General features: G+C 43.6%; 52 protein-coding genes, 4 tRNA genes and 1 riboswitch (2 of these 57 running past the window's edge). Of the genes, 29 read left to right on the top strand and 27 right to left on the bottom strand.

What is annotated here, in order from left to right; all coding sequences use genetic code 11:
• From feoB to ftsW, 4 genes are all read left to right on the top strand, one after another.
• A protein-coding gene (feoB, locus tag B9T29_RS01080) for a ferrous iron transport protein B (RefSeq protein ID WP_086174139.1) crosses the window boundary here: on the top strand, positions 1-1,470 show its 3' portion. The gene continues 390 nt to the left of window position 1, outside the view; the window shows 1,470 of its 1,860 coding nt (coding positions 391-1,860); its start codon lies beyond the left edge, outside the window; the stop codon is at positions 1,468-1,470.
• A gap of 51 nt (positions 1,471-1,521) precedes the next feature.
• Positions 1,522-1,773 (top strand): DUF6587 family protein, encoded by a 252-nt coding sequence (locus B9T29_RS01075; RefSeq protein WP_086174138.1) that lies wholly within the window; start codon positions 1,522-1,524, stop codon positions 1,771-1,773.
• 161 nt (positions 1,774-1,934) lie between these two features.
• The gene (murD, locus tag B9T29_RS01070) at positions 1,935-3,281 is read left to right on the top strand and encodes a UDP-N-acetylmuramoyl-L-alanine--D-glutamate ligase (protein ID WP_086174137.1); all 1,347 of its coding nucleotides are present in this window, start codon (positions 1,935-1,937) and stop codon (positions 3,279-3,281) included.
• 21 nt (positions 3,282-3,302) lie between these two features.
• A complete protein-coding gene (gene ftsW, locus B9T29_RS01065) occupies positions 3,303-4,499 on the top strand; it encodes a putative lipid II flippase FtsW (RefSeq protein ID WP_086174136.1) in 1,197 nt (398 codons plus the stop codon).
• A 23-nt stretch (positions 4,500-4,522) separates the two neighbouring features.
• On the opposite strand, the gene B9T29_RS01060 is transcribed toward ftsW, so the two are convergent.
• The 7 genes from B9T29_RS01060 to B9T29_RS01030 all read right to left on the bottom strand — a co-directional run bounded on the left by B9T29_RS01060 (position 4,523) and on the right by B9T29_RS01030 (position 11,277).
• Entirely contained in the window at positions 4,523-4,747 is a 225-nt protein-coding gene (locus B9T29_RS01060; protein ID WP_086174135.1) for a zinc-ribbon domain-containing protein, read from the bottom strand.
• A gap of 54 nt (positions 4,748-4,801) precedes the next feature.
• Positions 4,802-5,722: a tRNA glutamyl-Q(34) synthetase GluQRS gene (gene gluQRS / locus B9T29_RS01055; protein ID WP_171263939.1), complete on the bottom strand. Its 921-nt coding sequence runs from the start codon at positions 5,720-5,722 to the stop codon at positions 4,802-4,804.
• Positions 5,723-5,724: 2 nt separating this feature from the next.
• Entirely contained in the window at positions 5,725-6,252 is a 528-nt protein-coding gene (gene dksA, locus B9T29_RS01050; protein WP_086174133.1) for an RNA polymerase-binding protein DksA, read from the bottom strand.
• A gap of 209 nt (positions 6,253-6,461) precedes the next feature.
• Positions 6,462-7,271: a 3',5'-cyclic-AMP phosphodiesterase gene (gene cpdA / locus B9T29_RS01045; RefSeq protein WP_086174132.1), complete on the bottom strand. Its 810-nt coding sequence runs from the start codon at positions 7,269-7,271 to the stop codon at positions 6,462-6,464.
• Positions 7,272-7,281: 10 nt separating this feature from the next.
• Positions 7,282-7,902 (bottom strand): NUDIX domain-containing protein, encoded by a 621-nt coding sequence (locus B9T29_RS01040; protein ID WP_086174131.1) that lies wholly within the window; start codon positions 7,900-7,902, stop codon positions 7,282-7,284.
• A gap of 77 nt (positions 7,903-7,979) precedes the next feature.
• A complete protein-coding gene (gene thiC, locus B9T29_RS01035; RefSeq protein WP_086174130.1) occupies positions 7,980-9,875 on the bottom strand; it encodes a phosphomethylpyrimidine synthase ThiC in 1,896 nt (631 codons plus the stop codon).
• A 110-nt stretch (positions 9,876-9,985) separates the two neighbouring features.
• Positions 9,986-10,118, bottom strand: a riboswitch (TPP riboswitch).
• A gap of 91 nt (positions 10,119-10,209) precedes the next feature.
• Positions 10,210-11,277, bottom strand: coding sequence for a hypothetical protein (locus B9T29_RS01030; protein WP_213033292.1), 1,068 nt, complete (start codon positions 11,275-11,277; stop codon positions 10,210-10,212).
• 276 nt (positions 11,278-11,553) lie between these two features.
• Between B9T29_RS01030 and B9T29_RS01025 the strand changes: the two genes are divergently transcribed.
• The 4 genes from B9T29_RS01025 (at position 11,554) to B9T29_RS01010 (ending at position 16,395) form a co-directional block, all read left to right on the top strand.
• On the top strand, positions 11,554-12,906 hold the full coding sequence (locus B9T29_RS01025) for a TolC family outer membrane protein (protein ID WP_086174129.1): 1,353 nt from the start codon (positions 11,554-11,556) through the stop codon (positions 12,904-12,906).
• A gap of 94 nt (positions 12,907-13,000) precedes the next feature.
• Entirely contained in the window at positions 13,001-13,717 is a 717-nt protein-coding gene (phoU, locus tag B9T29_RS01020) for a phosphate signaling complex protein PhoU (RefSeq protein ID WP_086174128.1), read from the top strand.
• 387 nt (positions 13,718-14,104) lie between these two features.
• Positions 14,105-15,442: a glycosyltransferase gene (locus tag B9T29_RS01015; RefSeq protein ID WP_228146540.1), complete on the top strand. Its 1,338-nt coding sequence runs from the start codon at positions 14,105-14,107 to the stop codon at positions 15,440-15,442.
• Complete coding sequence (locus tag B9T29_RS01010; protein ID WP_171263938.1) at positions 15,439-16,395, top strand: hypothetical protein; 957 nt, start codon at positions 15,439-15,441, stop codon at positions 16,393-16,395. The genes B9T29_RS01015 and B9T29_RS01010 overlap by 4 nt, the downstream gene beginning before the upstream one ends.
• Positions 16,396-16,525: 130 nt before the next feature.
• Here B9T29_RS01010 and B9T29_RS01005 read toward each other — a convergent pair whose 3' ends face one another.
• Positions 16,526-18,328, bottom strand: a complete 1,803-nt coding sequence (locus B9T29_RS01005; protein ID WP_086174126.1) for an ABC transporter ATP-binding protein — start codon at positions 18,326-18,328, stop codon at positions 16,526-16,528.
• A 149-nt stretch (positions 18,329-18,477) separates the two neighbouring features.
• On the opposite strand from B9T29_RS01005, the gene B9T29_RS01000 reads away from it, so the two are divergent.
• Positions 18,478-19,110 (top strand): alpha-ketoglutarate-dependent dioxygenase AlkB family protein, encoded by a 633-nt coding sequence (locus B9T29_RS01000; RefSeq protein WP_086174125.1) that lies wholly within the window; start codon positions 18,478-18,480, stop codon positions 19,108-19,110.
• Between the two features lie 183 nt (positions 19,111-19,293).
• Here B9T29_RS01000 and B9T29_RS00995 read toward each other — a convergent pair whose 3' ends face one another.
• Entirely contained in the window at positions 19,294-20,070 is a 777-nt protein-coding gene (locus B9T29_RS00995; protein WP_086174124.1) for an IclR family transcriptional regulator, read from the bottom strand.
• Between the two features lie 475 nt (positions 20,071-20,545).
• On the opposite strand from B9T29_RS00995, the gene B9T29_RS00990 reads away from it, so the two are divergent.
• Genes B9T29_RS00990 through B9T29_RS00980 form a run of 3 tightly spaced genes read left to right on the top strand, consistent with a single transcriptional unit; the run spans position 20,546 to position 23,881 of the window.
• Entirely contained in the window at positions 20,546-22,642 is a 2,097-nt protein-coding gene (locus tag B9T29_RS00990; RefSeq protein WP_086174123.1) for an FUSC family protein, read from the top strand.
• A complete protein-coding gene (locus tag B9T29_RS00985) occupies positions 22,635-22,841 on the top strand; it encodes a DUF1656 domain-containing protein (protein ID WP_086174122.1) in 207 nt (68 codons plus the stop codon). Before B9T29_RS00990 ends, B9T29_RS00985 begins: the two co-directional genes overlap by 8 nt.
• 32 nt (positions 22,842-22,873) lie before the next feature.
• Positions 22,874-23,881: an HlyD family secretion protein gene (locus B9T29_RS00980; RefSeq protein ID WP_086174121.1), complete on the top strand. Its 1,008-nt coding sequence runs from the start codon at positions 22,874-22,876 to the stop codon at positions 23,879-23,881.
• Between the two features lie 92 nt (positions 23,882-23,973).
• Here the strand turns inward: B9T29_RS00980 and ruvX are convergent, their stop codons facing one another.
• Together ruvX and B9T29_RS00970 are read right to left on the bottom strand one after the other, a co-directional pair.
• Positions 23,974-24,417, bottom strand: a complete 444-nt coding sequence (gene ruvX, locus B9T29_RS00975) for a Holliday junction resolvase RuvX (RefSeq protein ID WP_086174120.1) — start codon at positions 24,415-24,417, stop codon at positions 23,974-23,976.
• Entirely contained in the window at positions 24,410-24,964 is a 555-nt protein-coding gene (locus tag B9T29_RS00970) for a YqgE/AlgH family protein (protein ID WP_086174119.1), read from the bottom strand. The genes ruvX and B9T29_RS00970 overlap by 8 nt, the downstream gene beginning before the upstream one ends.
• A 382-nt stretch (positions 24,965-25,346) precedes the next feature.
• Between B9T29_RS00970 and B9T29_RS00965 the strand changes: the two genes are divergently transcribed.
• The 4 genes from B9T29_RS00965 to B9T29_RS00950 are packed head-to-tail and all read left to right on the top strand — an operon-like array spanning position 25,347 to position 28,776.
• A complete protein-coding gene (locus B9T29_RS00965) occupies positions 25,347-26,705 on the top strand; it encodes a COG3014 family protein (protein ID WP_086174118.1) in 1,359 nt (452 codons plus the stop codon).
• A gap of 19 nt (positions 26,706-26,724) precedes the next feature.
• A complete protein-coding gene (locus B9T29_RS00960) occupies positions 26,725-27,129 on the top strand; it encodes a YcfL family protein (RefSeq protein ID WP_086174117.1) in 405 nt (134 codons plus the stop codon).
• 13 nt (positions 27,130-27,142) lie between these two features.
• Positions 27,143-27,742 (top strand): penicillin-binding protein activator LpoB, encoded by a 600-nt coding sequence (gene lpoB / locus B9T29_RS00955; RefSeq protein WP_086174116.1) that lies wholly within the window; start codon positions 27,143-27,145, stop codon positions 27,740-27,742.
• 50 nt (positions 27,743-27,792) lie between these two features.
• Positions 27,793-28,776: a CsgG/HfaB family protein gene (locus B9T29_RS00950; RefSeq protein WP_086174188.1), complete on the top strand. Its 984-nt coding sequence runs from the start codon at positions 27,793-27,795 to the stop codon at positions 28,774-28,776.
• 64 nt (positions 28,777-28,840) lie between these two features.
• Here the strand turns inward: B9T29_RS00950 and recN are convergent, their stop codons facing one another.
• Entirely contained in the window at positions 28,841-30,502 is a 1,662-nt protein-coding gene (recN, locus tag B9T29_RS00945; protein WP_086174115.1) for a DNA repair protein RecN, read from the bottom strand.
• Positions 30,503-31,022: 520 nt separating this feature from the next.
• Here recN and B9T29_RS00940 point away from each other — a divergent pair.
• From B9T29_RS00940 to B9T29_RS00930, 3 genes are all read left to right on the top strand, one after another.
• Complete coding sequence (locus tag B9T29_RS00940; RefSeq protein ID WP_086174114.1) at positions 31,023-31,346, top strand: pyrimidine/purine nucleoside phosphorylase; 324 nt, start codon at positions 31,023-31,025, stop codon at positions 31,344-31,346.
• Between the two features lie 132 nt (positions 31,347-31,478).
• Positions 31,479-32,228, top strand: coding sequence for a 23S rRNA (guanosine(2251)-2'-O)-methyltransferase RlmB (gene rlmB, locus B9T29_RS00935; protein WP_086174113.1), 750 nt, complete (start codon positions 31,479-31,481; stop codon positions 32,226-32,228).
• 33 nt (positions 32,229-32,261) lie between these two features.
• Complete coding sequence (locus B9T29_RS00930) at positions 32,262-33,179, top strand: DMT family transporter (RefSeq protein ID WP_086174112.1); 918 nt, start codon at positions 32,262-32,264, stop codon at positions 33,177-33,179.
• A gap of 18 nt (positions 33,180-33,197) precedes the next feature.
• Here the strand turns inward: B9T29_RS00930 and coaE are convergent, their stop codons facing one another.
• The 4 genes from coaE to pilB are packed head-to-tail and all read right to left on the bottom strand — an operon-like array spanning position 33,198 to position 37,630.
• Complete coding sequence (gene coaE / locus B9T29_RS00925; protein WP_086174111.1) at positions 33,198-33,788, bottom strand: dephospho-CoA kinase; 591 nt, start codon at positions 33,786-33,788, stop codon at positions 33,198-33,200.
• A 15-nt stretch (positions 33,789-33,803) separates the two neighbouring features.
• Positions 33,804-34,664 carry a prepilin peptidase gene (locus tag B9T29_RS16710; RefSeq protein WP_086174110.1) on the bottom strand — a complete coding sequence of 287 codons (861 nt, stop codon included), beginning with the start codon at positions 34,662-34,664 and terminating at the stop codon, positions 33,804-33,806.
• Positions 34,664-35,890: a type II secretion system F family protein gene (locus B9T29_RS00915; protein ID WP_086174109.1), complete on the bottom strand. Its 1,227-nt coding sequence runs from the start codon at positions 35,888-35,890 to the stop codon at positions 34,664-34,666. The genes B9T29_RS16710 and B9T29_RS00915 overlap by 1 nt, the downstream gene beginning before the upstream one ends.
• Positions 35,891-35,917: 27 nt before the next feature.
• Positions 35,918-37,630 carry a type IV-A pilus assembly ATPase PilB gene (pilB, locus tag B9T29_RS00910; protein ID WP_086174108.1) on the bottom strand — a complete coding sequence of 571 codons (1,713 nt, stop codon included), beginning with the start codon at positions 37,628-37,630 and terminating at the stop codon, positions 35,918-35,920.
• A gap of 271 nt (positions 37,631-37,901) precedes the next feature.
• On the opposite strand from pilB, the gene tpiA reads away from it, so the two are divergent.
• The 10 genes from tpiA to B9T29_RS00860 all read left to right on the top strand — a co-directional run bounded on the left by tpiA (position 37,902) and on the right by B9T29_RS00860 (position 44,997).
• A complete protein-coding gene (gene tpiA, locus B9T29_RS00905) occupies positions 37,902-38,693 on the top strand; it encodes a triose-phosphate isomerase (protein WP_086174107.1) in 792 nt (263 codons plus the stop codon).
• 13 nt (positions 38,694-38,706) lie between these two features.
• The gene (gene secG / locus B9T29_RS00900) at positions 38,707-39,036 is read left to right on the top strand and encodes a preprotein translocase subunit SecG (RefSeq protein WP_086174106.1); all 330 of its coding nucleotides are present in this window, start codon (positions 38,707-38,709) and stop codon (positions 39,034-39,036) included.
• 53 nt (positions 39,037-39,089) lie between these two features.
• Positions 39,090-39,174, top strand: a tRNA-Leu gene (locus tag B9T29_RS00895).
• Positions 39,175-39,221: 47 nt separating this feature from the next.
• Positions 39,222-39,298 (top strand) — tRNA-Met (locus B9T29_RS00890).
• 75 nt (positions 39,299-39,373) lie between these two features.
• A tRNA-Met gene (locus B9T29_RS00885) sits at positions 39,374-39,450 on the top strand.
• A gap of 91 nt (positions 39,451-39,541) precedes the next feature.
• Positions 39,542-39,618 (top strand) — tRNA-Met (locus tag B9T29_RS00880).
• A 210-nt stretch (positions 39,619-39,828) separates the two neighbouring features.
• Complete coding sequence (gene rimP, locus B9T29_RS00875) at positions 39,829-40,353, top strand: ribosome maturation factor RimP (protein ID WP_086174105.1); 525 nt, start codon at positions 39,829-39,831, stop codon at positions 40,351-40,353.
• A 39-nt stretch (positions 40,354-40,392) separates the two neighbouring features.
• Positions 40,393-41,877: a transcription termination factor NusA gene (gene nusA / locus B9T29_RS00870; protein WP_086174104.1), complete on the top strand. Its 1,485-nt coding sequence runs from the start codon at positions 40,393-40,395 to the stop codon at positions 41,875-41,877.
• 10 nt (positions 41,878-41,887) lie between these two features.
• Positions 41,888-44,593 carry a translation initiation factor IF-2 gene (gene infB / locus B9T29_RS00865; protein ID WP_086174103.1) on the top strand — a complete coding sequence of 902 codons (2,706 nt, stop codon included), beginning with the start codon at positions 41,888-41,890 and terminating at the stop codon, positions 44,591-44,593.
• Complete coding sequence (locus tag B9T29_RS00860) at positions 44,593-44,997, top strand: ribosome-binding factor A (RefSeq protein ID WP_086174102.1); 405 nt, start codon at positions 44,593-44,595, stop codon at positions 44,995-44,997. Before infB ends, B9T29_RS00860 begins: the two co-directional genes overlap by 1 nt.
• Positions 44,998-45,069: 72 nt before the next feature.
• Here the strand turns inward: B9T29_RS00860 and B9T29_RS00855 are convergent, their stop codons facing one another.
• The 11 genes from B9T29_RS00855 to B9T29_RS00805 all read right to left on the bottom strand — a co-directional run.
• Positions 45,070-45,468, bottom strand: coding sequence for a Na+/H+ antiporter subunit G (locus B9T29_RS00855; RefSeq protein ID WP_086174101.1), 399 nt, complete (start codon positions 45,466-45,468; stop codon positions 45,070-45,072).
• A gap of 11 nt (positions 45,469-45,479) precedes the next feature.
• Entirely contained in the window at positions 45,480-45,755 is a 276-nt protein-coding gene (locus tag B9T29_RS00850; protein ID WP_086174100.1) for a monovalent cation/H+ antiporter subunit F, read from the bottom strand.
• Positions 45,752-46,273, bottom strand: coding sequence for a Na+/H+ antiporter subunit E (locus tag B9T29_RS00845; RefSeq protein WP_086174099.1), 522 nt, complete (start codon positions 46,271-46,273; stop codon positions 45,752-45,754). The genes B9T29_RS00850 and B9T29_RS00845 overlap by 4 nt, the downstream gene beginning before the upstream one ends.
• 2 nt (positions 46,274-46,275) lie before the next feature.
• Complete coding sequence (locus B9T29_RS00840) at positions 46,276-48,084, bottom strand: monovalent cation/H+ antiporter subunit D (RefSeq protein ID WP_086174098.1); 1,809 nt, start codon at positions 48,082-48,084, stop codon at positions 46,276-46,278.
• Complete coding sequence (locus B9T29_RS00835) at positions 48,084-48,449, bottom strand: Na+/H+ antiporter subunit C (protein ID WP_086174097.1); 366 nt, start codon at positions 48,447-48,449, stop codon at positions 48,084-48,086. The genes B9T29_RS00840 and B9T29_RS00835 overlap by 1 nt, the downstream gene beginning before the upstream one ends.
• Position 48,450: 1 nt before the next feature.
• Entirely contained in the window at positions 48,451-51,288 is a 2,838-nt protein-coding gene (locus B9T29_RS00830) for a monovalent cation/H+ antiporter subunit A (RefSeq protein WP_086174096.1), read from the bottom strand.
• Positions 51,289-51,739: 451 nt separating this feature from the next.
• Complete coding sequence (locus B9T29_RS00825; RefSeq protein ID WP_086174095.1) at positions 51,740-53,107, bottom strand: ATP-binding protein; 1,368 nt, start codon at positions 53,105-53,107, stop codon at positions 51,740-51,742.
• A gap of 30 nt (positions 53,108-53,137) precedes the next feature.
• The gene (locus B9T29_RS00820) at positions 53,138-54,643 is read right to left on the bottom strand and encodes a 3'-5' exonuclease (protein ID WP_086174187.1); all 1,506 of its coding nucleotides are present in this window, start codon (positions 54,641-54,643) and stop codon (positions 53,138-53,140) included.
• A gap of 10 nt (positions 54,644-54,653) precedes the next feature.
• Positions 54,654-55,436 carry a bifunctional phosphoribosyl-AMP cyclohydrolase/phosphoribosyl-ATP diphosphatase HisIE gene (hisIE, locus tag B9T29_RS00815; RefSeq protein WP_086174094.1) on the bottom strand — a complete coding sequence of 261 codons (783 nt, stop codon included), beginning with the start codon at positions 55,434-55,436 and terminating at the stop codon, positions 54,654-54,656.
• A gap of 253 nt (positions 55,437-55,689) precedes the next feature.
• Positions 55,690-56,772, bottom strand: a complete 1,083-nt coding sequence (locus B9T29_RS00810; RefSeq protein ID WP_086174093.1) for a patatin-like phospholipase family protein — start codon at positions 56,770-56,772, stop codon at positions 55,690-55,692.
• Positions 56,773-56,946: 174 nt separating this feature from the next.
• Positions 56,947-57,671, bottom strand: partial view of a hypothetical protein gene (locus tag B9T29_RS00805; protein ID WP_086174186.1) — the 3' portion only. The gene runs 376 nt beyond the window's last position; the window shows 725 of its 1,101 coding nt (coding positions 377-1,101); its start codon lies off the right edge, out of view; it ends in the stop codon at positions 56,947-56,949.

The following is a 57,671-nucleotide window of genomic DNA, read 5'->3' as shown; positions in this document are numbered from 1 at the left end:
CGTGGCATGCAGATCAACACGCAAAAATTATCGCAGCGTTTAGGTATTCCTGTGGTGGAAACTGTGGCGGTGCGTAATGCAGGAATTGAAAACCTGATGGGCGCGCTGGATGTTGAAACATTTAGAACGCCTAACACTGAACTGAGCGATGTCAAGATTTCCGGTTCAAATCATGAAAAAATTGCCCAGATTCTAAAAGATGTGGTGGTTTTCGTTGACCATGAAGATAAGCGTTCTGATTTTCTGGATAAAATTTTCTTGCATCCGGTGTTTGGCTTAATCAGCCTGGCTGTGATGATGTTTATTATCTTCCAGGCGGTATTTGCCGGGGCTGCGCCATTTATGGATGGGATTGAAGCGGCTTTCGGATGGCTGGGAGAAACTGTGGGTGAGCATATTGCACATCCATTGCTGAATAGTTTGGTGGTGGACGGCATTATTGCCGGTGCGGGTGGTGTAGTGGTGTTTTTGCCACAGATTCTGATCCTGTTCTTCTTCATTTTGGTATTGGAAGAATCCGGCTATTTGCCACGTGCAGCGTTCTTGCTGGATAAATTGATGTTTAAGGCTGGTTTAAGTGGCCGGGCCTTTATTCCATTGCTATCCAGTTTTGCCTGTGCTGTGCCGGGCATTATGGCAACCCGTAGCATCAGCGATCCGCGTGACCGTTTGACCACTATTTTAGTTGCGCCATTGATGACCTGTTCTGCGCGTTTGCCGGTTTATGCTTTGCTGATTTCTGCCTTTATTCCAGCAAAAATGGTGTGGGGCGTGTTTAACCTGCAAGGTTTGGTATTGTTCGCGCTGTATATGGCGGGTATTGTCAGTGCCCTGATTGTCGCGACCGTGCTGAAATTTTTCCAGAAAGATAAATCCCAGCATGCCTTGTTGATGGAATTGCCAAGTTATCGTTTTCCGGATGTGAAAAGTGTTTGGATTGGCTTACTCGACCGCGCCAAGATCTTCTTGAAGCGTGTGGGTGGCATCATCTTTGCGCTATCTGTCTTGCTGTGGTTCCTGTGTACTTTCCCGCAGGCGCCAGAAGGTGCAGTTGGGCCAGCAATTGACTATTCATTTGCCGGTATGCTGGGTCATGTGATGCAGCCGATTTTTGCGCCATTGGGCTTTAACTGGCAGATTTGTATTGCCTTGATTCCAGCCATGGCGGCTCGTGAGGTGGTGGTGGCAGCACTCGGTACCGTATATGCCTTGTCTGCAGCTGATGATGATGCGGTCGCACAAGGCTTATCGACTTTAATCAGCAGCGGTGATTTGGCATGGTCATTGGCAACCGGTTTATCTTTGCTGGTGTGGTTCATTTATGCGCCGCATTGCCTGGCCACGCTGGCAACGGTAAAGCGTGAAACAGGTTCATTCAAAACCGTAACCTTAATGACCATTTACCTGTTTGGACTGGCGTATCTCATGTCATTCCTGACTTATCAAATTGCGTCACATTACTTTGGATAATTTTACTTTGGATAATTTTGTCCAAAGCCAAACAAGTGAAAGGAGACTGAAATGATTGAAATTCTCATTGTGGCTGCTTTGGTCATTTGGAGTGCTGTGGTGGTGTTTAAGAAAGTTTTTCCGAAAGCCGCGTATTCAGTCTTCAGCTCACTTTCGAACGGCTGCCAACAGCAGGGCTGGACTGTTCTGGCAAAATGGTTAAAACCTGAAATGGTCTCTGGCTGTGGTGGCAGTTGTGGCTGTTCGGCCTCAGACAGTCCTGCCAAGAAAAAACCTGAAGTCCAGGCAGTAAAGTGGAAATAAAATCTACTGCCGGGAAAAAAATTGAAAACCGTCATTTATGACGGTTTTTTTACGCACTGACACAAAAAAGCCGAGATAAAGTCAAAACAGAAAAAGCATTCAAAACAGCAAAGTGCTAACATTTTGTCAGTTTTGAAAACGTACCAAAAAATGGGGCAAAAATGTTAATACAGCGTGGTGGATTAAAAGTCGTTGCAGGACTCGGAATTTCAGGTGTTGCAGCAGTAAATTTCTTACATGAAAATGGCTACCGCGTTGCAGTAACAGATTCTCGAAAGACACCACCCGGGCATGACCAGATTCCGGCAGCAGTGCAAACCAGTTTTGGTCAGCTCGATCAAGATCTATTATTACAAGCTGAAGAAATCGTGATTAGCCCAGGGCTTGATCCGAAGATTCCAGAAATTCAGGCTGCAATTGCCAAAGGCATTCCGGTGGTGAGTGAAATTCAGATTTTGCGCCGTGCAACCGATAAACCGATTGTGGCCATTACCGGCTCAAATGCCAAAAGTACTGTCACCACACTCATTGGCTTGATGGCAAAAGATGCCGGCAAAAAAGTGGCTGTGGGCGGTAACTTGGGTCGTCCGGCACTGGATTTAACCAGAGATGATCCTGAACTTTATATTTTGGAGTTATCCAGCTTTCAGTTAGAAACGACATCCAATTTAAATGCTGAAGTGGCTGTGGTGCTGAATATGAGTGAAGACCATCTTGACCGTCATGGCGATATGTTTGGTTATCATACGGCAAAACACCGCATTTTCCAGGGTGTGAAAAAAGTGGTCTATAACCGTGATGATTCTTTGACCCGCCCGCTGGTTCCAGATAATACACCAATGCAGAGCTTTGGTTTGAATGCGCCTGATTTAAATCAATATGGTATTTTAAAAGAAGATAATGGCAGTATCTGGTTGGCCCGTGGCCGTGAACGTTTATTGAAAAGTTCAGACATGTACATTCAAGGTACGCATAACGTTGCCAATGCCTTGGCATGTCTGGCTTTGGGTGAGGCGATTGGCCTGCCTTTAGAGAGCATGCTTGAAACGCTGAAAACCTTTAAAGGTTTAGAGCACCGCTGTGAATTTGTCAAAGAAGTGCACGGGGTTCGTTATTATAATGACTCTAAAGGCACCAACATTGGCGCAACCTTGGCGGCTATTGATGGTCTGGGTGCAGCGATTGAGCCGCAGGGCGGAAAAGTCGCTATTATTCTAGGTGGTCAAGGTAAAGGGCAGGACTTTAGCGCACTTCGTGAAGCTCTAACTAAATATGCCAAAGTTGCCGTGCTGATTGGTGAAGATCGACCCGTGATTGAAAGCGCAATTGAAGGTACAACCACCTTAATTCATGCCGAATCTTTAAAAGAAGCGGTAGAATTATGCCAGCAACATACTCAAGCCCACGATGTGGTGTTATTGTCACCTGCATGCGCAAGTTTTGATATGTTCAAAGGTTATAGTGAACGTGGACATCAATTTGTCGATTGTGTGAATGCACTGGCTTAAAAGAACGATAAGGAAAGTTGTATGGCTGGGTTAGCTCAGACGACCATAAATAAAATTAATCAGGTTTACAATGAGTGGGGGCCGAAAATCCCCGCTGAAGTTACGCCGCGTAATGTACTGATTTTTTGTGTAATCACCTTGCTGTGTATTGGTTCAATCATGGTGGCATCGGCATCGATGCCCTATGCAGACCGATTACATGAAAATGCATTTCACTATGTGATCCGACACGGCATTTCCATTTTTGTGGCCGCTGTTGCCGCATTTTTGGCTTATAAAGTGTCGCTGAATGTCTGGTTTAATAATACCTTTCCACTGTGGATCATGACCATTCTGTTGCTGGCAGTGGTATTGGTCGCCGGTTCCGAGGTCAATGGTTCCACCCGATGGATTCGTATTGCCGGATTTACCTTGCAGGCTTCCGAAGTCGCCAAGGTGATGATGGCCATCTTCACCGCCGATTATGTGGTGCGAAGGGCGAAAGAGGTGAGAAACAGCGCTTCCGGCCTGTACCGTTTAGTCGGCGTGATGATCATCACTGTAGGCTTAATCCTGCTGGAACCCGATCTGGGCGCGACTGCGGTTATTGTCCTGATGATTTTAGGCATTTTCTTTCTGGCTGGCGCACCGCCGATTCAGTTTATTTTCTTCCTGATCGCGATTGTATTTGCTTTGGCCGCTGCGATTATCTTTGAGCCTTACCGCCTGCAGCGCGCGCTGTCCTTTACCAATCCCTGGGCAGACCCTTTGGGAACCGGTTATCAGTTGTCTAATGCACTGATGGCCTTTGGTCGGGGTGAATGGATGGGGGTAGGACTGGGTCATAGTATTCAGAAAATGTCTTATCTGCCTGAAGCGCATACCGACTTTATGTTGGCTATTTTAGGTGAAGAATTCGGCTTCTTCGGGATCAGTACGGTATTGATCCTGTCCTTTATGATGGTGGTGTGCTGTATCAAAATCGGACACCGTGCCTTGCAGCACCAATACTTGCGTGCAGGTTATCTGGCCTATGGCATCAGTATTATTTTCTTGCTGCAAATCCTGGTGAATGCCGGGATGAATATGGGCATGTTACCGACCAAAGGTTTGACTTTGCCGTTTATTAGTTATGGGGGTTCATCTTTAATTATGTGTGCAGTGATGATCAGCCTGATTTTGAAGATTGATGCCACCACACAAAAGGCCAATCCAAGCAAAGAAGAATCCAGCTTCTAGCCCAAAGCTGGCAATCAATTCGGCTAAGCATGGTTCAGTACTGTGCTTGGCATTTCAGTTCCACAATGCAGACATTTCACAAATTCTCCTTTGGCTTTTGAAAGGGGAATCAGTGGAATAAAAAATAAAGAAAAATAATTGCGTTGCTGTTTCAATTCATAAGCGCTGCGTGTTCTGCAGACTGGACAAAGAAACTGACTTTTCTCCACTACCTTGGTTTTAGGACCAATACCAAATATAAAAAACATCTTCAATCTGCCATTTCTGATGTAGATTTTCTTAGCTTAATCCTAATCTGGATTTTATAAATAGCTGCCTTGTAGCTCGGTTGTATGTGGAATTAAGTCAATATTCCATTGGGAAATAGCCTGTTTCAGCATATTTTCTGGCGTGTCTAAATCAACTTCTGGCTGATGCAAAGCGCGAATGGTCTGCTGTAGTAATTCAGGAGCACGCTTGAGATCAAGCGCTTGCGCCAGATTCTGTTTAGAGAGTTTTTGACCCTGATCATTCATCGCCAAAGGCAGATGCATATATTCAAGTTTGCGATAACCCAGTAGCGAACCGAGCCAGATTTGCCGTTCAGTATTGTCCAGCAGGTCGGCACCGCGAACCACATGGGTCATGCCTTGTAGATAATCATCCACGACGACTGCTAACTGGTAATTGATAATGCCATCACGACGCTTCAGCACAAAGTCACCGAGGTCTTGTTGCAGGTTGCAACAGTGAGATCCTTGTAAACGGTCAGTAAAGCAAATGGCCTGATCCGATACTTTCAGACGGATGGCTTGATGCTCAAAAAGCAGATTTAAATCTCGGCAGGTCCCGGCATAGATATGATTGGAACCGAGCATTTTACGGGTGCACTGGCAAGCATAGACCCAGCCTTGCTGATGCAGCTGCTCAATCACAGATTCATAAATATCGAGGCGGTCTTTTTGGAAAATGATCTCGGCATCAGGTGCGAACTGAAAAGCATCGATTGAGTGCAGGATATGTGCTTCGCTACCGGGGTAAATGCGGGGAATGTCGGTATCTTCAATCCGGACCAGCCATTGACCCTGATGGGCACGTGCATCGCAATAACTGGCCACAGCGGTAATGAGTGAGCCAAAATGCAAAGGGCCGGTTGGCGATGGCGCAAACCGGCCCACATAAGCCATCCTGTTATCCCCCTCCTTTATTAAAGGAGGGGTTAGGGGAGGATTATTGGATAACATAATTAACCGTTATTTTGCTTCTCTTTGATTTCTGCTAGCGTTTTGCAGTCAATACAAAGGGTTGCAGTTGGACGTGCTTCAAGACGACGCAGACCAATTTCAATACCACAAGTTTCACAGAAACCGTAATCATCGTTTTTAATCGCTTCGATGGATTGCTCAATCTTGCGAATCAGCTTACGTTCACGGTCACGAGTACGGAGTTCAATAGCAAACTCTTCTTCTTGTGTCGCACGGTCATTCACATCAGGCAAAGCTGTATTTTCGTCTTGCATGGTGTTTAAGGTGCGGTCTACTTCAGACATCAGTTCAGCTTTCCAGGCCAGTAAAATCTGGCGGAAATGCTCAAGCTGTCCTTCAGACATGTATTCTTCATTTTTTTTAGGCTGATAAGGTGCAATACCAAATAAGCTAGCAGTAGAACCACTTTCTGACGCTTTTGGCTTCGTTTTACGCACGCGTTTGGTAGATTTCTCATCTACCACATCAGTTTGTTCGTCCAAGACTTGATTTTGGTTGTCATTCGCCATATAGGGCATTCCTCATCATATACGTATTATCTATACGCAAAAAATATGGTGATATGCAAGTGTTTTTATCCAACCCTAAGGAGATTTTCCTTCGAGGGTCGTCATCATATAGACTTTTTGTGCTTTTAGATAGTCTTTGATGCTTGGATTCTATCGACCATGCTTCCTTTAGAAGGCATAAAGTAATAGAAAAAAAACAAAATGAAAAGTTAATAACCTGAAATTTCACTATTAATTTGTTGTCGTGCTGTTAGAACCCGGTAAATTTGGGTTTCAAGCTCACCATTGGCTTTCAGATGCAGGACACGAAAACCTGGAGCTTCATTATCCAGGGCAAAATCTTCACTTAAGGGTTTGAACTGAACACAGGTGGATGGGGTAGAAAAAAACTGGATGTGCTGCCATTCATGCCACGAATCCTGATGCACATGACCAAAAATAACCGCTTTGACATTGCTGTGCTTGGCCAGAATATCAGTTAAGTTTTCAGTGTTTTTCAGTATGTGCTGATCAATCCATTTTGATTGCATTTCAAAGGGATGATGATGACATGCCACGATCACGAATTGCTGTTGCAGTTTTGCTAAAAGCCTATCCAGTTGTTGCAGTTGCTCTTGTTCAATCCAGCCATCGGTCCGGTCTCGTACTGCACTGTTTAATAGCACAAAGCTCCATTTACCAAAATGAATGGCCTGCGCCTCATCCTTATTTTGGTAAAAAGGGAAAAAATCCAGGTCGTCATGATTACCCGGAATCTGATAAAACGGGATTCCCAGCGTCTGCATAAAAGATAAATAACGGCTATAGGTCTCTGCGACCGGGACTTGAGCCAAGTCACCGGTATGGATAATGGCATCGGTATTCGGATAGTGCTGCTGAATTTGCTTGATGATTGCATGAAAACTGTGCTCAGGATTCATATGCACAAATTCTAAATCTTCCTGATTCATGAGATGTGTGTCTGAAATCTGAATAATGGTCCAGTCTTGCTGGTCTTGATTATTGTTGGATAAAGTCATGTCTGACTCCTTAGACATTCCTTGTTGTTTTAATATGTTGTTGCAACCATTGCAATGCCATAATGACCGGCGCATTTTTTAAGCGACCATTGCTCATTAAAGTAGCTATTTCCCTATAGTCAATAATGTGCAATTGAATATTTTCCCCTTCATCCGGCATGCCAAAAACTCCGCCTTGTTCAGGAAGATGTGCTTCAGCACTGTATAAATGGAACAGTTCGGAACAGGCACCTGCCGATGGATAAAAGCTGAATAAATGCTGTAACTGATCAATCTTACAGCCCGATTCCTCTAGACTTTCACGGCGTATACAGCTTTCCGCTGACTCATTGCCATCAAGTACACCGGCAATTACTTCCAGTTGCCACGGAGAATCTGCATCATCCATCGCACCGACACGGAATTGTTCAATCAGGGCAAATTTTTGCTGCGCATCATTATAAATCAGCACACCCGCAGCTTCAGGCCGGTGAATCAGTTCACGTTGCATGACCGGAGTGAATTCGCGCTGGTTAAATAAACGATGGCAGAGATTCACTTTTTCAACCTGAATAAAGCCACGAAAAAGATATTCACGGGACTGAATTTTGACTTGGTCGCTGTTATATGTGGCTTGTCTAATAATATTCATATAGCTCAGTCAGGATGAAAAGCATACATTCATCCTAACTGAGAATTTCATGAAAATAAAAGATTTTTTTTTCAGAATTACAGCTTGTGGTACAATTTTTGACCATTTTCATGATAGCTGGTTTTCATGGCATTCAAACCTGCTTCAATCTCTGTATCCTGTTCTTGACTTTGCTCCACATTGCTTTGATTTTTCGCATAATCCCTCACATTCTGGGTGATTTTCATGGAACAGAATTTAGGACCACACATGGAACAGAAATGCGCGGACTTATGTGCTTCCTTCGGCATGGTTTCATCATGCATGCTGCGTGCAGTATCAGGATCCAGACTCAAATTGAACTGATCCTCCCAACGGAATTCGAAACGTGCTTTGGATAGAGCATTATCACGTACTTGTGAACCCGGATGTCCCTTGGCCAAATCGGCTGCGTGGGCAGCAATTTTATAGGTGATGATACCGTCTTTGACATCTTTCTTGTTCGGCAAGCCTAAGTGCTCTTTCGGTGTGACATAGCACAGCATGGCCGTACCGTACCAGCCAATCATGGCAGCACCAATCGCTGAAGTAATATGGTCATAGCCCGGAGCAATATCGGTGGTTAAAGGGCCCAGGGTATAGAAAGGTGCCTCCTTACAGACTTCTAGTTGCAGATCCATATTTTCTTTGATCATGTGCATAGGAACATGGCCCGGACCTTCAATCATTACTTGAACATCATGTTGCCACGCGCGATGGGTCAGTTCACCTAAAGTCCGTAATTCTGAAAATTGTGCTTCATCATTGGCATCCTGAATAGAGCCCGGACGCAAACCATCGCCCAAACTGAAGGACACGTCATAGGCTTTCATGATTTCGCAGATCTCATCGAAATGCGTATAGAGGAAGTTTTCCTGATGATGCGCCAGACACCACTGCGCCATAATGGAACCGCCACGTGACACAATTCCGGTAAGTCGATTTGCGGTCAGCGGCACGTATCGTAAAAGCACGCCGGCATGAATGGTGAAGTAATCCACGCCTTGTTCTGCCTGTTCAATCAGGGTGTCTTTAAAGATTTCCCAGGTTAAATCTTCAGCCACGCCATCGACTTTTTCCAACGCCTGATAGATTGGAACGGTACCAATCGGGACAGGCGAGTTGCGGATAATCCATTCACGGGTTTCATGAATGTTTTTCCCGGTCGATAAATCCATGATGGTGTCGGCACCCCAGCGCGTCGCCCAGGTCATTTTCGCCACTTCTTCATCAATGCTTGAACCGAGCGCCGAGTTGCCGATGTTGGCATTGATTTTCACCAGGAAATTACGTCCGATAATCATCGGCTCAATTTCAGGATGGTTAATGTTGGCCGGAATAATTGCACGGCCTTCCGCTACTTCCTGACGCACAAATTCGGGGGTAATTTCAGTCAGATTTTTGGCCCCGAAGTTTTGACCTACATGCTGGCGTGCATCTACACCTGCCTGCTGGCGCTGGTTTTCACGAATGGCGATATATTCCATTTCCGGGGTAATGATACCCTGACGTGCATAGTGCATCTGGGTGACATTTTTACCTGCTTTGGCACGACGCGGCTTTTGAATATGGGCGAAGCGGATGTCTGCGGTGCGAATATCCTTCAGGCGTTCCTGTCCAAAAGCCGAGCTCAGGGTATCTAAACGTTCAGTATCCTGACGTTCTTCAATCCATGTTTCACGAACATTGGGCAAACCTTTATTCAGGTCAATGGCAACATTCGGGTCGGTATAAACGCCTGAAGTGTCATAGACCATAATGGCAGGATTGTGTTCGCCACCCAGACCTGTCGGGGTCTCGGTCAAGGCAATTTCACGCATGGGAACCTGAATGTCGCTACGTGAACCTTGGACATAGACTTTTTGGGAAGCCGGTAAAATTCGGGTGAGATCTTTAGCATCTTGCTCATGTTGAGCAGAAATATCAGTTGCAGAGAGATTCGTTAATTGGTGCATTGCGGTGATCCTTGTGAATGACATCAACGAATCAAGCACGACCAAAAACGTGGCTGCATTATCCAGGTAAATTCATTGAAAGAATCAACACGAATAAATTGAGGGCTTAGGTTTTTTGATGGCTTGATTCCTACGCAGGTCTTAACCTGATCAGGTTCAACGGTACTCACCCTCAAATGCCATATTTGTATATAGAACTTAGGTGATCTCAGCAAGTTATTACTCGCGCTCCGTCAAGCTATGCGTCAATCTTAACATGTCGTACTAGCAAAAAACATTCACATAAAATATCGCTTTTCAGTGGTTTTATTGATCATGCACAGAAAACAAATGTTTAAAGACAGACTGCATCACTAAAACAGTCGCGTGGGTTGGAAAGACTGAGATTTGCCAGACCCAGATACTGATCCAACTGTTTAACAGCCAGTTGATTTTCAGTTTGGGACTGCTGTTCCTGCGGGCTGAGCTGAACAGGAATATCTTTCAGGCGTTGCTGTTCAGATAATTGTAAAAAATGCAGAAATTTTGTGGCTTGAGTGGCTAAATGCGAGTTTTTGACCTCGGCCAGTTTTTCAATTTCATCTAGCGAACTGCTTTGTACTGCATACTTGTCAATATAACTGTCTGAAACCGGAGAGTCTTTCATGCCTTTAAATAAAAACAGGGTATACATCTGCAACAGATATTCGGCATCTTTACGATAGCTGCTTTTAGGATATTGATGTAAATAGTCTTCCCAAAATAAGGCCCGAGACGCAATCTCATGCGGTTCAACAATTAAGATATGCTCTGACAATACCGGCTGCATATTCTGTGTGGCCAGATTTTCAATAAAGACCTGTTCGGCTGGTGGCATATAAGGGGCAAAAATTCGGGCTAAATATTCGGGACTGCGGCGATAATTGACCCGGCCCTTACCGCGATCAAACAGTTCAATATAAGCTTGTCCCTTATGTTTTAATAAATACTGGTCACGTAAAGTCAGCTGTTCAAAACGGTTTTGTTGAATGGTTGGATGCTGTGACAAATCAAAGGCATAGGCTTCGAATGCAGATTGTTGCGCAGCTGTTCTATCGACTGTTAAGAAATTGTTATACATTTGGGTGGATAGGGCCAATAAATGTTGCTGTTCGGCTAAGGTAGACAGCGGCAAGCATAACTTTAAATCCTGATTGATCTGTTCCAAGGCAAAAGTGGTACGTTCCGCATTAATGGCCAGCATGTTTTTTTCAAGATTTTTGCATAATAACGATAAATCTACCGGTTCATCTTGTTGTGATTGTTTTTGTACCTGTTCTGGGATAGGTTGAGGCTCGGGTTTTTGACACCCGAACAGAAGGATAAAAATAAAAAAGGGAAAGCATTGCTTAACAGAAAAATTTGTTTTTAAAGGCACAGTCATTCTATATCGGGGTACATGCGGCAATGATTTGTAGGGTGTCTGGATATTTTATAACTGAAAAAGTCTTTGTCTGTGTAGTATTGTGCAGGGTTTTGGTTACGTGCTGTGATCATTGACGAGTATGATGGAGATGGATCGAAATCGCATGTGCAGATTGTAAAAATTAATAAAAATCATACGGAAAGTTGAGAAGATCGTTTTAATATTACCTAGCTTTTATTATAAATATGCGTGTCTATGGATGGTCGCTAGTCTAGTAGGGATTTACTATAAAAAATGAATATTAAAGTAGTCATTGGTGCATGTGCATTGCTGTTTAGCACATGGGGTCATGCTTTGGATCTGGTGGAAGCCTATCAACGGGCAAAAAACAGCGATCCAAATTGGCAAGCCAATCTTTTACAATATGAAGCAGATCAACTCAATTTAGGCATTGCCAAAGGGAATTTGCTGCCAACAGTCACTATTTCTGGAAATGTGGCACGTAAAAGTCAGCAGAGCAGTGACAGCAGTATTCCGGGTTTTCCCTCAGATGCATTTACAGCTTCATCTTCCACAACTCGACAAATTGCCATCACAGCACGCCAGCCACTATTTCGCTGGGATGCCTGGGAAGGGTTAAAGCAGATCAAAACTTCCGTTAATCTGAGTGAAATCACTTTACAGTTACAGCGCCAAGAACATATTTTAAATGTCTCTGAAAGTTATTTTAATGTATTGCGTCAGCAGAGTTTAACCCTAGCCAATCTGCAGGAAGAAAAAGCCCTGTTTGAACAGCTCAATGTCATGAATGCCAAACTGAAAGAAGGCCTTGTGGCAAAAAGCGATGTCAGTGAGGCCAATGCGCAATATCAAAGTGCCCGGGCCAACCGGATTGCCACGCATGTACAACTGGTTTTAGCACAGGAACAGCTGGCCCAGTTAATTGGACCCTATCAAGAAAACCTGGCTGTACTCCGAGACGATTTTCAATTTCAGAAACCTTATCCTGCGGATTTGGATGCCTGGACAGCGCTGGCACTGAGCCAGAACCTTTCTGTTCAGCAGGCACGTATCCAGCAGCGTTATGCCGAAGATCAGCGCCGGGTAGAAAAAGCGGCTTTATATCCTCAAATTGAGGCGGTCGGTACCTATGGTTATATCAAACAATCCCCGCAAAATGTGGTTTCCAGTGATGGCCAGTTTGATCAGGTTGGCGTAGAGATGAACTGGAAGGTCTATACCGGTGGAAGAACGCAAAAGTCCATTCAAAAAGCAGCGGTCAATGTGAAAAAAAGTGAATCTCAGCTGGATGCCATGATTCGCAAGGCCAATACCGATGTGAAAAAATCTTATATGCAGGTGGAAACCGATCAAGCCAAATTACAGGCACGAAAAGCCGCAATGGACTCTTCAGAAGTAGTTTCCCGGGCTTCTCAAGCACAGTATCGGGAAGGCTTAAAAACCATGGTCGATGTGCTGTTAGCCCAGCGCAATGCTTTTTCTGCCAAACAGGATTATTTAAACGCAAAATATGATTATTTAATTAATGTCCTGCGTTTAAAGGCATCGGTCGGTAAATTGACCGAAAAAGACCTGGAAGAAATGAATGCCTGGTTGATTGACAAGTCGTTCAAGCCAGCCAGTTAATCTTGCGGTTTTTGTCATGAAAGCTTCATATTAGATATGTTTTAATATTAAACAAGATCATTCATTTTAAAATCGCTGTTGTGGAGTATGCCCCTTGCCAAATAATCCGGTGTTAAATCACCATATTTCTTCGCAATTTAATGAAGATTTGCAAGATGTAAATACCAAGTTCATGACTATGGGTGGCTTGGTGGAACAGCAAGTGGCCAATGGTATTCATGCCTTGTTGGATACCGATGCCACTTTAGCGATTGATGTGCAGTTTCAGGACAATGTGGTCAATCGTCTGGAAACTGAAATTGATGAAGCCTTGACTCTGATTCTGGCACGCCGTCATCCAGCAGCGATTGATTTGCGTATGGTGATTGCCATGTCTAAAGCCAATACCGACCTGGAGCGTATTGGTGATGAGGCGGCTAAAATTGCCCGAATTGCCCAGAATTTATGTGAAGAGGGCAGTTCACCGCGCGGCTATATGGAAACCCGTCATATTGGCAATCAGGTGCGGGTCATGATTCATGATGCACTGGATGCCTTTGCCCGTCTGGATGTCGATCAGGCCTTGCGTGTTCTGCTGGCCGATGCCGACATTGACCGTGAATATCAGTCTGCGACCCGTACCTTAATGACTTATATGATTGAAGACCCGCGCCATATTTCACGGGTCATCAATGTGATGTGGGTACTGCGTTCTTTGGAGCGGATTGGTGACCATGCGCGCAATATTTCCGAACAAGTCATCTATATGGTCAAAGGTTTGGATGTACGCCATACCAGTGTGGAAGAGATTGAACAAAAAGTTCAACGTTAATTACTAAATTAATCACAATAAAAAGCCTGCGATTTGCAGGCTTTTTTGTTTCAAAAATTTTTTTATCAGGGGGTCGGCTTAATAGCCCATTCATTTAAAAACTTCTATGACTAAAATGCATAAAAAACAACTTGAAATAAGCAATACAAATTATCTCAAAAAAGTGTGACTTATTTATCAAAAAATATACAAAATGATATATTATTATACGAAATGCAGATTGTTTTTAACAAAAAGCAAAGTTTGCTTTTGGCGAAATAATGATTTTCATGGGTTTATAAAAATCTATTTATGTAAATAAAGTCATGATCTGTTGCAACACTCCCAGACTTTACGAAAAATAATTCTGCACAAATTTTTATTACGTGAAATATTTAGAGAACATTCATGATCATTGATGACAGTAAAAGAGAAGTCTCTCAAATTTACTTTTCTGTGCATTTAAAGTTTATTGTCGCTCTCATCGGTGCCTGTTTCTGGACAGTATTTTCCATATGGATTGCCCAGAACTGGATGCATGATCTCAGCAGCTATATCGGTTATTTTTGGGCTATTTTCCTGATTTATGGGATTGCCATTATTCCGGGATTTATGAATTCATTTGCGGCATTAAGCCTAATGATGGACAGAAGGCCTAAGCGCCAACCATTGCCTTCTTATCCTGGCATTACCATGCTGGTGGCTGCCTATAATGAAGCTGCCTCAATACGAGACACTTTGGTCAGTATCGGTCTGCAAAAATATCCAGGTCCCCTACAAGTCATTGTGATTAATGACGGTTCTCAGGATGAAACTGCAGATATTGTTCGAAAAGCACAAGCAAAATTTCCTTGGCTGACTTTACTGGATTTAAAACAAAATGCAGGTAAGGCGCACGCATTAAATGAAGGGCTGAAACTTGCTCAGCATGATTTGGTGATTACAGTCGATGCAGACTCTTATTTACATCGTGTTGCATTAATCAATATTGTGGAACGCTATGTAGCGGATCCACCCAACACACGTGCGGTTGCGGGTAAGATTCTGGTGCGGAACTCTCGTACCAATTTGCTGACCAAAACTCAGGAATGGGACTATTTTCTGGGGATTTCAGCAACCAAGCGTATGCAGTCCCTATATCAGGGAACCTTGGTGGCCCAAGGTGCTTTCTCTATTTATGATCGCAATGCCTTGATTGAAGTTGGTGGATGGCCTGAATGCGTTGGTGAAGATATTGTACTCACTTGGGCATTGTTGAAAGCAGGCTATCGTGTGGGACATTGTGAGGATGCTTGTCTGTTTACCAATGCACCCACAACGCTTAAAGTGTTTGTTAAACAGCGTCAGCGTTGGGCACGCGGTATGATCGAAGCATTTATCAAACATCCCACTATTTTAATTAAACCGAGATTATCTACGTTTTTTATTTACTGGAACCTGGTTTTCCCTTGGTTAGACATCGCATTCACCTTTGGCTTTATACCAGGAATCATTCTGGCATGTTTTGGACACTACTGGATTGTCGGTATTATGACCCTGGCATTGTTACCTATGGCATTTTTGCTCGGTCTATTAAATTACTCGATTGAACGTAGAATGTTTGATGATCTGGAACTTAAGGTACGAAAAAACTTCAGCGGCTTTTTATTGTATGTTCTCGCGTACAGTTTCTTATTACAGCCTGCCAGTATTTTAGGGTACTTGGATGAATTATTGAGAACACGAAAAACATGGGGAACAAAATGAAAAACAAGAAAACCAGTATGTATGTTGTTGTTCCCTTGCTCATCGGCATGAGTACCAGCAGTTTGGCAAATGCATTACAGGATGATCAAGTTCAAAATGAACGTGCAGCTGGAACGGAATTCTTTTTCAGTGATGATGGCGAAGGCTTCCAAACCCGTAAGTTATCTGCAGAATTTTTGCCTCAATATGAAAATGCTGATCATTACTTAGGGGTACGTGCCAGCGCTTATCAGTATAAAGCTGATGATTGGCGTCGAGATGGTCAAAAGATCTCATTTATTGGACGTAATATTGATTCCGCTACAGCGAATGGTTGGTCTGTAGATGCCGGTATTTTCACGCAAGATGATCATAGCTTATTTACCTTTGATGGTAGTTATCGAACTGCATTAGCCAAAAAGACAGCTATAGAGCTGTTTGCCAATCGTGACTGGGTCGAAACCCAACCCGCACTGGATGCAGGAACGAATTTTACCTTTGTTGGTGCGGCAGTGGATCAGGGCTTAGGTGAGCATGTCACCGTGGTAGGGCTTGCAGGATCACAATTTTTTTCAGATGATAATCGCCGTGACCATGGACGCGTTAAAGTGATTTACCAGCCTTCACTAGACTTGGGGCTTACCCTTCAGGCTCGATACAGAACTTATCAAAGCAGCAAAGTTGATGTGGCCGGTTATTATTTTAATCCTCACGATTATGAAGAGGGGATGTTGGCCATGGGTTGGCGTCAGCGTTTTGCGGGTTGGACAGCCGGTTTAACCGCAGGCTTTGGGCGTGAAACAATTAACGATGACCCGAGCCAAGGAACTCGACTGTTTGAACTGAATCTGCAAAGTCCCGTTCACGGATCGCAATTTATTCGTATGAATGCTGGCTATAATCGTAGTGCGTCCTACTCGGGACCAGATTACAATTATCGCTATATCAGAGGTGAATGGATTATCAGTTTTTAATCTGTGCCCAATATGGGAATCTCATCGATTTATCAGCTTCCATTCTTTTGATTGGATGCAAGTTATTTTTGCATAAGACCTTTCTATATGGATCATGCTTAGGATGAAAAATGCTTTTCGTCCTAGGTATTTAACTATGGGTTTCTTCTTCAGCATCTTCTTCAAAGGTCTTGGCAATCTTTTCAATATTCAGGCTTTTGGCCATGGCATCAAAAATTTCCTTATACACTCCGCCCTGATGATAAAGCGCATCGTGTTCGCCATGCTCGGCGATGCAACCTTCTTTCATCACATAGGTGTAATCGGCATCAATAATCTGCGACAAACTGTGTGAAATAATAATCACGGTACGGCCTTGCTTGATTTGATCCAGACTGTGCTTGATTTGCTCCGAAGCAATCGCATCCAGACTGGCAGTCGGTTCATCCAGAAAAATAATCGGCGGATTTTTCAGGAACATTCGGGCAATGGCAATCCGTTGTTGCTGGCCGCCAGAAAGTTGCAGGGCATCGGCATCATAGCCTTGCGGAAGCTGTAAAATTTGCTCGTGAATAGAAGCCTTTTTGGCAGCATTCATGACATCTTCAAGACTGGCATTGGTTTTGCCATAACGGATATTGTCAAAAATAGTGCCTTGGAAAATGTGGTTTTTTTGCAATACCAAACCAATGTGATCGCGTAGATATTGGGTGTCGATGTCTTCCAGATTGATGTCATCCAGTTGCACCTGTCCCGACGCCGGTTGATAGAATTTATCGAGTAAGCTAATCAATGTCGATTTTCCTGCACCGGATAAACCTACCAGCGCGGTGATTTTATTCGGCTGAATCAGCATATTGATATTCTTTAAGGCATGATGACCATTCGGATAATAGAATTCGACATTTTTCAGTTCAAAGCTGCCGTTAATCACCGGTTTTTGGCTGCCACTAGGCTCGATTTCATGATCGGCTTCCAGAATCCTGAAGAAGCTTTCCGAATAAATCATCGCATCATTGACTTCATCATAAATGCGATGCAAGGAACGAATCGGGGCAGAGACGTTATTGAATAACAGCACGTGATACATGATCATGCCGATACTCATCTGTCCATCCAGTACAAAATAAGCGGTCAGGATGATGATCAGTACGATGCCAATCTGTTCAATAAAGGTTTTTAAACCATCAAACAAAAAACTGGTTTGACGGGTTTGCATCTGGTTGTCGGTCAGTTCTTTTTGCAGTTTGAGCTGTTTGTCCGATTCGATCGACTCGCGGTTAAAGGATTTAATCACGGTAATTGAGTTAATAATACTAAGAATACCCTGGCTTTTTTTCTCACGGCCATCACGTAACTTACGCCGCCATCCTCCCAGTTTTTGTGCCTGGATATAGGTCAGCCAGAAATAGATCGGCACAATACACAGCGCGACCAGCCCCACATAGAGATTGGCATAGAACATCAGTCCCAGTGCCACAAATGCGCTGGTAAATAACGGTAAAATATCAATAAAAAAGATTTGAACCAGCCGGGTGAGGGAGCCAATGCCACGGTCGATACGGGTTTGTAATTTACCGGCCTGATTGTTGTCTTCATTAAAAAAAGCCAGTCGATAGGTCAGAAATTTTTCAATGATGCCTTGGGCTAAATCCTGCGAGACAAAAATACGCAGCTTTTCACCATAAAATTTTTGTCCGAATTGCACAAAGGCATTGACCACTTCTTTACCCAGTAAAATGGCAGAGATGGTGAGCAGAATATGCCAGCCTTGAGCCAGTCCGAGACCAGATTCAATCAGCCGGTTAATGCTGTCGACTGCATAGCGCAAGGTCAGTGCATTGACCTGAGCCGTGAGGGAACCAATCAGGGTTAAAATGAGGGTGGCGATGACCAGCAAGCGATATGGTCGTACAAAGGGGCGCAATTTTTGAAATAAGTGCCATAAATTCATATGCAATTTTTTTATTTTCAAGTCTGATTTGAGTCTAAGCCCGATCAGGCCATGTCACAAGCGCATACAATGTTTTCTATTGTGAACAGAAATCATCCGCTAAAATAAAAGTGAATTTTACATTTATTTTAGGCGATGCATTTTTGCCGATGAACTTTGAATTGTTTGAGCCGGAAGCCCGAGCCAATCTGTTGCCCTGTGATGGGGTAGTAGAAGACTATGGCCTGATTTTAACGCCTCAGCAGAGCGAGCAATATTTGCAGTATTTTTTGGCTCATCTGGTTTGGCAACATGATGAAGTGCTGTTGTATGGACAACATTATAAAACGGCACGCAAAGTGGCCTGGTATGGCGATGAAAATTATCAATATCATTATTCTGGTACATTCAAGCAAGCCCATGTGTGGACACCGGGATTATTTCGTTTAAAACAACATATCGAAAATTTGGTCGGGCATTCGTTTAATTCTTGCTTAGCCAATTTATATGAAGATGGTATTCAGGGTGTGGGCTGGCATAGTGATGATGAGCCTGCATTATACTCTGAGGCAGGTCAGGAAACCGTTATTGCTTCTTTAAGCTTTGGCGCTACCCGAAAATTCAGTTTTAAGCATAAACACAAAACAGAAAAAGTCGATGTATTGCTACATAGCGGGCAACTGATTGTGATGCGTGGCAAGACCCAGCAGTACTGGAAACATACTTTAAGGAAATCGACGAAGATTATCGAGCCACGGGTGAATCTGACTTTCCGTTATTTTTATCCGTATGAGCAACATTAAAGGTCAATAATGAGCGCATTAAAAAGCCCATCCAGTGATGGGCTTTTTTAATTTGAGGAAGAGCTTTTTACATCGCATCACGTTATCATGGAACAATGAGAGCTGAAGAACAATAATCATATTATGAGAATATATTGTTAAATTCAATATAATTTACATTAAAATAGATCACATTTCCTTAAATTATAATGTGTCTTCCTGATGGGTCAAGGCCATAAATTTCTTTTCAATCAAGCTGGCATTGTCTTGTAAAATTTCAATCAACTTCTGGAAGTTGGTAAATTCAAAGCGGTTTTTAGAACCCAATAAGGTCAAGGCCAAAGGCGGTTCCTTGCTGGAGAATTTCACCGGAATAGAAAGACTGGCCAGATTTGGATCAACTTCTCCACTCGAGAAATAATAGCCCTGCTTTTTAATCTGCTTCATCTGCAACAGAAACTCTTCTTCGTTATGGGCAAATCCAACTTCAGACAGCTCGGTGGCAAAGCGCTGGTAGTAATCCAAAATACACTGTTTCGGCAAATGTGCCAAAATCACTTTGGCAGAGGAACCTTTATAGATCGGGCGAGGACAACCACGGCCATAAATCAGTGTGGTCAGATCTTTATACAGTTCGTGATGAATATCGATACATGAATCGTAATTTAAATGTGTGAGCAGACAGCCGAATTCAGTACGCTCTACAATTTGCTGCATAAATGGACTACTGATTTGCACCAAGGGATCGGTAGTGCGGGAAATATAATCCAAGACTGCAATCTTAGAACCCAGAGTGTAGTCACCTGAGGTACCACTTAAGCGCTGCAATAATTCTGCTGAAACCAATTCTTTTAAATAACGGTAGCTTGTGGGTTTAGAGAGTCCTAATTCCTCACTAATGATATCGACATTAATGATAGGACGAGACACCGAAAAAAGATCTAAAACGGTGAGAATCTTACCAAAACTAGAAAGTGCCATAAGTACCTGCTTGGTCAAAGCATATAAAAAAGAAATCAATGAGTATTACTTTATAACAAATAAATAGGCAAAGCAGGGCTTTTGTTAAGCTAATGCTGGATTTGTTGGCAGCTAAAAATATTTTTCATTTAAGCTGAGAAAATAAGGCAATATCTATTTAATAGATCTTATTAATTTAAGTCTTATTATCATAATAAGATATTATTATTGACTTAATATATTTTTTTTGAAAAAATAATCAAGTTAAATATCTAATGATGAATTTTTAATCTTTCTGGTTTGGCTGTTTTCCTGTTTTATTCCGCATCAACAGGATGATGTGAAATCTCCTCCATTCGTTTTGAATGACCCTCATCTCTGATGACATGTTGAAACATGCCTATTTTTACACGACCCATCTTTCAGGTAGATCGTGCCTTGTAGTCGTCATTTAAAAATTAGGAAGAAGGCATAAACCCTAATTTGAGATCAACCCATGTTGCTTACCAAACAAATACTCGCATTTCGTCCCAGCAAGATGGACTGGATTTTTGCGACTAAAACGTTTCTGGCAGGCATGCTTGCGCTGTATGTGGCTTTTGCACTGAACTTGGCTTATCCCATCTGGGCGATTGGGACAGTCTTTGTCATCGCCAATCCTTTTTCCGGGATGACTTCTTCGAAAAGTGTGTATCGTGCACTGGGTACTTTATTGGGTGCTGTGGTTTCGGTGCTGGTGACTCCGCTACTCATCAACACGCCGTGGCTGTTTACTTTGTTTTTGGCAGCTTGGGTAGGTGGCTGCTTATATATCTCGATGCTCGACCGGACTCCGCGTAGCTATGTATTTATGCTTGCGGGATATACCACCGTGATTATCAGCTACAACATTATTTATAACATCGACACGGCATCGATGTTTGATATGGCGGTGGGGCGTTTTTTAGAGATTATGGTCGGGGTGGTCTGTAGCGCCATCGTGACTACGACGATCTTTCCGCTGCACATTGGACCAGCCGTGGCCTCAAAGGTGTCTAAAACGTTTAAAGATACCAAAGACTTGTTTGACCAGATTTTGCTGAACCCATCCAAACTGGAAAATTACAGTAGCGTACTGAGTCAGATTGCCCGTGATATTGCCGAAATTCATGTCATGGCGGTGCATTTGGCTTATGAAAAATCCACCTTGCAGGGCATGACCAAGCCGTTACAGGAAATGTTGCATCAACTGAGCATGCTGGTGGCCAACCTGGTGGCGATGGCGGAACGGGTCAAGCAATTGGATGTAATCGACAGCCAATATCGTGCTCAGCTTCAGGCCATACATGATCATAGTGCGGCATTTTTAAAAGATGATCAGGATATTCAGGAACAGACTTTAAATCTGTTACCTGACAATTTTGAGCAGGATTTTGCTGACTTGATGGCTGCTGCACCTGCTGAACAGCAGGTGATTTTGGCCAGCCTGAAAATGGATATTCGTCATTTCATTCAAAATATCAGAGCCATTAAGCTGATTTGGCAACGCATTCAACAAGGCGATGCTTCACTGCCTGAAAGCGTAACGCCACTGACCACGACTTATCCCAATTTACACCGTGACCATGGGGTTGCGGTACGGGGCGGGATTTCCGCTTTTATGGTCGTGATCATTGCTACAGGATTCTGGATTTTAAGTGGCTGGAAAGCCGGATTTATGATGGCTGAAATGGCGGCCATCAGTGCCTGTATTTTGACGGCCATGGATAATCCGGTACCGGCATTGAAGATGTTTGTGCGCGGCAATATTTATGCAGGGGTGCTGGTGTTTATTTATGCCTATGGCATTTTTCCGCATGTCAGCTCGTTTTGGGAATTGGCACTGGTACTGGCACCTTTTGTGATTTATTGCCTGATGATGTTTCCGCATCCACCATTGACCGGAATTGCCTTGCCTGCATTGATGGGAACCATCATGGGCTTGAACTTGCAGAACAGTTATACGCTGGATCAGGTGTTTTTCTTTGATGCCACCATCGGTTCTGTGCTGGGGCCGATCATTTCAATTTATATCATTCATCTGGTTCGGGCGATGTCCCCTGAAATCACGGTACAGCGGATTTTGTCGCTGCATTACAAGGCGATTCGCCAAGCTTTATATATTCCTTACGGTGTGCAGTTCCGGATTCATCTGCGCAGCATGCTAGACCGGATTGGGGTATTGAATACCAAGATGGTGCAGTCAGAAAAATTAAAGACCCAGATTAATTTGGCGCTGGTGGAAACCAGTGCAGTGATTGATCTGACCCGTCTGCAAGAGTTGATGCATCGACTTGATTCGGATCAGGCCATTTTGGCTAGTCTGGAAGATCTGCAACAAGGTCTGGATGATTATTTTCGTGCCAAAGAAAATGCACAAACGCAGCTGATTCCAGATTTACATCAGCAGGTCATGTTAAAAATCGGCCAATTAAAAAACCAGACACAGCAACTGGAGCATGCTGAAACTGCTCAAAGGATTCAGATGTCTTTAAACAATATTCGCAGCAGTTTGTGTCATGAGCCAAAACAGCCCAAACAAGATATAGAACTTGGAGAAGTAGCCCATGGGTGAGTTAAATGTCTATGGGGTATATGTCCCGATTCTGCTGATTCAGGCAGTGCTGGCCTACGCTTTAGTGCGTGTATTGATGCGCTTGCTCGACCGTTTTGTGGAACAGGGCTGGATTCCGCTGCCGCATATTTTTTATCTCTGTGTTTATCTGGTATTGCTGTGGTTAGTGCATTGGGGTTTTATTGTCTGCTTGGGCTAAGCAGCTATCTTTTGAAGTGAATGAGGTTTTCCATGACATCTTTAGACTTGCGTAAAGTCGTCCGACCGGTGCTCTTTGCTGTGGTCGCTGTCGTTGCAATTTTGGCGGTAAAACATATCTGGGATTATTACAATTCTGAACCCTGGACCCGTGATGGACGGGTACGTGGCGATGTGATTCAAGTCTCTTCAGATGTTTCCGGTTTGGTAACGAAAGTGTTGGTGCAGGATAACCAGACTGTGAAAAAAGGTCAGGTGCTGTTTAAAATTGATGTTGCCCGTCAAGCTCTGGATGTCGAGCAAGCCCGATCAGACTTATCTAAAGCTAAAGCCGGTTTGGCTGCTGCTGAAGCAGAATTGGCACAGGCCAAATCCAATCTGGTGAAGTCCCAAGCCAATAGCAATCTGGCGGATAAAAATGCCAACCGCTATGCCAATTTAATGGACGGTGCGATTTCAAAACAGGAACAGGATCAGATGTTTGCAACGCGTGATCAGTCACATGCCGAACATGAGCAAATGCTTGCCGCGATTGATCAGGCCAAAGCCAATATTGTGCAGCAAAAGGCCTTGATTGAAGTCGCGACCAGTAATCTGCACCTGTCCGAACTGAACTTAAACCGTTCCGAAGTCGTGGCACCGGCAGATGGCACCTTGTCTAACTTTGAATTGCAGGAAGGTAATTATGTCAAAGTAGGGCAGGCGGTGGCTGCACTGTTAAACCGTCAGCAGCTGTATGTGGTGGGTTATTTTGAAGAAACCAAACTGGACAAAATTTATGTCGGTGCTCCGGCAACTATCCAGCTCATGGGAGATTCACAAAAACTAAAAGGTCATGTTCAGGGCATTGCTTCCGGGATTGAGGACCGCGAACGTACTACTACCACCGGCCTGCTTGCAAATGTAAATCCAACCTTTAGCTGGGTGCGTCTGGCACAACGTATTCCGGTGAAAATCATGATTGATGAATTGCCGAAGAACCAGTTGGCCTTTGTGGCAGGACGTACTGCAACGATTCATATTGAGAAAAAATCCCAATAACATCCAGCAATAACTTCGAATAGATTCGACCTGGTTCATTTCAATAAAAAAGCATCCGACCAGATGCTTTTTTATTGTTTGTTCATTCGATTTTAAGGGGTTAAGCCTACCGGATTGCGATACCAGCTTTCTATAAACAGCGCTGCTGCAATACTGTCTGCAGCCAGTTTTTTGCCACGACCTTGAGCTTGATACTGGTCCAGTTCATCGCGTGCTTCACGGGTAGTTAGACGCTCATCGACCATCAAGGTTTCAATATTGGTTTGATGACGCAAGCGACGGGCAAATTTGCGTGAACGTGTTGAAAGTTCAGACTCGCTATCATCCATATTCAGCGGTAAACCGACCAGAAATAAGGTGGGTTGATACTGTTTGACGATTTTCAGCAAAGCATCCCAATTCGGAATGCCATCTTTCATGGGAAACAGGGCAAGCGGATTGGCACTTTCAATCATGGATTGACCCACTGCCATGCCCATTTTTTGGGTACCAAAATCAAATGCCATAATCATGTGCGGTTGTGATAAATCAGGCATGTCCAATCTCTGATGACAACCAGATCCGGTCGACGCCCATCTTTTTATAGGCAGCATCCCAGCGGTCGTCATAAGGTAAGTTAAATATTAAATCCATATCTGAATCGCAGATCAGCCAGTCGCCACGTGCCAATTCTGCTTCCAGCTGGTTTTTGCCCCAGCTGGCATAGCCCAAGGCAATCTGATAACGCCCCACACCTTCATTATGTGCAATAGCATCCAGAATGTCTTTAGAGGTGGTGATACAGACATTTTCACCCACCGCAATGGATGAGTGCCAGGTTGGCTGACCGGTATGCAGCACAAAACCGGCTTCAGGGCGCAGCGGTCCACCTTGCAACACTGCATGGGGATTGACATTGTCTGCTTCAATTTCCAGGTCATTCAACAATTCCTTGATTGAAAGACCGGATGGGCGGTTAATGATAATGCCTTGTGCACCATCTTCATCATGGCGTGCCAAATAAATTACCGTATTGGCAAAAAAGTCATCGGCTAAATCAGGAGGTGCAATGAGACAGCGATGTGTCAGATATTGTTTAGTCATCTAAGCATCTCCGAGTTTTAGTCTATCATTTGAAAAATATTTTTAAATTTGCTGTAGCTGTCACTCTATCTAGAGCTTTCTTGACTATAACATTGAGCTTACAAATTTCTATAAAGAATTATGAGCTGAATATATAAATTTAAGTTTTTCTCACGCTTAAGATTTTATTTTGCGACTAAAGTCACATTAAAATAGTGGTCTTGATTTATTAAAACTTAAATATTTTTTTGATTTATTGTGTATTTTTACTTTTTTTGTGATCAATATTTAAATTATCTTAATTTAGTCAAAATAATTATAAGTTTTATAGAAAAATATTGATTTGATCCATATTGTTTTGATTTGTATGATATATGTAATAAAAAGTAAGTTGAATATTATTATGTCGGTTCAAATAAACAAGAAAGTTATCACTTTATGCTTTACTTCATTGTTTGCTGTACAAACACATGCAGCGGTATTTGGAACTTATGAAGAAGAGGGATCACTTTTTAGAAGTTCTTTAAATGCAGAACTCAGTTCATCTGTAGCAGCGAAGTTTGACAGCAAGAAAAATTCTAAAGATGCAGTTTTATATTATTTAGAACAGGCACGAGTTTTACAGGTCAATCAACAATATCAAGAAAGCCTGGATATTTATAAAAAGGCATTTGAGCTGATCGATCAGCAAAACAACAGAAGTAAAGTGAGTGTGACCCGGATGGGGTTCAAAGCCCTTTCGATGGTGAGTAATGAGTCTGTTGTACCTTATTTGGTTCCTCCCTATGAGCAGGTTTTAGCGCATATTTCTCAGGCAAAAAATTATATTCTGCTGAATAATGCTGAAGCTGCAGGGGTAGAAATGCGTGTTGCACAACAAATTCAGCGAGAAATTGAACTGGCGCATGAGAAAGAGTTTGCTCAGAAAAAAGATAAGCAGAAGAATGCAGATAAACAAATTGATTATTCAACTTTAGATGAAGCTTTTGCCGGTTTGGATCCAATTGCAGGCCGAATTAAAAATACCTATCAAAATGGTTATGCTTTTTACATGGCGGCGAATTTGTGGGAAGCCACAGGTGACTATAACAATGCTTTGGTAGACTTTAAAAAAGCTTATGAATTGCAAGGTGATTCCAATGTTGCCCAAGATGTAACCCGGGTTGATAAAGTATCAAGTAACAATGCGAAAACAGTACCTGTCATTGTATTTATTGAACAGGGTACAGTACCGAAAAAGATTGAAAATAAACTTGCTTTTCCCATGCCCAATGGACTGATTAATATTGCATTTGCCACCTATGAGCCGAGTACTTACGTGCCACCGAAAAGCTTGAAAATTAAGCTGGGTGATCGACAAGTACAGCAAAGTACACTGGTCAGTGATATTGGGGCATTGGCGGTAAAAAACCTGAAAGAACAAACCATCAGTACCGTTACCAGTCAGATTGTACGGGCAACGACAAAATATGTGGTGCAACAACAATTGGGCCAGCAATTGGGATCTTTAGGGCAGCTGGCTGGAAACTTAATGAATGTTGCCACTGAACGTGCCGATTTAAGAGCATGGTCGACACTGCCAAGTAATACACAGGTGGCACGTTTTGAGGTGAGTCCAGGAAAACATAATCTGCAAATTATGGGATCACAATCCTCTAGTCCAACACTGAATGTTGAAGCAAATCCAAACCAAACCGTTTTTGTTTATGTCAGTGATATAAATAATAAAATTTCAGCCAGTGTAAGTGCTGTAACTCGTTAATTCTAAAAGAGTGTAATTGATGAAAATATATTTAAAACTGGGGATGGCCAGCCTTTTGGCTGCTGCACTTATTGGTTGTACTGCACCCAATTCACTATCTACCCAAACTGCAGCCGACGGCAACTATAGCGTAAAAACCGTTAGCAATAACCCAAAACTGGTCACGCAAATTGCGGTTGATCGAATCAGTATGGCATACGCTGGCGATTTGAAAAAAGCTTCGATTGCAATTAAGGACCGCTGGTTTGTGAGCCGTAATTTTGAATACAAAATTGTTTGGGTAGATGCAAATGGCTTTGAAGTGAATCCAGAAGGTTCACGCTGGAAGCCTATTCAGTTAACAGGCCGCGAAATAAAAACCGTTCAATCCATTGCACCTAACCCATCTGCTGTTGATGTTGTTGTCTATTTGAGAAAAGATTAAGGATAAGTTTTCCATGAAATTAAAATTAACTTTGGCTACTACTGTTTTGGCTACTTTGGTCTTGGGCGGCTGTGCATCGAATAACGTCAGTTATGGAGATGCCCAGTCAGTTGAAACCCTGACTAAAGATTTCGGCTCTACCGATTTGCAGATGATTGCAGACAAAATGGTGGATGATATGTTGACCTTCCCGGTGATTGTTCAATTGACTCAAAACCGCCGCCCAGTGATGTTTGTAGACCGCATCCGCAATAAAACGCAAGAACATATTGATACCGAGTCAATCACTGACACCATTCAAAACAAACTCATCAATTCAGGCAAATTCCGTTTTGTAGATATGACTTCTGCCAACGCATTAGCTCAACAGTTGGCATACCAAAAGCAAAGTGGATTGGTGAACCAAGCGACTTCGGTAAAAGCCGGTGGTCATATTGGCGCTGAATATATGTTAAACGGTAACCTGTCGAGCATTGTTAAAAATGCAGGGGGTAAAAGTGATGTGTATTACAAGTTCACTTTAAAACTTCAAAATGTACAAACCGGCATTGTGGAATGGACCAGCGAGAAAGAAATTCGTAAATCATCGAAACGTTCGACCTTCGGTTTATAATTTAAATATGCAACTGTGCGATTGCACAGTTGCTTAAGAAGATAATAATGATGAATAAAATATTTTTAGCCTTATTGCTTGCTGGTTGTGCGACCAGCTCTGCATTTGCAGCATTAAAAGAAGTGGTTAAAGAAGCGTCGGGTAGTGGAGCTACCCAGCATCAAGCTATTTCAGAAGCATTGCTGGTTGCGGTTCAATCGGTGAATGGTGCGACTGTTTCCTCACGTGTAGATTATGAAACAACTGTCAATATGTCAGTTTCAAATAATAAATGGAGTTATTCTGGTAAAGTTTCTCCAGTATTTAGCGTAGATAATACTGGCTCAGGATCTGTCACCAAATTCCAAGTGCTCAGCGTGACCGGATCAAAAAACAACTATCGTGCGAAAGTGCGTGCGCATGTGGTGCAGTATCAGTCATCTGTTCAAGATCAGCATTTACGCCGCATTGCTGTGCTGCCATTTCAGTTTTATGAAAAAAATAACCGTTCTGCCAAAGTGGATTCTGCGGAAGATTTTGCATCAGAATTGTCTGATCAATTAGGTATCTATTTGGCTCAAACGGGTCAATTGAGTTTGGTGGATCGTCATTATTTAAATGAAATGCAGTCCGAGAATGAGTTTCTATACTGGGATGGTGCACCGCAAGAATTGGCACGTATAGGTCAGAAAGTGGGTGCAGACTATTTGTTGGTGGGCCGTATCAACAATGTCTCGGTTGCCAATGGTCAACAGATGTATGGTCTGAATCAAGGTTCGGATCAGGTGCGTTTAACCTGGCGTGTGATTGAGGCAAATACCAGTAAAGTTGTTGCAGCGGGTACCTTCAACCGCGTTATTGCAGACAATGCAATTCAAAACATGCTGAATAATTCATTGAATGATTCAAGTACAGATAAAATTGCGCAAAGCTTGAGCCGAGAGATATTGGTCGGGATGAAACTACAACCTGCCTCCTATCAGAATCAAGATGCCAGTTTTACCCCAACCTATGATATGACCCCAGGATCGAGTGAAAAACCGATCAAATGGTAAGTCGTCCTCAAAGCAATGTTATTTGCTTTGAAGTTCAAAACCAGTACATGCTGTACTGGTTTTTTTATACCTGTTGAAACTTAAGCTGACGTAATTGCTTGGCATGTTGCAGGGTCGTATCATTAATCTCGACTCCACCGGTCATACGCGCCAGTTCATCAATACGCTGTTCTTCGGAAAGATTGAGAATGGCACTGCTAGCTGGATCAGTTTGACGTTTCTTCACCAGAAGATGCTGATCCGATTGTGCCGCAACCTGAGCCTGATGGGTGATACATAGAATCTGAACATGCTGGGCTAGGTCTGCCAGCAAACGGCCGACCATTTCTGCCGTACCGCCACTAATCCCGACGTCAATTTCGTCAAACACCAAAACTTCCGATTCGGTTTTTTCCGCATTCATGACTTGCATGACCAAGGCAATACGTGACAGTTCACCCCCGGAAGCGACACGTGCCAAAGGCTGCGGCGGAATACCCTTGTTCGCAGTAAACAGCAGTTGAATAAAACTGAGACCTTCAGCACCTGGCTGTTCTAAAGGCTCAAACTTGAATTCAAAATAGGCTTCCGGTAAAGCCAGCTGTTTTACCTGTTCAGTCAGATGTTTGGCTAAAGGAACCGCTGCAGTACGACGAATCTCATCTAAATGTTGTGCTTTGGCTAAAAAGTCCTGATGCGACAATTCTACCTGTTCGGCCAATGTTTCAGGGTCTTCAAGCTGATGCAACTGCTCAAGTTCAGCCTGCCAGGCCTGATATTCTTGCTTCAAGTTTTCTGGCTGGCTGCGATATTTACGGGCCAAACGGTGGAAAACTTCCAGTTGTGTATTCAGTTCTTCCATCCGTTCCGGATCGAAGCTTTGACGATCTATAAACTGATGTAAATTTGCCGTTGCATCCTCAATTTCACTTTGTGCATTGATGAGTGAATTATAGATTTCAGCAAGCTGTTCACTACGTCCAGAATGTGATTCCAGACGGCGAATAATGGAAGACAGTTCCTGGGTAATATTCTGTTCCGCTTCATCCAGCACATTTAAACTGCTGCCACAGTCCAGCATGATATGTTCATGATGGCTTAAGCGGTCAAATTCCTGTTCAATCTCTTTATAGTCAATCTGGGTAATCTCTTCGAGTTCTTCCAGTTGCAACTCTAAAGTTTCAATACGCTGTTTGCGGGTGGCTTGAGCATCTAAAGCTGCCTGATGCTGGCGAATATCTTTTTGCCATGTGCTGTAGGCATCACGTACCTCTTGAGCCGGTTGATAAAAATTGCTGTAACGGTCGAGCCAGTGTTTAGGATAAGGCGGTTCGAGCAGTTGTTGCTGGCTATGCTGACTATAAAGCTGCACCAGTAAACGGCCAATTTCTTTTAGTTCAGACAGGCTGCTTGGACGGCCATTAATCCATGCCTTACTGCGACCAGTGGCAAAAATCACCCGACGTAAATGAATTTCACCCGATTCATCATCCAACTCATGTGCTTTTAGCCACTCGGCTTCAGGACTCTGTTCCTGATAACTAAAAATGGCCGTCACATCGGCTTTATCCGAACCGAAACGTACGTAATTGGTGTCGGTACGTTCACCCAGACAGGCCGAGAGCGCATCCAGCAATAGCGATTTACCGGCACCTGTTTCACCAGTCAAGACATTGAAACCTTGTTCAATATCAATGGCTAGATGATCGGCTAAAGCAAAATTGATCAGAGTTAAATGTGTCAGCATAAACGCATCCAAGCTGCGAAAAGTTTTAGTCTAAGATAGTGAAATTTTGTTTTGGTCACAAGACAGCTTTTATTTTAAAAGGACTTAAAACATCAATATCTTACCCTATATTGGCTGTGAACATGAAACTCGCTGTTCAAGATAGCCGATCATTTTTCTGCTCTGCCAATTCATGCTATTAAAAAAGATAGGTGTTTGAGTCACTAATCTATCTAAATCAGCAAAACTTGAAACTGTTCAAAACTTCAATCGGGCGACATTTGAAGATCTAAGACAGAATCACAACCCCCCTATTAGCCTTTGGTCGGGGAAACATTATCCATCATTTGTGCTTATAATTTCATGGTTATCACTATTCATGTACACGGCATTCATTTTTCATGGATACAGAAACAACAATATTTGTAAAAATTTGAAAAATATTGATTTAGCTGTATGAAACAGCGATTGATTAGTTTAATGCTCAGCTTTAAACTAGCTCGAGCAAAAATTATAAATGCGCATTATCTGGAGAATACGCATGTCAAATCAGTTTGATCACGTTTCGGTTGTCAAAAAGTCGAATGTTTATTTCGATGGCTTATGTATCAGTCATACCGTGCAGTTTGAAGATGGCACTAAAAAAACCTTAGGGGTGATTTTGCCAACAGAACAGGCATTGACCTTTCAAACTCATGTGCCTGAACGTATGGAAATTATTTCAGGTGAGTGTCGTGTACAAATTGGCGACAAAATTGAAAGTGAATTGTTCCGTGCCGGTCAATCTTTTTATGTACCCGGCAATAGCCGCTTTAAAATCGAGACCGATGAAGTCCTCGATTATGTTTGTCATTTTGAAGGCTAAGCATTAGCCCCAGATAAGACAAAGAAATTTTAACTTGAATCGGTTAAACTAGATTCAAGCGTCAATCCTGTAAAGCCTGCTTTGCAGGATTTTTCTTTTTTGTATTGTTACCATAGATTTTAGAGGCCGTTCATGGCAAAACCAGAATATTATTATGGCGTTCACTCAGTGGAGTCATTATTAGAACTCGAGCCTGAGCGCGTACTGACTTTATTTACCTTGAAAGGTCGTGATGACCAGCGTTTGAAAAATGTGCTGGCTCTGGCTGAACCTTTTGGCATTAGTGTGCAGCAAGCCAGTCGTGACAAGCTGGAAAAACTGGCAGGCCAGCCTTTTCATCAGGGCGTAGTGGCAGCAGTACGTCCACATCCAGTGCTGAATGAACAGGACCTGGATGAAGTGCTCAAGCAAAATCCTCAGGCACTTTTGCTGGCACTGGATCAGGTCACCGATCCTCATAATTTGGGCGCATGTATTCGTACAGCTGCTGCCATGGGTGTTGAAGCGGTGGTGGTTTCGCGTGATCGTTCTGCCAGCTTGACGCCAACTGCACGTAAGGTTGCTGCCGGCGGCGCAGAAAAGGTGAAGTTTATTCAGGTGACCAATCTGGCGCGTACTTTGGCTAACATCAAAGATGAATTTAATGTACGTGTAGTCGGAACCATGCTGGATGAAAAAGCTTTACCAGTGGATAAATTTGATTTTACCGGTACGGCGGTTTGTGTGGTGATGGGGGCTGAAGATACAGGTTTACGCCCGATTACCCAGTCGCAATGTGATCAGACCGTCTACATTCCAATGGCAGGAAACTTACAGAGTTTAAATGTCAGTGTTGCCACAGGGATGGCACTGTATGAAGCTTGTCGTCAACGTAACGTGTAATTTTTTCTCTTTCAAATTTAAAAGTTGTTTGCTATGTCTCCCCGGTCTCAAGGTTATCTTTATGTCGCCATTACCATGTGTATTTGGGGGGGATTTACCATTACTTCCCGTCTGAATGCCCAGTGGGGGATTAGTGCCTGGGACATCACCGCCTTACGTTTTGCCTTGGCATTTTGTATTTTGATGCCCATTTTGCTCTATAAAAAAGATACTGCTTTTTTATGGAAAAAACAGCCTTTTATTTTGGCGATGATCGGTGGGGTAGCGTATTGCCTGACCTCTTATAGTGCCTTTCATTATGTACCAGCAGCGCATGCAGCCATTTTCCTGAATGGTTGTCTCCCACTGTGTACAGCAGTCGCTGCATTTGTGCTATTTAAACAGCCTTTAGATAAACACATCTGGATTAGTTTGGTGATTATGCTGAGCGCGATCACTGCCATGAGTTTCTTAATGTATCAGGAAACTGGTGTGGCTTTTGGCTTTGGCGACATGCTATTTTTCCTGAGTGCGATCTGGTGGGGGGTGTTTACAGTATTATTGCGACAATGGCAGCTCTCCGCTTGGCATTCCATGGCAGGGGTCGCCATCTGGTCGGCGATTGTGTATGTGCCGATTTATCTGCTGTTTTTACCGAAAAATTTAACCGTACCTGAACCTATGCATTTACTGTTACAGGTGGTTTTTCACGGCATCTTTGTGGTGATTGTAGCTACACTGACTTATGTAGAAGCCATTAAACGTTTAGGGGCATTCAAGGCGGGAAGTATCGTGACTTTGGCGCCATTTATGGCTGCAATTTTAGCAGTACCGTTATTGGGGGAGCCTTTAAGTCTGGCCATTATTTGTGGCTTGATCGGGATGGCAGTCGGTGCTTTGCAGCCTTGGCGCTGGATCAGTCATCAAGACAGTTTGCAGCGGCAACTTGATCAGCAAAAAAAGCAGTCCTGATCGACTGCTTTTTTAATTTCAGCGTTTTAAATAAGCTTCATGTAATGGCTTTAAATGACTGTATAAATGGTCAAGATGGCCATCATTCAGCACAATATCATCTGCCAGACTACGCTTTTGCTCACGTGGCATCTGAGCCTGAATAATCTTTTTAATTTGCTCGATCGACTGATGATCACGCATGGCAGCTCGCTGAATCTGTAAATCAATCGATGCATCGATGAGCAAGGTGTGATCGGTCAGTTCATGCTGGTTAGTTTCAAACAGCAGGGGAGAAACCAATATCACATAGGGACTGGTTGCGGCTTGCAGCTGTTGAATAATGGATTGGCGAATCGCAGGATGGGTAATGCTTTCTAGGGTTTTACGGGCTTCAGGATCTTTAAAGATCTGTTCGCGTAAAGCCCGACGATTCAGTTCGCCATTCGCTAAAAGTACCCAATCTCCAAATGCAGCGTGAATTTGCTGTAAAGCAGGTTGTCCTTTTTCAACGATCTCTCGCGCGACAATATCGGCATCTACTACAGTAATGCCCTGGGTTTCAAACCATGTACTTGCGGCAGATTTTCCACTGCCAATTCCTCCAGTTAAACCCAAGATAAAAGTCATACATATCCCTAAAAATTACTGTCCCAAATAGATTTTCATAATCTGCTCACCCCAAATGAACGCAATCCAGCCGGCAATGGCAATATAAGGGCCGAATGCAAAAGGTTGGTTCTCTTTGCGTATTTTCAGCAGAATAATACCAATCACTGCACCAACGAAGGAAGAGAGTAATACGATCAGCGGCAGCAAAAATGGACCCATCCAGGCGCCTAAAGCAGCCAGGAGTTTAAAGTCTCCATAGCCCATACCTTCTTTGCCGGTAATGATCTTAAACAGATAATACACAATCCAGAGACAGAGAAAGCCAATAATGTAGCCCCAGATGGCAGAACTTGGACTGGTATAGATACTATAGCTATTCACTGCTAAACCCAGAGCTGCCAGGGGCAAAGTATAACGGTCAGGTAACAGTTGGGTATCGAAGTCAATAAAGGTGAGGGCGATCAGTGTCCAGGTGAGCAGCAGGCCAAACAGCATTTGTAAGGTGGGGCCAAATACGGCCACAATGATCAGGGAGCATATTGCAGTCAATAGTTCAATTAAAGGATAACGACTACTGATCGGATTTTTGCAAGAACCACATTTGCCGCCTAAGGCCAGCCAGCTGATGACGGGAATATTTTGATACCAGCGAATTTCAGTTTGGCATTTCGGACAGGTAGATGGCGGTTGACTTAGGGTCAGTTTGGATTCATCAATAATGGCTTGTTCAGGATGCAGCAATATTTGACAATCCTGGCGCCACTCTTGCTCCATCATCTTGGGAGTTCGATAGATGACGACATTTAAAAAACTGCCGATACACAGACTAAAAAGCCCAACCGCAAGATAAAGTGCAGTTGGATTGGTAATAAAATAAGCGATTAATTCTTGCATTAAACCACAGAACCCATTTGGAAGATTGGAAGATACATGGCAATCACCAGACCACCGACCAGTACACCTAGCACGGCCATAATTAGGGGTTCCATCATGGAGGTTAAGCCATCTACAGCATTGTCGACTTCGTTTTCAAAGTGTGTTGCGACTTTATCCAGCATACTGTCAAGAGCACCTGATTCTTCACCAATCGCTACCATTTGCACGGCCATAGAGGGAAATTTATTGGTGACTCGCATGGCAAATTGTAACTGTTGTCCGGTGGCAACATCATCACGAATTTTCATTACAGCAGCTTCATAGACACAGTTATTGGTTGCCCCTGCTGTAGATTCCAATGCATCAATCAAGGGAACCCCGGCGGCAAAGGTAGTCGCTAGAGTACGACTGTAACGCGCAATAATAGCTTTATATACCAAGTCACCAAAAATAGGGGCTTTAAGAGCCGCTTTATCCAGAAAGTCACGAAATTTTTTACTACGTTTTTTGGCTTCAAGAAATCCGGCAATCATCGCACCAATGGCAATAATCAGAATAAACCAATAGTGCTGCATCCAGTCAGACATATTCACCACCATTTGGGTAAAGGCAGGTAAATCGGCACCAAATGACATAAATAGCTCTTGAAACACCGGAACGACTTTAACCATCAAAATAATGGTCACGATAAGTGCAACAACAATAACAGTTGCTGGATATTTCATGGCTTTTTTGATTTTCTGTTTTAAAAGTTCACTTTTTTCTTTATAGATGGCGACACGATCCAGCATGGTCTCCAAGGCACCAGACTGTTCACCGGATTCCACCAAGGAGCAAAATAAATTATCAAAATATTGCGGATATTTTTTAAGGGCACCGGCAAAAGTATTCCCGCCCTCTACTTCGCCTTTAATCCCTAATACCACTTCACGCATGGATGGATTTTCTAGACCTTCTGCTACAATTTCAAAGCTTTGGACCAGAGGTACACCTGCTTTCATCATGGTCGCCAATTGACGGGTGAAAATGGTGATATCGAGTGTAGATACCTTTTTTTTCATTAAGCCTTCGAGAATATTTTTTCTCTTTTCCCGAATCGTCTTAATGGTAATGCCTTGCTTACGTAAGGTCACTTTAGCAAGTGCCATATTACGAGCAGGTAATTCCCCTTTAAGTTTTTCCCCTTTACGATCAATGCCTTCATAACTGAAGGTGGGCATCATCTGTGCTTTTTTGACAGCCATGCGTTTATCCTTATTTTAAATTTTCATTTATTCACTGGTTACACGATTGACTTCCTGAAGCGAAGTCACCCCCTGCATAACCTTAATTAATCCTGAACGTCTTAAATTATTAAACCCCGATCTTTCAGAAGCTGCTGCAATTTCCAGTGCATTACCTTCTTCCATAATAATTTTTGAAATTTCAGGTGTTACTTTCATGACCTCATAAATACCGACACGACCTTTATAACCTTCACGACATTCGGGACAGCCTACAGGCTGATATACTTGAAAATCTGGATGCTTAAGATCTTCTTCTGTAAAGCCCATTTCTAGTAAGCTAGGTTCAGGAATATCTGTCGCAACTTTACATTGTGAGCATAAACGACGTGCTAAACGTTGTGCAATCACCAAGTTTACAGAGGTCGCGATATTGAAAGACGGAACCCCCATATTCCTTAAGCGGGTTAAGGTTTCTGGTGCACTGTTGGTATGCAGGGTAGACATCACCATATGACCCGTCTGCGCGGCTTTTACGGCAATTTCGGCGGTTTCCAGATCTCGAATCTCACCCACCATAACAATATCTGGATCTTGACGTAGAAAAGACTTTAGCGCTGCAGAGAAGGTCAAGCCTACTTTGGCGTTGACGTTGACCTGATTAATTCCTTCCAGGTTAATTTCTACTGGATCTTCGGCAGTTGAAATATTGGTGTCTTCACGATTCAGAATATTCAAGCCAGTATAAAGTGATACGGTTTTACCTGAACCAGTGGGGCCGGTAATTAATAGCATGCCCTGAGGTTTATCTAAGGCCTGCATAAACAGCTCTTTCTGCTCTGGTTCATAACCCAATGCATCAATACCGAGCATGGCACTGGATGGATCGAGAATACGCAGTACCAGTTTTTCCCCAAACAGGGTTGGTAAAGAGTTGACACGAAAGTCGATAGCTTTGCTTTTTGAAAGCTTAAGTTTAATCCGTCCATCTTGAGGTAAGCGTTTTTCAGAGATATCCATTTGCGACATGACTTTTAAACGCGATGCCAAACGTGTAGCCAGTTGCAAAGGGGGATTAGCAATTTGACGTAATACACCGTCAATACGGTAACGTACCCGATAAGATTTTTCATAAGGTTCAAAATGCAAATCTGAAGCGCCCATGCGAATGGCATCAATCAGTAGTTTATTAATATATTTAACAATCGGTGCTTCATCTTCTTTTTGATCATGATCATCATCATCTTTTTGACTTAAGTCTTCTTGCTCGAGATTTAAGTCGATATCATCATCGGAGAATTCAAAGCTATCTGCTTGAGTAAAATTTTGTTCAATCAGTTTGTGTAATTTCTGGTGTTCTACAATAATCGCTTCAATATTCATTTTACTGCTGAAGCGGATCGCATCCATTGCATCTATATTGGTTGGATTGCTGGTTGCCACATACAGTAAATTGCCACGTTTAAAAATCGGTAGAATGCAATGTTTACTGATGAGTTTTTCATCCACACCTTCGCGGATAATTTGAGCTGAATCATATGCACTCAAGTCAAAAAGAGGTTCGCCAAATTCTTGAGAAATTTTTACTGCAATTTCTAAAGATGAAATTTTCAACTGATCAATTAAAAAAGGCACAATATCCTGATTGGCTTTTTTTGCATTCAATATTGCACTCTGCATATTTTCAGCAGAAACTAAGCCATCTTCGACTAAACGCCGAATAAAACCTGTAAATCTTGGTGATCCTTGTAATGCTGCCATGCTTTAATATGCCTGCTTAATCAATCTGTTTATAATTGGTATCATTAAATTATACTTTTGTTATATAAAAATACCATATCTGAAAGTGTTGTCATCTACTTAATATCAGATAAAACTTTGAACCAGTCGTAATTACAAGACCAAGTTTTTTTTTGTAGCAATTTTGAAAAACAACAAACTTATAAAAAAGGCTGGTGAAAATTATCTAAAAAATGCTGAATTCCGTGTAGAATGTGCGCGGTTTAATGAATTGTTTTTAATAGGTTACTGTATGTCGGGTTCGACTATTACTCCTTGGGTTGTCGGCAATTGGAAAATGAACCCAATGCAAGCAGATGCCAAAGTATGGGTAAATGATTTTAAAAAATTATTGCAAAATAATGAAATTAAAGAACAAGATTGTTATTTAGGTGTTGCACCTACCATGCTTGCTTTGGCTGGAGTGACGAGTGAATTAGCAGATTCAATTCGCCCCATCTATAGCGTTGCCCAAGATGTTTCCCGTATTTCTGGAACAGGGGCATATACCGGTGAGGTGAGTGCTGAACTACTCAAAGATCAGCAAATTGATTTTGTACTGATCGGTCATTCAGAACGTCGTGAAATTTTTACTGAAACTGCCCAGATTCTGAATGAAAAGGTTAAGAATGCTCTAAATGCCGGATTAACCATTCTTTACTGTGTGGGTGAAAGCCTGGAACAGCGTGAAAATGGTCAGGCAGAGCAGGTGGTCTTGCAACAAATTTGTGATATTGCGACTGTTGTAACAGCAGAGCAATGGAAGAATATTGTGGTGGCTTATGAACCCATTTGGGCGATTGGTACCGGCAAAACAGCTTCACCTGAAGATGCACAGGCAATGCACGCTAAAATTCGTGAAGGTTTAACTCAAATTACACCTTTAGGTGCAAGCATGGCGATTCTGTATGGTGGTAGTGTTAAGCCAGAAAATGCAGTAGAGTTGGCTGCCTGTCCAGATATTAATGGTGCGCTGGTTGGTGGTGCATCTTTAAATGCAGAGTCTTTCTATAAAATTGCTCAGGCTTTTGCAAATACAAAATAATTAGGAGTTCAGCATGCATGCATTTGTGCTGGTAGTACATATTATCTTAGCCCTTTTAATGATTGTATTGATTCTGGTACAACATGGTAAGGGTGCCGATGCGGGTGCATCATTTGGTGGTGGCGGTGCAGCAACCGTATTTGGTGCTTCGGGTTCTGGTAATTTTTTAACCCGTGTAACCGCAATTTTAACCGCCTTATTTTTTGTCACCAGCTTAAGTTTAGCGGTGTTTGCAAAAAAACAAACCACCGATGCTTACAGCTTAAAATCGGTACAAACCCCAGTTCCTGCACAAACTCAATCGCCTGAAACTTCGCCAGTTGCACCAAAAACTGGTGAATAATCTGATTTAGTTCTTTCTTTTTTGGTTTGATCCGACTAGAATGCGACACAGCTGCGGTGGTGGTGGAATTGGTAGACACGCTACCTTGAGGTGGTAGTGCCTTCGGGCGTGGGGGTTCAAGTCCCCCCTTCCGCACCAACTTGTAATCCAGAACATAAGTTGGTGTTGTGCAGCAAATCTGTTGATGCGGGATGGAGCAGTCTGGTAGCTCGTCGGGCTCATAACCCGAAGGTCGTTGGTTCAAATCCAGCTCCCGCTACCAATCAATCTTATTTTAGATGCAAACTGAAATAGGCACCTTGAGTATTAAGGTGAGATAAAATTTTTGCAATGTTGATGCGGGATGGAGCAGTCTGGTAGCTCGTCGGGCTCATAACCCGAAGGTCGTTGGTTCAAATCCAGCTCCCGCTACCACTTTTGATTAGGGTGCAACTTAATCAAGTAATCACTGAATAGTTTTTGATTGAAAATGTTCGGTAGATTGTATATAATTTTTGCACGTTGATGCGGGATGGAGCAGTCTGGTAGCTCGTCGGGCTCATAACCCGAAGGTCGTTGGTTCAAATCCAGCTCCCGCTACCAAGTTTCTAAAAGGCTCACAAAAGGTGGGCCTTTTTGCACAGTGGACTTTGGTTTTTCTGTGTAAATAGGGGCGATTACGCCCTTTTTTATTGGCTATCGTGTAGTGTCCGACATTTATTGGTCAAATCGTCATGTTTCACTACTAATATAGTTGAGTTAGTCTGAACCGGTCACCGTGACCATTAAATCGCACCATATTGACGAGAGTAAATGAAGCTATCAAATAAAACTCAAGCACTCCAAGATCTAATCGCTCCTGCAGTGCAAGCATGCAATGTAGATCTTTGGGGAATCGAATTTCTTCCTCAAGGAAAGCGTTCTTTATTGCGTATCTATATTGATAAAGCAAATGAAACCGATGCCCAGCCTGTTTTGAATGAAGAAGGCGAGCTAGAGCAGGGCCGTGGCATAGGCGTACAAGACTGTGTTCGCGTAACACAGCAAGTCGGTGCCATGCTTGACGTGCATGATCCAATTTCTGGTGAATATTCACTTGAAGTATCTTCGCCAGGTTGGGATCGTCCATTTTTTCAACTCGAACAAATGCCAGCCTATATTGGACATCAAATTGCATTACGTCTGATTAGTGCGGTAGATAACCGTCGTAAATTTCAAGCAAAACTGGTTGCTGTTGATCTTGAAAATGAACTCATTCAAGTGGAAGTTGAAAAACAACAAATTCTTGAAATTGATAGTCATAATATCGACAAAGCAAATTTGATTTACCAAGATTAATTTATCTAATAAATAAGAATCTGAACGAATAGGTGACTTATGGCACGTGAAATTCTTACCGTAGTAGAAACGGTTAGTAACGAAAAAGGTGTACCTCGTGAAGCGATCTTTGAAGCGCTAGAACAAGCGCTTGTAGCTGCGACTAAAAAGAAATTTTATGAAGGCACACACTCGGAAGAAGCACGTTTACGTGTGGAAATCGATCGTAAAACAGGTGATTACCGTACTTTCCGTCAATGGGAAGTAGTAGCTGATGAAGATCACGAGATGCCTGCATGTCAGGATGCCATTTCTGATGTTGATCCTGCTCAATGGTCAATTGGTGACATTCGTGAACTCGAAGTGGAATCGATTGATTTCGGTCGAATTGCTGCACAAATTGCCAAACAGGTAATTGTACAAAAAATTCGTGAAGCTGAACGTGCTTTAGTTGCTGATGCCTATGAGTCTAAAGTCGGTGAACTTATCTATGGTGAAGTGAAAAAACAAACCAAAGATGGCTTTATTATTGACTTGGGTGACAATGCGGAAGCTTATCTTGCCCGTGAAGAAATGATTCCTAAGGAAATTCTTCGTCCCAAACAACGTGTAAACGCGATTTTATATAGCGTGAATCGTGAAGGCCGTGGTGCACAATTATTATTGTCACGTGCACGTCCTGAAATGCTGATTGCGTTGATGAAGAAAGAAATTCCTGAAATTTCTGAAGAAATTATCGAAATCAAAGCAGCTGCACGTCAACCGGGCGTTCGTGCTAAAATTGCTGTGAAAACCAACGATCACCGTATTGATCCTGTAGGTGCTTGTATTGGTATGCGTGGTACACGTATCCAGGCAGTACAATCAGAGCTCAATGGCGAACGTATTGATGTCGTTGTATGGTCTGACGATCCAGCACAGTACATCGCAAGCGCTTTAGAGCCTGCAGATGTATCGAGTATTGTGATTGATGAAGATGTTCACAGCGCAGACATCATTTTTGCAGCAAGCGATCAGTTGGCACGTGCTATTGGTTCACAAGGTCAAAATGTCCGTTTAGCCTCTGAATTGACAGGCTACAAACTGGATATGATGCTCGAAGATGAATTCTACGCACGTCAACAAAATGAAGCTCAACAATATCTAGACATGTTTGTCACCCGTCTGGATATTGAAGAAGACTTGGCAATGGCTTTGGTTGATATGGGCTTTACTTCACTAGAAGAAATTGCTTATGTTCCAGCTGAAACATTTGATGAAATTGAGTTGGATGCTGAAACTGTTGAATTATTGCAAAGCCGTGCGAAAGAAATTACATTGGCAGACGCGTTAAAACAACAAGAAAACATTCAAGATCCAAGTGCAGAACTTGTTGCAATGCAAGGAATGACACAGGAAATCGCATATGCCCTTGCGGCCCGCGGTGTGGTGACTGTAGATGATTTAGCTGACCAAGCGACTGACGATATTGAAGATATTGAAGGTTTAGGTGCGGAAAAAGCGGGTCAACTTATTATGAAAGCGCGCGAATCATGGTTTAACTAGGAGGAAATATATGACGGACAAGTCGATTAAAGAGTTGGCTCTCAGCGTGGATCGCCCCGTTGAGAAGCTCCTAGAGCAGGTTCGTGACGCAGGTTTACCGCAACGTAAGGCTGAAGATATTATTTCCACTGAACAACAAAATACCCTCGTTAACCATTTGAAGAAAGTTCATGGTCAAGACGATGGGCATGCAGGAAAAATCACGTTGAAACGTAAAACAACCAGTACTGCTAAAGTGGCAAGTACATCAGGTAAGGCGAAAACGATTAATGTAGAAGTTCGTAAGAAACATACATTTGTTAAGCCAGATCCTGAACAAATCAAAGCTGAAGCACTTGCTAAAGCACAGGCAGACAAGAATGCGACTGCATCTGCTGCTAATACTGAACAAAAAGCTGAAGCACTTCAACCAGGCGTATCTAAGGCGAAACAAGCTTTAGAAGCAATGCGTGCTGCTGCTAAGCAAGAAACGGCTAAGCAGGAAGTACCAAAAGCTGCTGTTGTTGTGAAGCGTAAGTCGAACAATAAACCAATTGTAAAACAAACGGTTAAACAGGTTGAGACGGCTGAACAGAAAAAAGCACGTGAAGCACAAGCTGCGCAATTAAAAGCAGTTGAAGAAGCAGCACGTCGTAAATCGGCTGAAGAAGCTCAACAACGTACGCTTGAACAAATGCGTCAAATGGCTTCTAAGTACACCTCTGAAGATACTACGGCAACGATTCGTGTTGTTGATGATTCTCCATTGGCGGCTGGCCTTGTTGGTCAGGCTTATGAAGATTCATTTGCGAAAGAAGACCGTGAAATTAAACGCGGTGGTAACACCACAACTGCACGTGCACCGAAAAAAGGTGGACGTCGTGGTCAGGAAGAGCAATCTTTCAGCCATAACCAGCATAAACGTGGTTTGAAAACCAGCCAAGGCAACAAGCATGGTTTTGAAAAACCTGTTAAAAAGCAAGTTTATGATGTTGAAATTGGTGAAACCATTGTTGTTGCTGACTTAGCTGCAAAAATGGCGATCAAGGTTCGCGAAGTCATCAAATCACTTATGAAAATGGGTGAGCTTGTTACTCAGAACCAGGCGATTGAGCAAGAAATTGCGGCACTTGTAGTTGAGGAAATGGGTCATAACCCAGTTCTAGTATCTGATACTCAAGCTGAAGATAACTTACTTGAAGCAGCTGAAGAAGCACGTGGTGTTCAAACGACTCGTGCTCCTGTAGTCACTATTATGGGTCACGTTGACCATGGTAAAACATCGCTTCTTGACCGTATCCGTCGTACCAAAGTAGCTGCGGGCGAAGCGGGCGGTATTACACAGCATATCGGTGCATATCACGTTAAAACCGATAAAGGCATTATCACTTTCTTAGACACACCGGGACACGCAGCGTTTACTTCAATGCGTTCACGTGGTGCGAAAGCGACTGATATCGTGGTTCTGGTTGTTGCGGCTGATGATGGTGTAATGCCACAAACTGCAGAAGCAATTGATCATGCACGTGCTGCAGGTACGCCAATCATTGTTGCAATCAACAAGATGGATAAAGAATCTGCCGATCCAGATCGCGTATTGAACGAATTGACCACCAAAGAAATCGTGCCTGAACAATGGGGCGGTGACGTACCTGTAGCAATGGTTTCTGCACATTCTGGTCAAGGTATTGATGAACTTCTAGACTTGATTTTGATTCAGTCTGAATTGCTTGAATTGAAAGCATCTGAAGAAGGTGCTGCGCAAGGTGTGGTAATTGAAGCACGTGTAGATAAAGACCGTGGTGCTGTTGCTTCTATTCTTGTACAAAACGGTACATTGAATGTGGGTGATTTAGTGCTTGCTGGTGCATCTTATGGTCGCGTTCGTGCGATGGTAGATGAAAACGGTAAACGTATTAAATCGGCAGGTCCTTCGATTCCTGTCGAAATCCTGGGTCTTCCTGAAGCGCCAATGGCGGGTGACGAAGTTCTTGTTGTTAACGATGAGAAGAAAGCACGTGAAGTCGCTGATGCACGGATGTCTCGTGAACGTGAAAAACGTCTTGAGCGTCAAAGTGCAATGCGTCTTGAAAACATCATGGCATCTATGGGCAAAAAAGATGTTCCTTATGTGAACGTTGTGCTTAAAACTGATGTACGCGGTACATTGGAAGCATTGACGGTAGCCTTGCAAGCATTGGCCACTGATGAAGTTCGTGTACGTGTGATCGGTTCAGGTGTAGGTGCAATTACCGAGTCTGACGTTACCCTTGCTGAATCGTCTGAAGCTGTACTTCTAGGCTTTAACGTACGTGCTGATAATACTGCACGTCAAAAAGCGGATGCAGATGGTATCGACATTCGTTACTACAGCATCATTTATGAATTGATTGATGATGTGAAAGCGGCAATGAGCGGTAAGCTTGCGCCTGAGCATCGTGAAACGATTCTAGGTGTAGCTCAAGTACGTGAAGTGTTCCACTCAAGTAAGTTTGGTGCGGCTGCGGGCTGTATGGTTCTTGAAGGCATGTTACACCGTAATAAACCGATTCGCGTATTACGCGATGACGTGGTGGTATTCCAAGGTGAGCTTGAATCTCTTCGTCGCTATAAAGAAGTGGTTGAAGAAGTTCGTGCTGGTATGGAATGTGGTCTTGCGGTGAAAGGTTATAAAGACATTAAAGTACTCGATAAAATCGAAGTCTATGATGTTCAATTGATTAAACGGAGTCTTTAATGGCGGGTAGTCAACGTCTGAAGCGTATGGGAGACTCAGTTCAGCGAGAATTGTCTGAACTGATTCGCCAAGAGCTGAAAGATCCACGCTTAGGTGGTCTAGTGACCATCTCTGCGGTTAAAGTTAGCCCAGATTTAGGATATGCCGAAGTTTATGTAACCGTGATGGGTCGTGAGCTGGGCGATGAGCAAAGTGAAGTAGCGAACAAAGAGACCTTAGAAGTTTTAAATAAGGCTTCTGGTTTCTTGCGTCACGAACTCAGTCGTCGTATCAAGACACGTGTAACGCCTCGCTTGCGTTTCCATTACGACAAAACCAACGCATATGGTAACTATATGTTTGGTCTGATTGCTGAAGCAGTGAAGGATTTACCGCCTGCTGAAGCAAAGCAAGATGATGAATAATTGCTAAAAAAGAAAAGCCACCTTAGGGTGGCTTTTTTTATGGCAGTCAATTCTACTCAAAATGAGCCGATTTCAGGCCAGATCATCATGTGAGTCTTTTTCTGCTTTTGGATTACGGCGTCGGGTACGTTGCCAGGGTAAGGGACGATCTAGCGCTTCCGGCACTTCACCACTGGTTGAACGTAAACGTAAATGCAGTGCGGCCTGTGCCATCAGGTTTGCAGATACGGGCGCAGTAATGAACGCCAGTAAAGTCAGCAACAGTTCGGCAAAACCAAAACGTCCCTGAAAGGCTGAAAAAATCATGGCGGCAATTAAGAAGCTGCCAAGTCCCAAGGTACTGGACTTGGTCGGTGCATGTAGGCGCATGAATAAATCGGGCAGGCGCACCATACCAATACCACCCACCAGCATGAAGAAGGAGCCAATCAATAAAAAAATCGAGACCAGAATTTCCATGACAAGTTGCATTGCTGTAGCTCCTAATCGATCACATGACCAGTGGTAAAGTAGCGTGCCAGGGCTGCGGTAGAAACGAATCCCAGCATGGCCACCAGAAGCGCGCCTTCAAATAAGGAGGTACTGGCCCAATAAAGGCCCAGAATGACCACCAGACAGGTTGCATTCAGAAACAGGGTATCCAGTGCTAAAAGCCGATCTACGATGGATGGCCCCATCACCATACGAACCAGGCAAAGAAACATAGAAACAGTGATTGCGACCATACACAGACCAAGTGCATAAGGCAAAATACTCATGAATCTTCTCCTAATTCCACATCAAAGATTTCGATCAGTGCTTTTTCATAACGGGTTTTAATTTCGAGAATATCAATTTCGGCATTATCGGTACTTAAAGCATGCACCAGAATATCGCCACGATCATCATCAATCCCTGCAGTTACCGTACCCGGGGTGGTGGTAATAATCAGTGCCAGCAGAACATTAACCTGTTCATGCTGAGTTTCCAAAGGCACACGAAACCATTTGGGATGTAGTTTATGGGGGGGGCCAAGTACCAATTTGGCCACTTTAATATTACAGACAATAATATCCCATAACACCACAAAGAATAATTTTACGGCCAAAATCCAGTGAATATTAGGGGTATGACTAATAAAAGGTTTGACTAAACGTGGAATGGCAATTCCCAGCAATAAGGCCATGAGCAAGGTTGCCGGATCAAGGCTATGTGACAGCATGACCCAGCTTAAGGCCACAATTACCGAAACAAAGGGATGAGGCAGCCAGTTTTCCCAAAACGATGTTTTTCGCATGCTTAAGGCTCCATAGGCTTGAGTTTGGCATCATCCGGATCAGCGGCTTGCTGGTCTTGCTGCTGCCTGATCTGGCGTTGCTTATATTCTGAAATGTGCTCACCTTCGAGCGTATCTTCAGAGATAATGTAAGGAATCAGATGGGCATTAGGATCAACCGTTTCACCACCATATTTGGTTTCAGGTAAATTATCAGGATGATAAGGCTGCACGCTAATCACTTGATGCAGATTATCTCTATGTAAAATAACCTGTTCATATAAGCCATTGTTCTGGATTTGTTCAGCCGTTTTGAACATATATTGCTGAATTGGATTTGCGCCAACCATATACAGCACCAAGCCTGACAACAGCAGATAAATGGTTTTGTCATTGCGTGCAGGGGCTCGATCGGGTAGGGCCTGATAAGCTTTAAATTCTTCAGTTTCCGGGTGATCTTCAGGTTTGCTGGCGCGCCAGAACAGAATGAAGCCAACCCGGGTAAAGGCAATGATACTGAGCAAACTCACCAATAACACGACTGCAATAATAATGCCCTGATAAGAGGAATGCGAAGTCGCCTGCAAGATAAAAACCTTGCCTAAAAAGCCACTAAAAGGTGGTAAACCCGCCATCATTAAAGCAATCAAAAAGAAGGTCAATGACACCGCTTTTTGCTGTTTTATTTTCGGAGCAATATTGAAATGATCTTTGAATTCACCGCGTTGTGAAGTAATCCAGCCCGAGAGCAGATAAAACGCAGCGCCAATAATGGTGCTATGAACCAGATAGTACAGTCCTGCAGCCCAAGCCAAAGTATTAAACAGTGAAATGGCAATCAGCAGGGTACCGATGGAGGATAAAATCATAAAGCCGACAAAACGGCGTAAACGTTCGGCTCCAATGGCGCCAATCACGCCATAGACTGAGGTGGCTAAACCGATTGGAAGTAACCAGTTTGCCAGAATACTCTGACTTAATTGGTCATCAAAAATCGTGCCATTGACTCGAAGAATGGCATAAATGCCGACTTTGGTCATGATGGTGAAAATAGCAGCCACGGGAGTGGTGGCAACGGCATAGGTTTTTGGCAGCCAGAAGCCTACCGGCAACATGGCAGCCTTGATGCCAAAGACCACAAAGAGCAGCAAGCCACCTGCAACCGCCAGTGTATGCTGATCTGGTTCTAACAGCGGGATTAAACGGGCGACATCGGCCATATTTAAACTGCCGACACTGCCGTAGATCATGCCCAGACCAATCAGGAATAGTGCAGAGGCCAGGAGGTTGATGGTGACATAATGAATGCCGAGCTGAAAACGTGCCTTGCCTTGTCCATGGAGCAGCAAGACATAAGAGGCCATCAACAGGATTTCAAAGAATACAAATAAGTTAAATAAATCGCCTGTCAGAAATGCGCCACATAAGCCCATGAGTAAAAAATGGAACATGGCATGGAAATAACGCCCTTTTGCATCCCATGCATGACTGGCAAACCATAAGATCGGTGTAGCCAGGGCATAGGTCAGCACCAGCATCAGGGCAGAAAGCTGATCCAGAACCAGCACAATTCCGAATGGTGCAGACCACTCACTGAGATTGTAGGTGCTAATTTGCCCGCTGCTAGCGAATATTAAATATACTATCGCAGTGCTTAATCCCAGTATTGACGAGACATAACTAATGCCGCGACGCCAAGGCTGTCGCCAATCACGGGATAATGAACCTGGCCCGGGATTGCCTAAAAGAACCAGCAAAAAGCCGGTAAATGCCGGAATTAAAATGCTAAAGATCGGGGTATGTTCAGTCCAGAACTGGAGGATCGCATTCATTAAGGCTCATCCTCACGCGAGTCAATCGGGTTGATTTCTTCTTTTGCATCGACGTGATCGGTTCCGGTTTCATAACGGCTGCGCAAAGCCAGTTGTACAATAAAGGCGGTGGTAGCAAAGCCAATCACAATGGCAGTCAACACCAGAGCTTGAGGTAGAGGATCGGTAGCCTTGCTGGTTTCAGTCAGGACAGCTGGTGCATTGACCTGAATGCGTCCCATGGCAAACAGGAATAAATTGACCGCATAACCAATCATCGCCAATCCTAAAACCACAGGAAAAGTACGGGCACGCAAGATCAGGTAAATGCCTGTTGCAGTGAGTAAGCCAATGGCAGAGGCCAGTAAAAATTCGAGACTAATCATTTTATTCCCCTTTCAATACCGGACCAGACATGCTGGAGTGGCGCGAGTCACCCAAGACTGAAATCATCAACATGGTGGCACCCACCACGGTGACATAGACACCGACATCAAATAATGCCGCAGATGCTAGATGGATATCTCCCAACAGGGGCGGAGCGATATACACATGGGCGCTGGTCAGGAATGGACGTCCCCAGAACCAGGCAGCGAGTCCGGTCAGTCCTGCAATGCTTAGACCTGAACCAATCCAGATTTCATATAAGCGGCCTGATTTGGCTTTTAGCATCTGTTCAGCCTGGTCCTGGCCTAAGGCAATGTATTGAATCACCAGCGCCAAAGCGGTAATGAGACCGGCAATAAATCCACCACCCGGCAGGTTATGTCCGCGCAGGAAGATATACAGGCTCACTACCAGTGCCAAAGGCAATACCCACGATGCGGTAATACGGAACATCAACGGAGAAGGATTAAAGCGGTAAGTCAGTCCCTGTGTGATGGTGGTACCGTGTGCACGCATGCCATCCATGAGACAAAGTGCTCCTACAGCAGCAATACCGAGTACGGTAATTTCGCCGAAGGTATCGAAACCACGGAAGTCGACCAGAATCACGTTGACCACATTGGAGCCGCCACCGAGGGGGAGCGACTGTTGCATAAAGAACCATGAAATTGAATTGTGGTCACGGGTCAAGATCAGCCAGCTAATCCAGCCTATGCCCAGACCACCGCCAATGGCAATCAGTGCGTCGCGCCAGCGCTGCGAAACGCTGGATTCATAAGGCGTGAGCTGTGGCAGCAAGGAGAGGCTCATCAGTAGCAGTACAGTAGTAACCACGTCGACCGTGATTTGGGTTAAGGCCAGATCAGGGGCAGAAAGGGTCACAAAAACCAGTGTAACGACAAGACCTACTGCGCCGCTAATCAGTACCGCCTTGATCCGTTCATGATGGAACCACAGCATCATCCAGCAGGCCGAGAACAAGAGCAGCCATAGTACAATGGCAATTGCAGGGGCGTGGGTAAGTTCACGTGTGCCAGTGGTCAGACCTTGATGGATAAAAGGCATGCTCAGCAAAGCGGCACTGAACAGTACAATCCACATCAGGTAGCTTTGCAGTGAGCCATTTTCAGTTTGACGCTTGAACTTACGTGAACTGAGTAACAGGTGCTTGAGAAATAAATCAAACAGCACTTTGCCCTGAAATTTGCCCAAGATAGGATCAAGATCAATTTCCCGAATGCGACCGCTTTTGGCCAAAGCAAAATAGAAAATGATTCCGCCGAATAACGCAATGGCACTCATCAGCAAAGGCAGGTTAAAACCATGCCAGATGGCTAAATGGGTACCGGTAAAGTCAGGCATCTGAGTGCTGGCACGTGCAGTTGAATTAACAATGTTTTCCACCAGCAGGGCAGGTGCAAAACCGACCAAAATACATAAAACTGCCAGCAGTATTGCAGGTAAGCGCATGCCGAAAGGGGGTTCATGAACTTTGTGGTTGGGTACCTGCGAGCCTACAGGTCCATCAAAAAATACCCCATGTACCAAACGTACTGAATAGGTCACTGCGAAAATTCCGGCCAGCGTTGCGGCAATCGCAGAAAAAATCAGTGCTGGGCCGGACAGGTTGGCCAAAAGTTCAGTAAAGAACATTTCCTTGGATAGGAAACCATTGGTCAAGGGTACACCGGCCATAGAGGCAGCCGTGATCATGGTCAGGGTCGCAGTAAAGGGCAGCAACTGCCAGATACCGCTGAGTTTACGCAAATCACGGGTTCCGGTTTCATGGTCAATGATCCCGGCAATCATGAATAGGGCAGCTTTAAAGGTGGCATGGTTAATAATATGGAAAATGGCGGCAGCAATCGCTAGGGGTGAGCCAATCCCCAACAAGCACACAATCAGACCTAAATGACTGATGGTGGAATAGGCCAGCAAGCCTTTTAAGTCTTCCTTGAAAATGGCAAAAAAGGCAGCCATACATAAGGTGAACAAGCCCACGAAAGTCACAATATTGTGATACAGCGCGGCACCGACAAAAATCGGGATAAAACGGGCCAGCAGGAAAATTCCGGCTTTGACCATGGTGGCAGAGTGTAAATAGGCAGAAACCGGGGTCGGTGCTGCCATGGCATTCGGTAGCCAGAAATGGAACGGAAACTGGGCACTTTTGGTAAAGGCTCCAGTTAAAATCAGCAATAAAGCTGGAACAAATAATGAATGATTCTGAATTTGATCTTTCATCGTAAGGATCTGGTCAATCTGGTAGGTTCCGGTCATTTGACCTAACAGAATGAAACCGCCTAGCATAGCCAAACCACCCATGCCGGTAATGGTGAGCGCCATACGTGAACCACGTTGTGCCGCTTCATAATTATTCCAGTAACCGACCAGCAGGAAGGAGGAAATACTGGTGAGCTCCCAGAAAATAAGCAGTAAAATTAAATTATTAGAAAGTGATATGCCGAGCATGGAGGCCATGAACAGCATTAGCAAAAGATACAGTTTGCTCAGGGAGTTTCTAGGGTTTAAATAATAATAGGCATAGATATAAATTAGCGTTCCGATACCGCTAATCAGCAAGCAAAATAACAGGCCTAAGGCATCCAGACGAAAACTTAAATCGATACCGAGTTGGGGTAGCCAGGCCCAAGTTTGTGTGACTGTTCCGCCATTAAACACATCTTTAGCTTGCATCAGTAACAGGGTCAGACTACTGAGGCTGACCCCTATAGCGGCTAAGGCCGTCACCCCGCGTGAAAATTTCAGCCACGAGACAAGGGTTGTGCCTAGTATTAACGGTAACAAGATAATAATCGGTAGCACACTCATATCCAAAGTCGTGAGTTAGGTGATAAAAACCTAAGCGTGAATCTTATCTTTCAAGGATTACAGGACTGCAAAGAGCCATCCAAACTTCTCAATCTTGAAAGCCGGTTTGAGTTAAAAAATGAAAAACAAGCTGTGTTGCGCAACCTGTAAAAAGTCATAGTAAAATCGGATTTTACTATTAAACTTTAAATATACATGATCTTTTGACATGAGTAAAACAACATCAATTATTTTTGCGCACACACAAGGGTTGGTCGACATTTCATAAATGGCTTGTGCTGCAGGCTAAAATTGAGCATGAGACGTATATGTTGCAAACATAGACGAAGTGTCAACAAACCCTGTTTATTATACGCCTGTCCATGCAAAAGGGGCGCAGCGTGTTAAGCCAGACCATGCCCCAGAACGGAGTGTTTTTAAGATTGAAAATTTTTTGAATTAAATTCAATCTTTTCAGTCAAGGCAAAGGATGGGGAGAAGATGTATCATCCTGTTGTTGAATTAAACGCAGCAATTCGGTTTGCTGTTCACCATTTAAATGCTGTTGAATCTGTTCTAACAGGCTTTGTGGAGTGATACTTTCCAATTCAGGTTCAGTTAAAGTGTCGGTTTCAATCACTTCTTCATTAAACACCAGGTTCTCATAAATGGTGTCAAACTTTTCCTGCAAAGGCTGTAGCTGCATATCAAACAGCTGTTTATTTTCCAGTTTTAAGCATTGATATTCAGTGGCATGTTCCAGTAATTCGGTACGGTTGCCGGTGGCAATAATTTGCAGACGCGGAAAAGCCTGATGCAGGCGCTGTAAAATCACTTGCGAAGTATTTTGATCCAGCTGGTGATCAATCGCATCAATCAGTAAAATGCCATCGCCTTCCAGACAGGGATATAAACTGTTGGGATTGAGCAGGCACAAGCGCCGTACGATATCTCCCACCAAGGCGATCCAGTTTTTGACACTGTTGGAAAGCTGCTGATAGAGCATGGTTTTTTCTGCATAACTCACCATCAGTTGTAATTTGGGCTGATATTGCAAATAAATATCTTCAAAATCAGGAAGAACGGTGCTTAAGGCCTGTTTTAAAGCGTCCAGACTGGGCGCATTCATTTGTTTTTGTGCATTCACCAGATGTTGCAAAAAATCATTTTCTTTATTCTTCTGAATGGAAGGGTTTGATACTAGTTGCTGAAACAGCTGCGCAATCTGGGCATTTTCAATATCGCTAATTTCACGAAACCATTCAAAGAAACGGCTAAAGGTGGTATAGGGAATGGTGGAAATTTCATAGGCATGTGAAGTTTGAAAAACCACCGGATTATTCTTGTTTTGAATGTTCATTTCATTGACAAAGCGTTCTGCCGGGTAATAGGCAATCAAGGGCAAACCTTGTAGCTGATCGTGTTTGAGCGCGTTATGATACAGTTCTACCAGATTGTCTAATTGTTGGGTTTCGGCCTTGCTGGTGCCAATGCCATGACTATTTAAGGTTTTATAAATTTGCCAGTCACACACAGTGAGTGTTTTGTCTCCAGCTTCGCTAGAGGCATTTAAAGTACCAATATCGGGCGGAATATGAACCCGAATATCAATTTTGGATTGCAGGCGGGTAAACATGATGTCCTGATCCAGCATCACCACACCGGTCGCACGCAAATCTTTATAGCGAGCCGCAAACCAGGTCAGTGCCTGATAGGTAAATTTTAAAATGCCGGTTTTGCCAGAGCTTTGATCGCCTAGAATCAGGGTGATGGGCTTGTCGTTAAATTTCAGCTTGAGATCGGCAAAATGAAGCGCGTGTTTGAGTTGAATAGAATCGATTTTCATAAAACACCTGCCTTGCAGCTAAAGCTAAAATTATTCTCCCACAGCTTTACGCAGTGATACCGGCATTTGCTTTTTCAGTTGTTGCAGCAAATCGTAAATGTGGTGAATATTTAAACTTACTTTAGCACGTGTGCAGGCCACGTAAAGCAATCTTAACTCTTCGTCACTAATTTTATGGTCTTTTTCATTGACCTTGAATTGATAGTCATCTTCGATATGCACACGATCCCATTCCAAACCTTTGGCTTTATGTGCGGTCGAAATAATGTAATCAGCCTGTTCAATCGGGGTGATTTTGGCCAAGGCTCTTTTGAGTGGATCTGTACCGTGATCATCCACCAGTTTCACCAAAGGCTTAATGTCACTGCCATCATTGGTTTCACAGTATTCATGCACATCATGCCATGAATTAAACCAGGCCAGTTCCGGCACATCGGTGACCCGGCGGCCCTGTTTCAGCATGCTGGCGGCATCGACAAAACGGTTCAGTTTGGCATGATCGGCCTGCAAGCTGACTTTGTCGCCATGCACCAGTCCGGAAAGCAGCAGTTCCATAGCCCGTGCATTGGTACGGCATAAAATCGCATCACGCTGTTTGGTATGCGGTTTATTCATCACTTTAGAATTCATGTGCGGATTGCCGAGCAAAGGCACGGTTTCGTTTAAGGCACCTAAAATGGCATTGGCATTCAAGGCAATTTCTTCACCAAAACGGAATGATGTGGTCAAGCGCGATTCAGGCAGCGGCAGCTGCTGCATGGCATTGACCGCACCACGCCAGGCATAAATCTGTTGATGGGCATCACCGACATAAATCACCTGGGTATTTCTTTGACGCAGTAAAATTCCCAGCATCAGGGGATCGGCATCTTGTGCTTCATCAAATAACACATAACCTGCCGGGATATTCGGTTCGGACAAGGCCCAAAGTTTTAGATAAATATCATGTCCAATACCGGCTTGATGATTGGGATCAATCGACTCGAGCCAGCGCCGTTCAATGGCCGGATATAAATGTTTCTGCAATTCGTCAATATCGTCTGGATGTAACCAGCTCGGCGCTTGCAGATGGCGCGGTGCAGGATATTGCGAACTGGTCGAGCAGAAATAACTGACCGCATTGGCCACTAGACTAGCGAGACGCGATGGCATCATCACATATTTTTCATAACGCCCGCCCATCATCCGGCGCAGGGTAATCGGTTGTAGTCGATATTCTTTGGCAATAAAACTCGGGCTTAAACGTGGCAGCCGCAGTTTGTCAGTCACGCCACGCGGCGCACTACGAAAAGCCAGCGAGTGAAAGGTGCGACAGTCGACGTTGCGATGAAATTTACTTTGCGCCTCGCTAGCAATGGCTTTGTTAAACGCCAGATACATACCACGCCGCTCGGGCATGGCATCACTGATCATTTGTAAAGTCGTGGTTTTACCTGTGCCTGCATAGGCAATCACTTTAAAGGATTTGCCTAAACGCGCATTATCTATGGCAATCGCTTGCTCATAAGTGGCGCTCGGTTTTTTCGGATCAGACACAGGCATGGGCTTAATGTTGACGACTGGCTTTTTCAACCAGGCCGGACAAGCCTTGGCGACGTGCCAATTCGTTTAATACCAATTGTGGTTCAAGATCGAAATAGCCTAACATGACAATAGTATGGAACCATAAATCTGCCACTTCATAAATTAGATCGTTTTTATTGTCTTCATTGACCTCGGCTTTAAAGTCTTTCGCTGCAATGATGGTTTCAATGCTTTCTTCACCGACTTTTTCTAAAATTTTGTTTAAGCCTTTATGATACAGCTTGGCCACATAAGAGGAATCTGGATCGGCTTTCTTGCGTTCCGCCATCATTTGACCCAAATAATCTAAAACTTCAACCTGTTCAGATTGGGCAGTCGAAGCATTCATGGCAAGGGTGTGTTGATTGGTCGATTTTTCAGCATAAATTTGCTTTGGATCTTTCAATTGTGCATCGACAATTTCCCAGCCATTTGCAGTGAGTTTGCGATAGAAACAAGATTCACGACCGGTATGGCAAGCAATACCGCCGTGTTGTTCGATCTGCAATACAATTACGTCGGCATCACAGTCTAAACGAATTTCATGTACGGTCTGGAAATGACCAGATTCTTCGCCTTTATGCCACAATTTTTGACGCGAGCGAGAGAAATACACCGCTTGGTTTTTTTCCGCAGTTAAGGCTAAAGCTTCACGGTTCATCCATGCGACCATCAACACACGGCCGCTTTGGTGATGCTGTGCAATGGCAGGGATTAGACCTTGTTCGTTAAATTTTACTTCATCGAGCCATTGCAAGTTGTTCATGAGAATTTCACCAAAATATATGTTCAAAATTAAAAAGAGCGAATGAAAATCGCCACTGCATAGTGTACGTGATTAGCGCTGCTTTGAGAAAAAAATATACGCATCATCATTTCGTTTCCTCATCGCTTGTAGCGGAGCTTAAAGCTTGAAAAGAGCGTGGTCTATTTTTTATCGATCAAAACAAGTGAAAAAACAGGGGATTTATGTATAAGGTACAGTTCATCTGATAAATGAACCTGTATTTAAAATGGGTTTATAAATCCTGCATAAACTGTGGGAAGTTTTGCTTTTCGACCATTTCTAAAAATTCATCGCCCAAACGCTGGCTTTCTGCGACTGATTGATTCCACATCTGAATCCGTTTTTTCTGATCCAGGCCTTTTAAAGTGAAATCTTTACGATCAGGCAAGCGTCCCAGTGGTAAAGATTGCAAATAGTCCTGTGAAGGTGAAAGCAGTAAAGTTCGCGCCTGATTTTCAGGATTGGCCTGGCGTTTCTTTAACAGCATCTTGTCGAACCAACCCGGGGTGATGCTGTCGCTAAAGTGCGGATACAACACAATGCCCTGACTTTCAAAGGGCAGGTCAAGGTGATAATCAATTAAACCCCCATCACGGTAGCTGCCTTTGGGCGCATCTGGAATATCACGAATAGCTGCCATGACTCCGGGGATGGACGCAGATGCCATCAGCCAAGGTGTGACATTGTCCTGGGTTAAAGCCTGATAATGCGTGACAAAATCATCTTGTACCTTAAACTGCTTGCCCGTTTCAGGTTGGCTGATGACCCGCTGCATAAATAAACGGTTATGCTTGCGTGCCAAGGCATTGCTGCTGACGATACCTGCTACCGATGCCAGTAAAGGCAGGGATCTGTCACTCTGGAAAATGTGCTGGGCTTTGACCGAGATGACGGCCAGATGATAGTCCGGGTGCTTAACCAGTTGCTGTTCTTTGCCTTGCACCAGATTAACCAGCATCTCGCGGCAAATATTTCCTACCTGCTGACGCGTCATTTTTTTATGGAAATACAGGTTGGTATAAAGTTCTGAAAGGCGTTCAGTTCCTTCTTTCGCCCCCCAAGCAGCCATACTGGCAAAGCGCCAGCTGCCAATAGATGAGCCAATCAGGGTTCTGCGCTGTGGTGCCTGAGCCAAGAAATCACCGAAAATGGCCTGATCTAAACCTTGAATACCAATCCCTTTGGGACCACCTGCAGCGCCAGGGATAATATCGACTTGCTGGGCAAGTAAACCATCTTTTTCAATCAATTGACGTGCCAAGTGACCCGCACGGATGTTTAATGCTGGGGGACGTTTTTGCAGGATTTGCGTCATGATCTATTATTAAATATATAAGGATATGCTTATTTTAAGTAGCTAGCTCAGGGCAACAATGGCGAGATGATTCAGTTGGTGACTCATGAGTCAATACAAATAATAAAAATCCGCAGCTTCTATAAAGCTGCGGATCGATAAATGGTTTTTTAACTTAGATCAAGGATTTTAAGCCTAGAACATACGAATATTGAGCCCTAAAGAAGCCAGTCCATAACGTTTATCCAAGCGTGATGCCGTTACGCCGTTATAGAGAAAGGGAATGTTGCCGACAAAGTTGTTCTGGTAGATTTCACCCTGCATAAAACCGGTGATATGTGGAGTGAAATCGTAGCTGAATTTTGCGCCAAGGGTATGATTGTCTTTAATCGCCGCGTTGCCAAAATTGCTGATGCGGTCATCAATTTTATCGCGCCATAAACGCTGATATTGATAGGCAATTTGGCTTTCAAATTGTTTATAGCGCCAGTTCCATGAACCGCCTAAGCCGGCATAGTAACTTTCATAGTTTAAATCTTGCTGTACATCCAGTCCAAACTCATTGGCGTTGCCGCTGATTTGAAGGTTGGTGAGTGTAATTCCACCCTTAGTACAGGGTTGGGCCAGATTTCCTGAATATTGGTTGCTGCTATTGATATTGACATTCATTAAACAGCCTTGCTGCATCGCTTGAAGGTACAGGTTACTGACTTCTACTTTGCTGTAGCCGATACTGGCAAAAGCATTCAGCTGATTCATAACATCAAGTTTTCGTGAGAAAATACCATCAAACTGAACTTGAAAGTCTTGAGGATCTTCCACATTGACCTGTTGAAAAGTTCGTTGATTAACTGTGGTCGGTGTCGATTTGGTTAATGTATCTGCAGTATTTCCCCAAATGCTGGTGCGGAAACTTAAAG

Source organism: Acinetobacter sp. ANC 3903 (genome assembly GCF_002135315.1).
GTDB lineage: Bacteria > Pseudomonadota > Gammaproteobacteria > Pseudomonadales > Moraxellaceae > Acinetobacter.
This window is presented reverse-complemented; position numbering and strand designations above follow the sequence as displayed.

What these genes read in the sequence shown, in the direction of transcription:
- B9T29_RS01075 (WP_086174138.1), top strand. Translation starts at nt 1,522, where the DNA reads ATGATTGAAATTCTCATTGTGGCTGCTTTGGTCATTTGGAGTGCTGTG.
- murD (WP_086174137.1), top strand. Translation starts at nt 1,935, where the DNA reads ATGTTAATACAGCGTGGTGGATTAAAAGTCGTTGCAGGACTCGGAATT.
- ftsW (WP_086174136.1), top strand. Translation starts at nt 3,303, where the DNA reads ATGGCTGGGTTAGCTCAGACGACCATAAATAAAATTAATCAGGTTTAC.
- B9T29_RS01060 (WP_086174135.1), bottom strand. Translation starts at nt 4,747, where the DNA reads ATGTTTTTTATATTTGGTATTGGTCCTAAAACCAAGGTAGTGGAGAAA.
- gluQRS (WP_171263939.1), bottom strand. Translation starts at nt 5,722, where the DNA reads ATGTTATCCAATAATCCTCCCCTAACCCCTCCTTTAATAAAGGAGGGG.
- dksA (WP_086174133.1), bottom strand. Translation starts at nt 6,252, where the DNA reads ATGGCGAATGACAACCAAAATCAAGTCTTGGACGAACAAACTGATGTG.
- cpdA (WP_086174132.1), bottom strand. Translation starts at nt 7,271, where the DNA reads ATGACTTTATCCAACAATAATCAAGACCAGCAAGACTGGACCATTATT.
- B9T29_RS01040 (WP_086174131.1), bottom strand. Translation starts at nt 7,902, where the DNA reads ATGAATATTATTAGACAAGCCACATATAACAGCGACCAAGTCAAAATT.
- thiC (WP_086174130.1), bottom strand. Translation starts at nt 9,875, where the DNA reads ATGCACCAATTAACGAATCTCTCTGCAACTGATATTTCTGCTCAACAT.
- B9T29_RS01030 (WP_213033292.1), bottom strand. Translation starts at nt 11,277, where the DNA reads ATGACTGTGCCTTTAAAAACAAATTTTTCTGTTAAGCAATGCTTTCCC.
- B9T29_RS01025 (WP_086174129.1), top strand. Translation starts at nt 11,554, where the DNA reads ATGAATATTAAAGTAGTCATTGGTGCATGTGCATTGCTGTTTAGCACA.
- B9T29_RS01015 (WP_228146540.1), top strand. Translation starts at nt 14,105, where the DNA reads ATGATCATTGATGACAGTAAAAGAGAAGTCTCTCAAATTTACTTTTCT.
- B9T29_RS01010 (WP_171263938.1), top strand. Translation starts at nt 15,439, where the DNA reads ATGAAAAACAAGAAAACCAGTATGTATGTTGTTGTTCCCTTGCTCATC.
- B9T29_RS01005 (WP_086174126.1), bottom strand. Translation starts at nt 18,328, where the DNA reads ATGAATTTATGGCACTTATTTCAAAAATTGCGCCCCTTTGTACGACCA.
- B9T29_RS01000 (WP_086174125.1), top strand. Translation starts at nt 18,478, where the DNA reads ATGAACTTTGAATTGTTTGAGCCGGAAGCCCGAGCCAATCTGTTGCCC.
- B9T29_RS00995 (WP_086174124.1), bottom strand. Translation starts at nt 20,070, where the DNA reads ATGGCACTTTCTAGTTTTGGTAAGATTCTCACCGTTTTAGATCTTTTT.
- B9T29_RS00990 (WP_086174123.1), top strand. Translation starts at nt 20,546, where the DNA reads ATGTTGCTTACCAAACAAATACTCGCATTTCGTCCCAGCAAGATGGAC.
- B9T29_RS00985 (WP_086174122.1), top strand. Translation starts at nt 22,635, where the DNA reads ATGGGTGAGTTAAATGTCTATGGGGTATATGTCCCGATTCTGCTGATT.
- B9T29_RS00980 (WP_086174121.1), top strand. Translation starts at nt 22,874, where the DNA reads ATGACATCTTTAGACTTGCGTAAAGTCGTCCGACCGGTGCTCTTTGCT.
- ruvX (WP_086174120.1), bottom strand. Translation starts at nt 24,417, where the DNA reads ATGCCTGATTTATCACAACCGCACATGATTATGGCATTTGATTTTGGT.
- B9T29_RS00970 (WP_086174119.1), bottom strand. Translation starts at nt 24,964, where the DNA reads ATGACTAAACAATATCTGACACATCGCTGTCTCATTGCACCTCCTGAT.
- B9T29_RS00965 (WP_086174118.1), top strand. Translation starts at nt 25,347, where the DNA reads ATGTCGGTTCAAATAAACAAGAAAGTTATCACTTTATGCTTTACTTCA.
- B9T29_RS00960 (WP_086174117.1), top strand. Translation starts at nt 26,725, where the DNA reads ATGAAAATATATTTAAAACTGGGGATGGCCAGCCTTTTGGCTGCTGCA.
- lpoB (WP_086174116.1), top strand. Translation starts at nt 27,143, where the DNA reads ATGAAATTAAAATTAACTTTGGCTACTACTGTTTTGGCTACTTTGGTC.
- B9T29_RS00950 (WP_086174188.1), top strand. Translation starts at nt 27,793, where the DNA reads ATGAATAAAATATTTTTAGCCTTATTGCTTGCTGGTTGTGCGACCAGC.
- recN (WP_086174115.1), bottom strand. Translation starts at nt 30,502, where the DNA reads ATGCTGACACATTTAACTCTGATCAATTTTGCTTTAGCCGATCATCTA.
- B9T29_RS00940 (WP_086174114.1), top strand. Translation starts at nt 31,023, where the DNA reads ATGTCAAATCAGTTTGATCACGTTTCGGTTGTCAAAAAGTCGAATGTT.
- rlmB (WP_086174113.1), top strand. Translation starts at nt 31,479, where the DNA reads ATGGCAAAACCAGAATATTATTATGGCGTTCACTCAGTGGAGTCATTA.
- B9T29_RS00930 (WP_086174112.1), top strand. Translation starts at nt 32,262, where the DNA reads ATGTCTCCCCGGTCTCAAGGTTATCTTTATGTCGCCATTACCATGTGT.
- coaE (WP_086174111.1), bottom strand. Translation starts at nt 33,788, where the DNA reads ATGACTTTTATCTTGGGTTTAACTGGAGGAATTGGCAGTGGAAAATCT.
- B9T29_RS16710 (WP_086174110.1), bottom strand. Translation starts at nt 34,664, where the DNA reads ATGCAAGAATTAATCGCTTATTTTATTACCAATCCAACTGCACTTTAT.
- B9T29_RS00915 (WP_086174109.1), bottom strand. Translation starts at nt 35,890, where the DNA reads ATGGCTGTCAAAAAAGCACAGATGATGCCCACCTTCAGTTATGAAGGC.
- pilB (WP_086174108.1), bottom strand. Translation starts at nt 37,630, where the DNA reads ATGGCAGCATTACAAGGATCACCAAGATTTACAGGTTTTATTCGGCGT.
- tpiA (WP_086174107.1), top strand. Translation starts at nt 37,902, where the DNA reads ATGTCGGGTTCGACTATTACTCCTTGGGTTGTCGGCAATTGGAAAATG.
- secG (WP_086174106.1), top strand. Translation starts at nt 38,707, where the DNA reads ATGCATGCATTTGTGCTGGTAGTACATATTATCTTAGCCCTTTTAATG.
- rimP (WP_086174105.1), top strand. Translation starts at nt 39,829, where the DNA reads ATGAAGCTATCAAATAAAACTCAAGCACTCCAAGATCTAATCGCTCCT.
- nusA (WP_086174104.1), top strand. Translation starts at nt 40,393, where the DNA reads ATGGCACGTGAAATTCTTACCGTAGTAGAAACGGTTAGTAACGAAAAA.
- infB (WP_086174103.1), top strand. Translation starts at nt 41,888, where the DNA reads ATGACGGACAAGTCGATTAAAGAGTTGGCTCTCAGCGTGGATCGCCCC.
- B9T29_RS00860 (WP_086174102.1), top strand. Translation starts at nt 44,593, where the DNA reads ATGGCGGGTAGTCAACGTCTGAAGCGTATGGGAGACTCAGTTCAGCGA.
- B9T29_RS00855 (WP_086174101.1), bottom strand. Translation starts at nt 45,468, where the DNA reads ATGCAACTTGTCATGGAAATTCTGGTCTCGATTTTTTTATTGATTGGC.
- B9T29_RS00850 (WP_086174100.1), bottom strand. Translation starts at nt 45,755, where the DNA reads ATGAGTATTTTGCCTTATGCACTTGGTCTGTGTATGGTCGCAATCACT.
- B9T29_RS00845 (WP_086174099.1), bottom strand. Translation starts at nt 46,273, where the DNA reads ATGCGAAAAACATCGTTTTGGGAAAACTGGCTGCCTCATCCCTTTGTT.
- B9T29_RS00840 (WP_086174098.1), bottom strand. Translation starts at nt 48,084, where the DNA reads ATGAATGCGATCCTCCAGTTCTGGACTGAACATACCCCGATCTTTAGC.
- B9T29_RS00835 (WP_086174097.1), bottom strand. Translation starts at nt 48,449, where the DNA reads ATGATTAGTCTCGAATTTTTACTGGCCTCTGCCATTGGCTTACTCACT.
- B9T29_RS00825 (WP_086174095.1), bottom strand. Translation starts at nt 53,107, where the DNA reads ATGAAAATCGATTCTATTCAACTCAAACACGCGCTTCATTTTGCCGAT.
- hisIE (WP_086174094.1), bottom strand. Translation starts at nt 55,436, where the DNA reads ATGAACAACTTGCAATGGCTCGATGAAGTAAAATTTAACGAACAAGGT.
- B9T29_RS00810 (WP_086174093.1), bottom strand. Translation starts at nt 56,772, where the DNA reads ATGACGCAAATCCTGCAAAAACGTCCCCCAGCATTAAACATCCGTGCG.